The organism is Acinetobacter sp. UC24323 (assembly GCF_024151445.1).
GTDB classification, from domain to species: domain Bacteria; phylum Pseudomonadota; class Gammaproteobacteria; order Pseudomonadales; family Moraxellaceae; genus Acinetobacter; species Acinetobacter baumannii.
The window spans coordinates 1-57,671 of record NZ_JAHIBY010000018.1; the positions used below are offsets into that span (position 1 = coordinate 1).

Annotated in this window: 46 protein-coding genes, 4 tRNA genes and 1 pseudogene (1 of these 51 running past the window's edge); 24 read left to right on the forward strand and 27 right to left on the reverse strand. The window is 38.4% G+C overall.

Translation table 11 applies throughout. The features are described 5' to 3' along the window. Positions 1-641: 641 nt before the first annotated feature. Complete coding sequence (locus tag KNQ97_RS17930) at positions 642-899, forward strand: YjhX family toxin (protein ID WP_001054060.1); 258 nt, start codon at positions 642-644, stop codon at positions 897-899. Between the two features lie 33 nt (positions 900-932). Beyond that, a complete protein-coding gene (locus tag KNQ97_RS17935) occupies positions 933-1,439 on the forward strand; it encodes a GNAT family N-acetyltransferase (RefSeq protein ID WP_032045860.1) in 507 nt (168 codons plus the stop codon). Positions 1,440-1,506: 67 nt separating this feature from the next. Here KNQ97_RS17935 and posA read toward each other — a convergent pair whose 3' ends face one another. Then, positions 1,507-5,505, reverse strand: coding sequence for a delta-poly-L-ornithine synthetase PosA (posA, locus tag KNQ97_RS17940; RefSeq protein WP_253612557.1), 3,999 nt, complete (start codon positions 5,503-5,505; stop codon positions 1,507-1,509). 582 nt (positions 5,506-6,087) lie between these two features. Between posA and KNQ97_RS17945 the strand changes: the two genes are divergently transcribed. Beyond that, on the forward strand, positions 6,088-6,642 hold the full coding sequence (locus KNQ97_RS17945) for an SgcJ/EcaC family oxidoreductase (protein ID WP_253612558.1): 555 nt from the start codon (positions 6,088-6,090) through the stop codon (positions 6,640-6,642). Between the two features lie 79 nt (positions 6,643-6,721). Here KNQ97_RS17945 and KNQ97_RS17950 read toward each other — a convergent pair. After that, positions 6,722-6,811: transfer RNA gene (locus tag KNQ97_RS17950), tRNA-Ser, on the reverse strand. An 89-nt stretch (positions 6,812-6,900) separates the two neighbouring features. Then, positions 6,901-7,395 carry a transcription elongation factor GreB gene (gene greB, locus KNQ97_RS17955; protein ID WP_253612559.1) on the reverse strand — a complete coding sequence of 165 codons (495 nt, stop codon included), beginning with the start codon at positions 7,393-7,395 and terminating at the stop codon, positions 6,901-6,903. Between the two features lie 372 nt (positions 7,396-7,767). Between greB and KNQ97_RS17960 the strand changes: the two genes are divergently transcribed. After that, complete coding sequence (locus tag KNQ97_RS17960) at positions 7,768-8,880, forward strand: transglycosylase SLT domain-containing protein (RefSeq protein ID WP_001984613.1); 1,113 nt, start codon at positions 7,768-7,770, stop codon at positions 8,878-8,880. 91 nt (positions 8,881-8,971) lie between these two features. Here the strand turns inward: KNQ97_RS17960 and KNQ97_RS17965 are convergent, their stop codons facing one another. Together KNQ97_RS17965 and ttcA are read right to left on the reverse strand one after the other, a co-directional pair. Beyond that, positions 8,972-9,355, reverse strand: a complete 384-nt coding sequence (locus KNQ97_RS17965; RefSeq protein WP_001110719.1) for an SCP2 sterol-binding domain-containing protein — start codon at positions 9,353-9,355, stop codon at positions 8,972-8,974. A 206-nt stretch (positions 9,356-9,561) separates the two neighbouring features. Then, positions 9,562-10,467, reverse strand: coding sequence for a tRNA 2-thiocytidine(32) synthetase TtcA (gene ttcA / locus KNQ97_RS17970; RefSeq protein ID WP_000271249.1), 906 nt, complete (start codon positions 10,465-10,467; stop codon positions 9,562-9,564). 503 nt (positions 10,468-10,970) lie between these two features. Here ttcA and KNQ97_RS17975 point away from each other — a divergent pair. Beyond that, positions 10,971-11,834, forward strand: a complete 864-nt coding sequence (locus KNQ97_RS17975; protein ID WP_253612560.1) for a lytic transglycosylase domain-containing protein — start codon at positions 10,971-10,973, stop codon at positions 11,832-11,834. Between the two features lie 257 nt (positions 11,835-12,091). Then, positions 12,092-12,997, forward strand: a complete 906-nt coding sequence (htpX, locus tag KNQ97_RS17980) for a protease HtpX (protein WP_000984535.1) — start codon at positions 12,092-12,094, stop codon at positions 12,995-12,997. A gap of 50 nt (positions 12,998-13,047) precedes the next feature. On the opposite strand, the gene KNQ97_RS17985 is transcribed toward htpX, so the two are convergent. Together KNQ97_RS17985 and KNQ97_RS17990 are read right to left on the reverse strand one after the other, a co-directional pair. Continuing rightward, positions 13,048-13,623 carry a DUF4112 domain-containing protein gene (locus KNQ97_RS17985; RefSeq protein ID WP_001135457.1) on the reverse strand — a complete coding sequence of 192 codons (576 nt, stop codon included), beginning with the start codon at positions 13,621-13,623 and terminating at the stop codon, positions 13,048-13,050. Positions 13,624-13,695: 72 nt separating this feature from the next. Further along, complete coding sequence (locus KNQ97_RS17990; protein ID WP_253612561.1) at positions 13,696-16,791, reverse strand: multidrug efflux RND transporter permease subunit; 3,096 nt, start codon at positions 16,789-16,791, stop codon at positions 13,696-13,698. A 263-nt stretch (positions 16,792-17,054) separates the two neighbouring features. Here KNQ97_RS17990 and KNQ97_RS17995 point away from each other — a divergent pair, with 263 nt between their 5' ends. Continuing rightward, positions 17,055-18,197 (forward strand): glycerophosphodiester phosphodiesterase, encoded by a 1,143-nt coding sequence (locus KNQ97_RS17995; protein ID WP_000488520.1) that lies wholly within the window; start codon positions 17,055-17,057, stop codon positions 18,195-18,197. A gap of 43 nt (positions 18,198-18,240) precedes the next feature. Here the strand turns inward: KNQ97_RS17995 and KNQ97_RS18000 are convergent, their stop codons facing one another. After that, complete coding sequence (locus KNQ97_RS18000; RefSeq protein ID WP_031965076.1) at positions 18,241-19,203, reverse strand: MBL fold metallo-hydrolase; 963 nt, start codon at positions 19,201-19,203, stop codon at positions 18,241-18,243. A gap of 106 nt (positions 19,204-19,309) precedes the next feature. Between KNQ97_RS18000 and KNQ97_RS18005 the strand changes: the two genes are divergently transcribed. Then, positions 19,310-19,684, forward strand: coding sequence for a diacylglycerol kinase (locus tag KNQ97_RS18005; RefSeq protein WP_000379022.1), 375 nt, complete (start codon positions 19,310-19,312; stop codon positions 19,682-19,684). Between the two features lie 180 nt (positions 19,685-19,864). Here the strand turns inward: KNQ97_RS18005 and groL are convergent, their stop codons facing one another. The 4 genes from groL to KNQ97_RS18025 form a co-directional block, all read right to left on the reverse strand. Next, positions 19,865-21,499 (reverse strand): chaperonin GroEL, encoded by a 1,635-nt coding sequence (gene groL / locus KNQ97_RS18010; protein ID WP_001274623.1) that lies wholly within the window; start codon positions 21,497-21,499, stop codon positions 19,865-19,867. Positions 21,500-21,557: 58 nt separating this feature from the next. Further along, positions 21,558-21,848 (reverse strand): co-chaperone GroES, encoded by a 291-nt coding sequence (groES, locus tag KNQ97_RS18015; protein WP_000065579.1) that lies wholly within the window; start codon positions 21,846-21,848, stop codon positions 21,558-21,560. Positions 21,849-22,033: 185 nt separating this feature from the next. Next, positions 22,034-22,792 (reverse strand): metallophosphoesterase family protein, encoded by a 759-nt coding sequence (locus KNQ97_RS18020; protein ID WP_207272471.1) that lies wholly within the window; start codon positions 22,790-22,792, stop codon positions 22,034-22,036. After that, positions 22,773-23,711 carry a diacylglycerol kinase family protein gene (locus KNQ97_RS18025; RefSeq protein WP_001247651.1) on the reverse strand — a complete coding sequence of 313 codons (939 nt, stop codon included), beginning with the start codon at positions 23,709-23,711 and terminating at the stop codon, positions 22,773-22,775. The genes KNQ97_RS18020 and KNQ97_RS18025 overlap by 20 nt, the downstream gene beginning before the upstream one ends. Before the next feature lie 391 nt (positions 23,712-24,102). Here KNQ97_RS18025 and KNQ97_RS18030 point away from each other — a divergent pair, with 391 nt between their 5' ends. Beyond that, a complete protein-coding gene (locus KNQ97_RS18030; RefSeq protein WP_000214355.1) occupies positions 24,103-25,935 on the forward strand; it encodes a phosphoenolpyruvate carboxykinase (GTP) in 1,833 nt (610 codons plus the stop codon). Positions 25,936-25,976: 41 nt separating this feature from the next. On the opposite strand, the gene glpD is transcribed toward KNQ97_RS18030, so the two are convergent. After that, positions 25,977-27,494, reverse strand: coding sequence for a glycerol-3-phosphate dehydrogenase (glpD, locus tag KNQ97_RS18035; protein ID WP_032026298.1), 1,518 nt, complete (start codon positions 27,492-27,494; stop codon positions 25,977-25,979). 154 nt (positions 27,495-27,648) lie between these two features. Continuing rightward, a complete protein-coding gene (gene glpK, locus KNQ97_RS18040) occupies positions 27,649-29,157 on the reverse strand; it encodes a glycerol kinase GlpK (RefSeq protein WP_000063780.1) in 1,509 nt (502 codons plus the stop codon). A gap of 374 nt (positions 29,158-29,531) precedes the next feature. On the opposite strand from glpK, the gene KNQ97_RS18045 reads away from it, so the two are divergent. Together KNQ97_RS18045 and KNQ97_RS18050 are read left to right on the forward strand one after the other, a co-directional pair. Then, positions 29,532-30,863, forward strand: coding sequence for an MFS transporter (locus tag KNQ97_RS18045; protein WP_001984607.1), 1,332 nt, complete (start codon positions 29,532-29,534; stop codon positions 30,861-30,863). 116 nt (positions 30,864-30,979) lie between these two features. Further along, positions 30,980-31,402 (forward strand): hypothetical protein, encoded by a 423-nt coding sequence (locus KNQ97_RS18050; RefSeq protein WP_253612562.1) that lies wholly within the window; start codon positions 30,980-30,982, stop codon positions 31,400-31,402. Positions 31,403-31,421: 19 nt separating this feature from the next. Here KNQ97_RS18050 and KNQ97_RS18055 read toward each other — a convergent pair whose 3' ends face one another. Next, positions 31,422-32,090, reverse strand: coding sequence for a methyltransferase (locus KNQ97_RS18055; protein WP_253612563.1), 669 nt, complete (start codon positions 32,088-32,090; stop codon positions 31,422-31,424). A gap of 240 nt (positions 32,091-32,330) precedes the next feature. Further along, positions 32,331-33,179, reverse strand: a complete 849-nt coding sequence (gene folD, locus KNQ97_RS18060) for a bifunctional methylenetetrahydrofolate dehydrogenase/methenyltetrahydrofolate cyclohydrolase FolD (protein ID WP_253612564.1) — start codon at positions 33,177-33,179, stop codon at positions 32,331-32,333. Positions 33,180-33,331: 152 nt separating this feature from the next. Here folD and KNQ97_RS18065 point away from each other — a divergent pair. Together KNQ97_RS18065 and KNQ97_RS18070 are read left to right on the forward strand one after the other, a co-directional pair. Further along, positions 33,332-33,405: transfer RNA gene (locus tag KNQ97_RS18065), tRNA-Cys, on the forward strand. Between the two features lie 11 nt (positions 33,406-33,416). Continuing rightward, positions 33,417-33,502: transfer RNA gene (locus KNQ97_RS18070), tRNA-Leu, on the forward strand. Positions 33,503-33,600: 98 nt separating this feature from the next. Here KNQ97_RS18070 and KNQ97_RS18075 read toward each other — a convergent pair. Continuing rightward, positions 33,601-35,364: an alkaline phosphatase gene (locus KNQ97_RS18075; protein ID WP_253612565.1), complete on the reverse strand. Its 1,764-nt coding sequence runs from the start codon at positions 35,362-35,364 to the stop codon at positions 33,601-33,603. A 196-nt stretch (positions 35,365-35,560) separates the two neighbouring features. On the opposite strand from KNQ97_RS18075, the gene KNQ97_RS18080 reads away from it, so the two are divergent. Together KNQ97_RS18080 and KNQ97_RS18085 are read left to right on the forward strand one after the other, a co-directional pair. Next, positions 35,561-35,646 (forward strand) — tRNA-Leu (locus KNQ97_RS18080). 75 nt (positions 35,647-35,721) lie between these two features. Next, positions 35,722-36,066 carry a hypothetical protein gene (locus tag KNQ97_RS18085; protein WP_367398856.1) on the forward strand — a complete coding sequence of 115 codons (345 nt, stop codon included), beginning with the start codon at positions 35,722-35,724 and terminating at the stop codon, positions 36,064-36,066. Here the strand turns inward: KNQ97_RS18085 and KNQ97_RS18090 are convergent, their stop codons facing one another. The 4 genes from KNQ97_RS18090 to rlmE form a co-directional block, all read right to left on the reverse strand. Then, positions 36,067-36,381 (reverse strand): DUF5713 family protein, encoded by a 315-nt coding sequence (locus tag KNQ97_RS18090; protein ID WP_000461267.1) that lies wholly within the window; start codon positions 36,379-36,381, stop codon positions 36,067-36,069. 134 nt (positions 36,382-36,515) lie between these two features. Continuing rightward, entirely contained in the window at positions 36,516-37,367 is an 852-nt protein-coding gene (gene folP / locus KNQ97_RS18095) for a dihydropteroate synthase (protein WP_086262923.1), read from the reverse strand. A gap of 134 nt (positions 37,368-37,501) precedes the next feature. Continuing rightward, positions 37,502-39,397, reverse strand: a complete 1,896-nt coding sequence (gene ftsH, locus KNQ97_RS18100) for an ATP-dependent zinc metalloprotease FtsH (protein ID WP_001286662.1) — start codon at positions 39,395-39,397, stop codon at positions 37,502-37,504. Between the two features lie 134 nt (positions 39,398-39,531). Next, positions 39,532-40,182, reverse strand: a complete 651-nt coding sequence (gene rlmE / locus KNQ97_RS18105; RefSeq protein ID WP_000235573.1) for a 23S rRNA (uridine(2552)-2'-O)-methyltransferase RlmE — start codon at positions 40,180-40,182, stop codon at positions 39,532-39,534. Positions 40,183-40,381: 199 nt separating this feature from the next. Between rlmE and yhbY the strand changes: the two genes are divergently transcribed. Beyond that, positions 40,382-40,705 carry a ribosome assembly RNA-binding protein YhbY gene (yhbY, locus tag KNQ97_RS18110; RefSeq protein WP_000729551.1) on the forward strand — a complete coding sequence of 108 codons (324 nt, stop codon included), beginning with the start codon at positions 40,382-40,384 and terminating at the stop codon, positions 40,703-40,705. Between the two features lie 14 nt (positions 40,706-40,719). Beyond that, positions 40,720-41,256 carry a DOMON-like domain-containing protein gene (locus KNQ97_RS18115; protein WP_000179363.1) on the forward strand — a complete coding sequence of 179 codons (537 nt, stop codon included), beginning with the start codon at positions 40,720-40,722 and terminating at the stop codon, positions 41,254-41,256. Positions 41,257-41,315: 59 nt separating this feature from the next. On the opposite strand, the gene KNQ97_RS18120 is transcribed toward KNQ97_RS18115, so the two are convergent. Then, positions 41,316-41,903 carry a hypothetical protein gene (locus KNQ97_RS18120; protein ID WP_001282880.1) on the reverse strand — a complete coding sequence of 196 codons (588 nt, stop codon included), beginning with the start codon at positions 41,901-41,903 and terminating at the stop codon, positions 41,316-41,318. A gap of 319 nt (positions 41,904-42,222) precedes the next feature. On the opposite strand from KNQ97_RS18120, the gene carA reads away from it, so the two are divergent. From carA to greA, 3 genes are all read left to right on the forward strand, one after another. Continuing rightward, complete coding sequence (carA, locus tag KNQ97_RS18125) at positions 42,223-43,362, forward strand: glutamine-hydrolyzing carbamoyl-phosphate synthase small subunit (protein ID WP_000106446.1); 1,140 nt, start codon at positions 42,223-42,225, stop codon at positions 43,360-43,362. A 14-nt stretch (positions 43,363-43,376) separates the two neighbouring features. Further along, complete coding sequence (carB, locus tag KNQ97_RS18130) at positions 43,377-46,607, forward strand: carbamoyl-phosphate synthase large subunit (protein ID WP_001126293.1); 3,231 nt, start codon at positions 43,377-43,379, stop codon at positions 46,605-46,607. Between the two features lie 87 nt (positions 46,608-46,694). Continuing rightward, the gene (gene greA, locus KNQ97_RS18135) at positions 46,695-47,171 is read left to right on the forward strand and encodes a transcription elongation factor GreA (RefSeq protein WP_001190203.1); all 477 of its coding nucleotides are present in this window, start codon (positions 46,695-46,697) and stop codon (positions 47,169-47,171) included. A gap of 34 nt (positions 47,172-47,205) precedes the next feature. Here greA and KNQ97_RS18140 read toward each other — a convergent pair. Further along, a pseudogene (locus KNQ97_RS18140) lies at positions 47,206-47,839 on the reverse strand (TetR/AcrR family transcriptional regulator). 140 nt (positions 47,840-47,979) lie between these two features. Here KNQ97_RS18140 and KNQ97_RS18145 point away from each other — a divergent pair. The 3 genes from KNQ97_RS18145 to KNQ97_RS18155 all read left to right on the forward strand — a co-directional run bounded on the left by KNQ97_RS18145 (position 47,980) and on the right by KNQ97_RS18155 (position 49,677). After that, positions 47,980-48,372 (forward strand): RidA family protein, encoded by a 393-nt coding sequence (locus tag KNQ97_RS18145; protein ID WP_001258303.1) that lies wholly within the window; start codon positions 47,980-47,982, stop codon positions 48,370-48,372. Between the two features lie 113 nt (positions 48,373-48,485). Continuing rightward, positions 48,486-49,118, forward strand: a complete 633-nt coding sequence (locus KNQ97_RS18150) for a CatB-related O-acetyltransferase (RefSeq protein ID WP_002046175.1) — start codon at positions 48,486-48,488, stop codon at positions 49,116-49,118. A 121-nt stretch (positions 49,119-49,239) separates the two neighbouring features. Then, positions 49,240-49,677, forward strand: coding sequence for a universal stress protein (locus tag KNQ97_RS18155; protein ID WP_253612567.1), 438 nt, complete (start codon positions 49,240-49,242; stop codon positions 49,675-49,677). 55 nt (positions 49,678-49,732) lie between these two features. Here the strand turns inward: KNQ97_RS18155 and KNQ97_RS18160 are convergent, their stop codons facing one another. Then, positions 49,733-50,062 (reverse strand): MGMT family protein, encoded by a 330-nt coding sequence (locus KNQ97_RS18160; RefSeq protein ID WP_253612571.1) that lies wholly within the window; start codon positions 50,060-50,062, stop codon positions 49,733-49,735. 81 nt (positions 50,063-50,143) lie between these two features. Here KNQ97_RS18160 and KNQ97_RS18165 point away from each other — a divergent pair, with 81 nt between their 5' ends. Beyond that, positions 50,144-50,860, forward strand: a complete 717-nt coding sequence (locus KNQ97_RS18165; protein ID WP_253612568.1) for a metalloprotease — start codon at positions 50,144-50,146, stop codon at positions 50,858-50,860. Here KNQ97_RS18165 and KNQ97_RS18170 read toward each other — a convergent pair. The 3 genes from KNQ97_RS18170 to KNQ97_RS18180 all read right to left on the reverse strand — a co-directional run. Further along, positions 50,857-52,581: a CapA family protein gene (locus KNQ97_RS18170; protein WP_253612569.1), complete on the reverse strand. Its 1,725-nt coding sequence runs from the start codon at positions 52,579-52,581 to the stop codon at positions 50,857-50,859. The two genes, KNQ97_RS18165 and KNQ97_RS18170, sit on opposite strands and share 4 nt — an antisense overlap. Next, entirely contained in the window at positions 52,578-54,233 is a 1,656-nt protein-coding gene (locus KNQ97_RS18175) for a poly alpha-glucosyltransferase (protein WP_253612570.1), read from the reverse strand. Before KNQ97_RS18175 ends, KNQ97_RS18170 begins: the two co-directional genes overlap by 4 nt. 148 nt (positions 54,234-54,381) lie before the next feature. After that, on the reverse strand, positions 54,382-57,671 hold part of the coding region annotated (locus KNQ97_RS18180) for a beta strand repeat-containing protein (RefSeq protein ID WP_367398855.1) (this coding region is incomplete at its 5' end). Its footprint extends 595 nt past the window's final position; 3,290 of 3,885 annotated nt are visible.

Below are 57,671 nucleotides of genomic sequence, written 5' to 3' on the forward strand. Positions count from 1 at the left end.
GTGAAGCTACAAGGTTTATCCCCTGTACAATATAGAAACCAGTTTATAAAAACTGCTTAACTAACTGTCCAACTTTATGGGGGCAGATCATTCCGCCGCAGAGGGGGCACGAGGGTGTACACACTAAAAGTATAAAACCTTTAATGCTCGTTTGAATCAGCCTGTCAAAGCCGGCTGGCAATGTGGCCAGCAGGCAAAGAATAGTGCTCAACCCTTTTGCAGTCAAGCACACAAAATGACATTTGCTTTAATTTAGATCATTAAAAAGTAAGGATAAATAATGGGTGAATTATTGTTAAATAGGGGTTTATAAAGTGGTAAAAAACAGGGTGCTGATAATAAGTTACTCTGATTTTGAAAAGACAATCATTTCGTCTAAGGCATATCATAAACTTGGTAAATTTTAATTAAATCAAAATACTCAAATTAAAAACATTTGCTATTAAATGATATATACAATTAATATATACCTTACATAAATGTATCCCCCTTCTCAAAGAGGTTCATATGTTGGAGATAGTAATCATCTGATAATCACTCTCAATTTCTATTATTGAGTTGATTATCAATGTCGCAATTTTTCTGTGGTCATATTTCTGATCACCTCTATTTGCACGTTTGATTATTATCAAGGCTCCAACATGAATCTTTCAAAGTTCGAACAACGAACTCTCCATGTCCTTGCTAAAGGCGGACATATTAAATACCAACGTGACGCATCAGGCACAGTCTATTTCGTTGAATGCTACACACGAGAAGGTTTCGTGCTATCTGATTGTTCTTTAGATGTATTTAAAAAGCTAAAAGCAAAACGTTTAATCAAGTCTAAAAATAGCCAACCTTATCAAATTACATTGTTAGGACTCCAGACGGTCCGCCCTCAACTAGACAATCGTTGATATAAGTTGCTATTTATTAAGAGAAAGAAAAATATGAATATTACAATTCGAGATGAACAACCCGAAGATATTAAAAATATCGAAGCGTTGACGAAAGCCGCGTTCTTAAATGAAGAGCATTCTAGCCACACTGAACAATTTATTGTAAATAGCCTTCGTAAACATAAGCAACTTACGATTTCTTTGGTTGCTATAGAAGATGACTTAATTGTAGGTCATGTGGCTATTTCACCAGTTACAATTACGTCAGGTGACACTGGTTGGTATGGCCTAGGCCCTATTTCTGTATGTCCAAAGAAACAAGGAATTGGCATTGGTTCTCTTTTAATGAATGCAGCTCTTCAAAAGTTAAAAGAATTAGGCGGAAAAGGTTGCGTTCTATTAGGTGATCCAAATTATTACAGTCGATTTGGTTTTAAATCTTACCCTGATTTTAATTTACCTGATGTACCTAATGAATACTTTCAAGCTCTAAGCTTCATTAACCATATTCCCTCAGGAGAAGTTACTTACCATGATGCTTTTACGGCAACTGAATAAATAAGTTCGCTTACCCCACATAGTAAAAAGCCTCTATTTATAGAGGCTTTTTCAATTCAACAACTTATTATTTATGAACCCAAGGCACGGCTGGTGAACCAATCCACGCAGATTTAGCCGGAATATTTTCACCTTTCATGACCAGTGTTAATGGACCTAACACAGCATGGTTACTGACATTGGCGTTATACAAAATAATACTGCGCGCATTGACCACTACATCATGCCCCACGTTCACTTGCCCAATTTTCATAATACGGTCTTCAAACAAGTGAGTTTGCGGGCCTGAAAAGCTATTAAACTCGGTACGGTCACCAATACTGACACAGTCAAACTCGGTAATATCAGCCGTATCCATATAAACGTCTTTACCAATATGAACCCCTAAAATACGCAAGAAGAATGGCAACATTGGCGTTCCTCTTAAGTAGTTTAAGAAGTTAGGAATCGCAACTGATTCATATAGGCTGGTAATCCCTTCACTTAACCATACAAACATGGTCCACATAGGTGCCGAACGCGGTTGATAGCGACCAATCAAAATCCACTTTAATAGCGCAACAATAAGGAAACAGCCAACACCATAAAGCAGTCCTGCGAGCGTTAATGCAACCAGACCCGTCTCAATATTGTAGTTATTAATCACATCAATAACGTCTAGCACGATCATATAACCCACCCCAATCGCAAGTGCGGCCGGCAATACAATACGAAGCCCTTCAATAAACCCGCGCATTAAACGGCGCTTAATACTTGGTTTAAAGGTTAAATGGTCAGGATATTTTTCAGCAGCTTCACGTGCAGGTAACAGCAACGCCGGAGAACCAAACCAAGTTTGTCCATCATACATTTCACGGTTATCTGGTGTTTTTGATTGCACGCCAATTAAAACATTGTCTGGTAACACTGTCCCATCAGCAATATAAGCACTATTTCCCACAAAACTACGGTTACCGATTTTGGTTGCTTTTAAAGACATCCAACCGCCTTTAATCTCTTCATCACCCAGCATTACAGCATCGGCAATAAAGCTCTCTTCACCCAAAGTCAGCATTTCTGGAATGACGCCGGTTGCGGTAGAAATTTCGGTATTTTTACCCACTTTTGCTCCCAGCATACGGAACCATGTAGGCGCATAAATGGTGGCAAACAAGCCATGTAAGGTTTGTAAGCTCGTTTCTAAAATTTGGGCCGCAAACCATTTACGATAATACGTGCTGCCATGAACCGCATAGGTTCCGGTTTCAAGACGCGGCAATGCAATTTTACGTAAACCTGAAGAAATCACCGCAGTAATCATCATCATCATTGCACTAGCCGGAATCGCTAAAATGAAATAGTAAAGCGCGATTTGCAAATGGTTGTTCGGGTTAATATTAAATACATTTACATCTAACCAGTCGACCAAAAGGAAGCTTGGAAAAATTGGAATAAAGAAAAGACAGGCAATAATTAATGCGCTAACGCCATAGTATCCATATTCAGCAATTTTACGTATAAACGATAGTTTAGGACGCTCTGGCAATTTAGCTTGCTCATCTATATGCCCTATTTTCTGAGCAGGTGTTCCATCCCAAATTTCGCCCTCAGGTACAACCGTGTCATATTCAATTGAAGTTAAGGCATTTACATGGGCCTGTTTTTCTAACACTGTATTTTCTTCTAATACAGCATACGAACCTACATAACTGTCTTGTTTAAGGTGAATTGAACCTAATACCAAGTGGCCATGTTCAACTTTGGCATTTTCTAAATTCACCTGAGAACCGATACTCACGCCATCTTCAATAGTCAGTAAAGATGGCATACGAATATGTACAGAACTAATGGTAACATCGTGGCCGATTTTTGCGCCAAGTGCTTTCAAATATAAGTTAAGTAAAGTCGAACCCGACAAGAGATAGACAGGTGAAATATTACTAATACGGTCTGCTAGCCACCAACGGAAATAGGTTAATCCCCATAATGGATAACGCCCTGCGCCAATTCCTAACATTAATAGTCGTTTTACCGTAATCGACAGTACAAAACTGCTCATAATGACACTGACATACACCAATAAAGACAACGCAATCGCATACGGGATACTGTCGCGAGTTCCACCGGTAAAGTAGTGATAGGTAAAGAATGGCGCTAACCACTGCAAAATATTAATCGAGATTAAAACCGGAATAGTTACGAGCTGTGCAATACCACATAACCATTTATAGGTCTGATTACGAGGGTTATCTTGTCCAATTTGGCTATCAAATAAAGTAGGTTCAGGCTGCTCTAACATGAGTGCAGCAATCGCGCCTACTCTTCTCGCTTGATATAAGTTTTGAATGGTCAGATGGCTATATTCCGCATGCTCACGCAGATTTGAAATTAAAACAGCGGCGAGTAGTGAATGCCCGCCTAAATCATCAAAGAAATCGGAATCGAGTTTAATCGGCATGTTCGGGAACAAGCGATTCAAAATTTCAAACAAGATTTCTTCGGCTGGGTTCTGTGGCTGGTCAGATTCACTGCGATCTACCACACTCGTGAGCGGTCTTGCTTTTAAAGCTTTACGGTCAATTTTCCCAGATAATAGACGTGGAACTTCTTCAATAATCTCAAAACGATTTGGCAACATATAAGGTGGTAATCGCTGACTCAAGTTATGCCGTAGTTCTTTAATTTCTATAGCTTGCTTTGCATCAATTTCTGGTGCAATAAACGCAATAAGTTGATCAATGCCGTCTTCAGGACGAAGAATAACGGCTGCCGTACCAATTCCGTCAATATCGCAAAGCGCAGCTTCGATCTCGCCAAGCTCTACACGGAAACCACGGATTTTAACTTGGTCATCGGCACGACCTAAACAGTGTACTTGACCAAACTCATCAATTTTAGCCAAATCCCCAGTACGGTAGAGTAATTCTTCCTCTACACTCATTGCCCAAGGGTTCTCAATAAACTTATCTGCGGTTAAATCAGGACGTCCTAAATAGCCTTGTGCCACACTTGGACCAAAAATACATAACTCCCCTGTTTCACCTTGCTCGAGCAACTCTCTTTCAGAGTTAATAACCAACATACCGTAGTTTGGTAAGGGCTTGCCAATGGTGACAGGTTTGCCGCGTTCTAATAACTCAAGACTTGCAGAAACCGTGGTTTCGGTTGGTCCATAGGTGTTAAACATTTGATGATGAGGTAATGCCCAGCGGTCAACCAGTGAGTCCGGACACATTTCCCCACCTAAATTAATAATTCTTAAATTAGGTACGTCTTCAGGAAATAAGGCAAGTAACGTTGGAACAGCGTGCAGTACTGTAATTTGTTCCTGCTTTAAGGTTTGGCATAACCGCTCAGGATCACTGACAAGTGACTTCGGTGCAATCCACAACGTTGCACCTACCAAATAAGAAAGCCAAATCTCTTCAAACGACATATCAAAAGCGACTGAAAAGCCTTGATAGACCTTGTCTTGCTCTTGAATACCCAAAATACTATTTTCACTACGTAAAAAGTGACAAATATTTTTTTGAGTAATCACAATTCCTTTGGGTTTACCTGTCGAACCCGAGGTATAAATAATATAGGCAGGTTGATCTGGAGTGGTTTTCGCTAAACTTACACTTTCGCTTAGTGGTTTTTGCAGCTCGGTGTTGGTCCATTTTGTTTGTGGCACTTCAGCTAAATGTTCATACCATTCATCTGTAGTAATCATTCCCACCGCTTCGGCATCTTCAAGACATACCGCAATACGGTCTGCGGGCGTATCCATATCAAAAGGAAGCCAAGCTGCACCGCTTAAACAAATGGCCAGTTGAGCTTTTAAAAGCTCAATACCACGCGGCAACCATAGCCCTACAATATGACCTGGCTTTACCCCTTTTAAAACCAGATGTTGAGCCATAATTAAGGCTTGCTGATACAGCTCACCATAACTCAGCGTTTTATCTGCTTCAATTAAAGCCGTTTTATCAGGAAGAGTTTGTGCAGTATGAGCAAAAATATCGGCTAAGACTTCATTCTGCAAAAATTCCGGATGATACTTTCCACGAATTACATTTTTCGTGTTCGTTACAAACTGGTTCATTTTTATACTCTCTTAATTTTCTGATTTGGCTTAAATGAAGTCATAATTTATTTTTCTGACCCATTAACGAAATCTAGATAGGCCATAAATTAATTAAGAGAACTTAAAGCAAGATTAAATTTTTTAGTTTTGATGTTTATTCAACACAGTAAGAACCTTAGCTGTTAATTTTAATTTATAAATAAAATCAAATAGTTAATATTATTATTCTAATTTTACGATTATCTTTAAGATAAAAACGTACAAAACTAATGAAGTAAAAAGCTAGAATTCACAAGATTTATATAGTTCTTGTTTTAATTAAACTAATAAAAGCCATCCTGTATACAAATTCTCCATATTTTAAACTTAATTGTTTAGTTCTGAATTATTAAAAGAGTTCTTAAAAAATAAAAGAGTTTATTTAAATTTATGCATGATGTTTGATTATTAACATTATATTAAATTTATATGCATCAATTCTTTTTAACTTATATCTTTATCTGGATTTTATAAAAAGTTAACTCCATTAAGCGGATTGAGTGAGCAGTTGTTTATCTACTTTCCTCATAACTCAACCGACCCTATTTGGTGTGGTGAGTTGTGTGGGTTAAAACGAAGATACTCTTGGAAGGCGAGCTAAGATCACCTGTTTCATTTAAGCGTGACGAAGTATCTTTATTTATAATATTTGAAAATGGACTTAAAGAATTAAACAGTGGTGCTGGTATGAGTCAACACATAATAAACCCGAAAGAAATACCTTTAGCATTTCAAACCGCTTGGAATAAGCATGATATGCAGGCCTTTGCTGCTCTTTTTGATAAAGATGCGACTTTCGTTAACCGTTTCGGTCACTACGTTAAAGGAGTTGATGAAATTATTGCAATGCATCAACCTATTCATGAAACCATTTATCGTGATTCAACACTAGAGAATGAGCTGATAGACCTCATACCTATGAGTGAGGATATATGTATTTCACATTTTTGGAGCCGCCTCACTGCAGGCGTAGCTCATCCTCAAGGGCCTCATCAGATTGATACTCTCATTCTTACTGTGCTTACCCAGAAGAATCATTCTTGGTACATTCAGGCGCTGGAAAATGTCACTTTAACGAACCCTCGAACGGGAGAGACTATACTTAGAAATATGTAGAAGGGAACACGATCATTTTTTAGTAATTTATATGCATAAAAAAAAGCCCTTGTCATTAACAAGGGCTTTTTAAGAATTTTGGCGGAAGCGGTGAGATTCGAACTCACGGAGGACTCACACCCTCGTCGGTTTTCAAGACCGGTGCATTAAACCGCTCTGCCACGCTTCCAACGAGCGCTATAATATAAACAAAAATGCAAGTTGGCAAATCTTTTATTTAATTTTTAATTCAAACGCTCAAAATAAAAACAAATCTATCTAAATTTCATTATTTTTAGGTTTTTCATAGCGAATTGCATTGATATACCACAGCTTTTTGCCCAAAGGCGTGTGTACTTCTACTTCATCATCGACTTCTTTACTCAAGAGTGCACGTGCCATAGGTGACTCAATTGAAATATGCTGAGGATGGTGATCATAAATTTCATCTACCCCGACAATTCGTAAAGTTTTTTGCTCCCCTTCTTCATTTTCAATGTCCACCCAAGCACCAAAGTAAACTTTGCCTTCTTGCTCAGGTGAGTAATCAACAATTTTTAACTCTTCTAAACGCTTTCCTAAGTAGCGTACTCGTCGATCAATTTTTCTAAGGAGCTGCTTGTTATATTGATAATCTGCATTCTCACTACGGTCACCGAGGCTTGCAGCCCAATTTACTTTTTTCGTAATTTCTGGTCTTTCTTCATGCCAAAGTTGTTTTAATTCAGCAACTAATTTGTCATGGCCTGACCGAGTGATTAAGTTAGATTTCATGATTAAAAACCACTGATTAACAACATAAGGGTTACAAGATGTAGCATTTTATACCCTATTTTCTCACATCAGAAGTGTATAAATTTTCTTCCTTAATAAATTCATGTTGTTATGATGATATATCGGATATTTAATTGTACAAAATTTGACAATACTTTTTTTCAATATTATGATGCGCGCATCTTAAATGTTGAGTATTTTTTAACCCACTCAAAAATTATGTAGATTTTCTACACAGTTTGCTTTTTTCATTTCATGTCATTTTGAATGACGTCATGACTGCCCACCCCTTATTGAATTTATCAACTTTTAGAAGTTATGGCAGCTTTTTGTCTGACTTTTAGGGCATAAATTACCTGTAGCGGAGACAACATGCACAGTAATTCAAGTTCTGGGTCGAGGCTTGGCCTTAGCTCTTTATTTTCTTCTCTCCCATTGAAAGTTCTTGCGCTCAGCACTATGTTTTTTCCCTTTCATAGTATCAATGCAGGAAAAACCCTACAGTACAATACTGTAGTTAACACAAACACATTAACAGTGGTTGCTGTAGAAAGCCCAACGACTGTTTTTAAAGAAGATCAGTTTTTACACGGCTTTGGTTATGACTTAGCGCGTAACTATGCACAAAGCTTAAATGTAAAGTTGGACTTCAAAATCGTGACAGATAATGCCACGGCGCTTAAGTGGGTTCAGCAAGGTAAAGCAAATCTTGCCATGACAACCGCAAGCTTAAGTTCAATCGAGAACAAAGGTTTAATGTCTTTTTCTGCAAGTTGTGGTGATATCGTAAATTTGCAAAAAAATGGATTAAATCCGAATTTAAGCTGGGTGTTTAAACAAGCAGATGACCCGCTTACACAAACAGCAAGCGGTTTTGTTTGTCAAAGCAAACAAAATGGCCTAACTCAGCAACTTGCTTCTTTTTATAACCGTAATGTTGTAAAACCAGAAGCTTGGTCTACGATTCAACGTGACTTAAGTGCACGTATACCGATTTACAAAGCAAGCTTTAAACAAAGTGCTGCTCAGTACGATTTAGACTGGCATTTGCTTGCAGCGATTGGTTATCAAGAATCGTACCTAAAGCCAGAGTCTGTTTCACCAACAGGTGTACGTGGGTTAATGATGTTAACCAATAGTACAGCTCGGGCAATGGGTGTAAGTAACCGTAACGATCCAGCACAGAGTATTCAGGGCGGTGCGAAATATTATGATCTCATGTTAAGTGAGTATGATGATATTCCTTTCCCAGATCGCAACTGGTATGCACTTGTGGCTTACAATATGGGACCGGGTGCGGTGAACCAGATTCAAAAGCGCTTGCAAGCCCAAGGGAAAGACCCGAACCAATGGGTTAATCTCTATAATTATTTGCAGAGTAACAAAACTCGCAATGGTCGATACAAACAAGCAGTTCAGTATGTGACTCGTATACGTGCTTATCTTGAGCACATTAAAACGGCACAAACGCGAATTAATATCTAGTTTTTATCATCTAAAAGTTGATAAATTCATTGTTTGTATAAATAAAAAGCTTACCTCTCGGGTAAGCTTTTTATATGAATTCTTTTTTAGTTTAAGCGGTTTGCTCTAATACTTTTTTGAACAAATCTTTTTGTTCTTGGCTTGGTTTAGCTGTTTGTAAAGCCATTAACTGAGACATATCGCCTTGAACTTTTATTTTACCAGTCATGAATGCCTGCATAGCAGCTGCCATATCAAACTCAAGGAATACTTTACGTAAAGTTTCAGCATCCATGTTTAATGTAGTTTTGGCATTTGAAGACAAACCTTTTTGGATTTTACCCCCATCTAACGCTAATTCGGTATTTCCAGAAGCATCTGTAACTACTAAATTAATTGCCAAATTCGCAAGAGCTGGTGGCAAATTAAGATCACCTGCTTCAGCAGTTAATTTTTCGACAGTCGCAAACCAATCATCAGTTAAAAATGCAGGCATGATTCTTCCTCAAATTTATTTGTTCAATTTCTCTAGTGTTGCCTATCCAGACAACATCGTGTGAAGCACTTCTGCTTGAGCGTTGTTATAGCATGTAATTTTAAGATTGAGCTATGACTTTTTGTACGGAACATTCATTTTTTAGTATTTTGATACATTAAAGGCACTTGTTTATAAAGTGCCTTCAATTGACTTATTAATTCGTTTTATTCAGCAGCAAAGCTTAAGTTCACTACATCTAAACGTTTTTTCAGTTCTTCCGGATCTTTAAAGTCTAATTCGCGCTGCGAGTCAAGAACTTCGAAATCGAACAAATCACGGTCAGCAAGTTGTGAAGGTGAAACGTTCTGTAACGCACCAAAAATGCTGTGTAAACGTTTTGGATACTGTTTGTCCCATTCACGAAGCATTTCATTGATCATGGCACGTTGTAAGTTCTCTTGTGAACCACAAAGGTTACACGGAATAATCGGGAACTTACGTAACTCTGCATATTTGATAATGTCCTTTTCTTCAACATAAGCCAAAGGACGAATCAAAATATTTTTCTTATCCGATGATAAAAGCTTAGGTGGCATTGCCTTTAAGCTACCGCCATGGAATAAGTTCAAGAAGAAAGTAGCAATAATGTCATCACGGTGATGCCCTAGCGCAACTTTGGTTGCACCAATTTCTTGAGCAAAGCCATAAAGCGAACCACGGCGTAAACGTGAGCACACAGCACAGTACGTTTTACCTTCAGGAGTTAAACGTTTGGTAATGCTGTAAGTGTCTTTTTCCAAAATGTAATACGGAATGTTATTTTCTTCCATATAACGTGGTAAGACATCTTCAGGGAAACCCGGCTGCTTTTGGTCAAGGTTAACCGCAACAATATCAAAATTGATTGGTGCAATACGTTTGAACTGCAACAAAATGTCGAGCAAGGTATAACTGTCTTTACCACCAGACACACACACCATGACCTTGTCACCATCTTCAATCATATTGAAGTCACGGATGGCATGTCCAACTTGACGGCGAAGCTTCTTAAGCAAACGATAATAGGCCGAGCTTGTTGGAAGTTCAGGCTTAAAATTAAATCCTTCGTTGGACTCAACTGGCGCGTACATAGACGAGATATACCCATAAATAAAAATACCGCGCAATTTTATATGATTCGGATGAGAATCGCATCAAAAGAATAGTTTCAATTCTTGAAGTCGTCATAATGCTCAGGCATGATGCAAAAGCAGTGCGCTATTTTGACCGATGAGTTCATTTTTTGCGCAAAATGCTTACTTTTTGGACTTTTCCACAGTTTTCCACAAAACCTGTGGATAAAATTGTGGATTTCTTAATACTTGACAAACTGTTTTGACCTTCTGTTAAGGGTTTTATTTAAATTGATCATTTTTTAACCAATGATTTTTACCCTTATTTTTCAAATAGTTATTCAAGTCAATAGAATCATTTTAAAAATTTTTTTTAATTTTTTTTGATGATCATTCGAGCAAAACTGCTTGATTTTTTCAAAGAGTCAAAATAAAAAAAATTACACAAAACTTCTTTAAGTAATATTTTTTGATAAACTCTTTGACAAGTTTTGAGACCCTAAAATTGTGAATAACATAAAATGAAAAATTCGGTTCAATATCTTTTTTCTTGTTTACTGGGGATGACCACTTTTTCGGTAGGTATAACGCCGACTTCAGCAGGTCAGATGTACATTTACCAAGACAAAAACGGCAGTACTTTACTGACTAACCGTAAAAGTTATGACCATTCACTCAAAAAAGTAAAAGTCACCTACTACCCGGATAGTAATATTCATAGTTATAGCAACTGGGGGACTTCAGAGGCTTCGGTTCTACCAAGCTATAGCAAAAACAAAAATGCTTTTGACCATATTATTAAGCAGGCAGCACAACAGCACGGCGTTTCGGAAGGATTAATCAAAGCCGTCATGCATACCGAGTCTGGCTTTAACGTAAATGCCCGCTCTCCAGTTGGCGCCCAAGGTTTAATGCAGCTTATGCCGGCTACTGCTCGTCGCTTTAACGTATCTAACGCTTATGATCCTCAACAAAACATCTTCGCTGGTGCTAAATATTTAAGTTGGTTGCTCAAACGTTTTAACGGCAATACGCAAATGGCGCTTGCCGCTTATAATGCAGGAGAAGGAAACGTCGATAAATATGGCGGTATTCCGCCATTCCGTGAAACCCAAGATTATGTTCGCCGAGTCACTAGCCGCTACCAAAACTTATATTCTTCTGGTGTAGGCCTTTCTTCTTTTAGCAATTCGAGTATTTCTGCCCAAGCGATAAACCAGCCAGCCATACCGAACAGTACTTCGACGCAAGTCTCTGCTCAGCCTATTAAGTATTCTTCTTCGCGCCAAATCGTGACATTGCCAGATGGTACATATACAGATGCACCTACAGGAACTTATGTCACCAATAATGCAACTGCTATTGCACATATCCGGATTGAGTAAGCTTTAAAAGCCTCATACCTTACGGTTATTTATTTAGCGAGCCCTATTGTCAAAAAATTGTAATGATCTATTACCCCCACTGTCGTGTTCAGAGGGGCTTTCTAATAACTTGTTTAATTTAAATACATTCTTAGATCGCAAAGAATGTATTGATTCCTTATTTTTTTCTTGAATTTTTCCCCTAAGCGCCGCATATTAGCTGAGTGATTTATAATTTATAAATCAGATAATATTTTATTTATAAGAGGATTTTCTCAATGATGCGGATTGGTTTGTTTTTGCTTACCAACCTCGCGGTACTGGTTGTAGCTGGCATTATTTTGTCACTCTTCGGTGTCGGTAGTTACCATGGCGCGGGTGGCTTAAATCTAGGCAACCTTTTAGTCATCTGTTTTGTGTTCGGTATGGTGGGCTCTTTAGTCTCTCTATTCATGTCCAAATGGATGGCTAAGAAAACTACTGGTACAGAACTGATTGACCCAAATGCTCCTCGTAACCAAGCTGAAAGCTGGTTATTGCAAACAGTCGCTGAACTTTCTCAACGTGCTGGTATTAATATGCCAGAAGTTGGTATCTTCCCTTCATATCAGTCTAATGCCTTTGCAACAGGCTGGAATAAAAATGATGCCTTAGTTGCCGTTTCAAGCGGTCTACTTGAGCGTATGAACAAAGATGAGCTACGTGCTGTGCTCGCGCACGAGATCGGCCACGTTGCAAATGGTGACATGGTCACATTGGCGCTCATCCAAGGTGTTGTAAACGCCTTCGTTATGTTCTTTGCTCGTGTAGTAGGTGACTTTATTGACCGTAATGTCTTTGGTCGTCAAGACAATGAAGCCCCAGGTATGGGTTATTTCATCATTACAATGGTTCTAGATATCGTGTTCGGTATTCTTGCCTCTGCCATTGTGATGTGGTTCTCTCGTTACCGTGAATACCGTGCAGATGAAGCCGGTGCGCGTTTAGCTGGTAAACAAGCGATGATTTCTGCTTTATTACGTTTGCAAGCTGAAACAGAGTTACCTGACCAAATGCCAAAAGAAATGAAAGCGTTCGCAATTGCGGAAGGTAAAGAACAAGGCTTTAGTTTAGCTGCATTGTTCCAAACTCACCCTACAATTGAACAACGTGTGGCAGCTCTACACCAATTAGATTGCCCATAAAACGTTTAATGCAAAAATAAAGCCTCCAAATGGAGGCTTTATTTTTTTGATTACATGGTTTGATAAAGTCCCCAAAGGTAACTTGCACCCCACCACACAGCTAAGCCAATTAATAGCAGTACAAACGCACCTAATAAATCGGGTATGTGCAACCATAACCAACTCACAACAGGGTTACGCCAGAATGCCGACTGTTGCTGCTTCTTTTCGAGCTTTTCATGTAAATACGGATGAACGACATGAATATCACTTTGGATCGCATATTCTTCACGAATATGCGTATGCACCACATCTAATGCTTTTCGACTTGGTCGTATAAAAATATCGAAAATAGTCCCTGCAACTGGAACAAAACCGACTACGGCATCGACTACAGCAAGTTTGATCACTGGAGTGAGCTTATGCTGAGGCACACCTATTTGTTTAGCCTTATAGATGGCATAACACGTCAGTGCGAACCCAGCGACATCACCGGCAATTGGAATAGTACTTAAGGCAGCATCAGCGCCAATACCCTGCTTTGTAAAAGGAATACGGACCGCACTATCCATCATGGTTGCGAACTTGGCAAGATCCCGTTCTAGTGCGATAACCTGCTGCTGTGTTAATTTTTTTTCTTGAGGCATCAAAATCAAATATAAGAAGAAAAGTTAATCTTAATATACTTGATTTGATGCCCATTTTTAAATTGTTTACTTTTAGGTTGAAGCTTTCGATTTAAATAGTGAACGTAATAATACGTACATGACCGGAATAAAAAACAGAACCAACACAGTACCAAACATCACGCCACCTAAAATACTAATACCAATCTCTTGACGACTAACCGCACCAGCACCTTGAGCAAACACAAGCGGAATTACGCCTGCCCCAAAGGCTAAAGAGGTCATTAGAATCGGTCTTAATCGTAAGCTCGCACCTTCTAAGGCCGCCTGAATGGCATTCTTACCTTTTTCTTGCGCTAAGGCCGCGAACTCAACAATTAAAATGGCGTTTTTACATGACAAACCAATAGTCGTTAATAGCGCAATTTGGAAATACACGTCATTTGGCAAACCAAAAATATAAGAGAAAATCACACTTCCTCCTACACCAAGCGGAATAGATGTCATTACGGCGGCAGGAATACTTAAGCTTTCATATAAAGCAGCTAAACATAAGAAAATAAATCCAGCCGAAATTAAATATAACCACACGGCCTGATTAGTCGACTTCTGTTCTTCAAAAGATAAACCTGTCCACGCTAAACCAATATCTTTTTGTTGGTTAACAAGTTGTTCTACATCTTTCATCGCTTGGCCAGAACTGCTGCCACTCGCGACATCTGCTTGTAGTTGTAAAGCACTATATCCCATATAGCGTTTTACAATTTCCGGCGCCCCGCCCCAGCTAAAGTTGGCAAATGAACTAAACGGAACCATTTCATTTTGGTCATTACGTACAGACCAGTTATATAAATCTTCCGGTTTAGATCTAAACTCGGCATCACCTTGAATCATGACACGTTTAATACGGCCCCGATCAATAAAGTCATTTACATAAGTTCCGCCCCATGCGCTCGACAAAGTGTTATTAATTGCCGATAGCTGTAGTCCATTTGCTAGTGCCTGTTTCTGGTCAATCTTAATATTAAGATTTGCCTTGCTATTGGTTGACTGCTTATCAAAGTTTTCGAAAGTTGAATAATTTTTACTTTGAGCCTGCAATTGGCGGAAGGCACTATCTAGAAAATCTTGCCCTTGCCCATTCAAATCCTGAATCCATAAATCCAGACCATCTGTTTGACCTAAGCCATTAACTGAGGCAGGTAAAGTCACATTAATCTGTGCATTATTAAAATGGTTAAAGTATTTCATGGCACGCTTTTGTATAGCCTCAGCCGAGTTTTCTTTTCCTGTTCGGACATCCCACGGTTTTAGAGCAATAAACCCTTGTGCCAAGTTTTGTCCTGTGCCCGAATAATTTCGTCCATAGCGGATTAAAACCAAATCTACGTTTTTATCTTCTTGAGTTAAGAAATATTGGCGGACTTGCTCACCAATTTTCTGGCTTTGAGAAATTGGTGCGCTGTCTACGAGCTTAATTTGAACACTTAAAATTCCTTGGTCTTCTTTAGGAATAAAACCGCTTTTTAAACCGTTATAGAACAGCGTAAAAACGGCAATTAAAGCCACAAAAATCACAATAACTGATTTACTGTAATGAATACTCGTCTGAACAAGCTTGATATATTGCTTTTTAAGTTGCTCAATCTTTTGGTTAAACCATACTGCCCAGCGCTGAGGTTGAGGATTTGGTTTTAAAATTAATGCACATAAAGCCGGTGTTAAAATGAGCGCAACAATAAGCGACAACGCCATAGCGGCAACTAAAGTAATAGAAAACTGACGGTAAATCACCCCAATTGAACCGCCTAAAAAGGACATTGGAATAAAAACAGCAGTTAAAACCAACGTAATTCCGACTAAGGCACCACTAATTTCTCCCATCGACTCAATAGCAGCTTCTTTAGGAGATAAGTGCTGTTCATGCATGAGCCGCTCAACGTTTTCTACGACCACGATTGCATCATCGACCAACAAACCAATCGCGAGTACCAGCGCAAATAACGTTAAGGTGTTAATACTAAAACCAAGCACATATAAGACAGCGAAGGTTCCTAAAATTACAACTGGAACGGTAATACTCGGAATGAGCGTAGCACGCCAGCTTTGTAAGAACAGGAACATGACCAAAATAACCAGAATAATCGCCTCTACCAGAGTCTTTACTACTTCCTTAATTGACTCTTGAACAAAGGGCGTATTATCTCGTGGATAAACGATTTTATAACCCGCTGGTAGTTTCGTTGTAAGCTGATCTAGAGTTTGGTGGATGAGCTTAGAGGTCTGAATTGCATTTGCACCTGAAGATAAAGAAATACCCAAACCTGCGGCAGGATAGCCATTAATAGTGTTAAAAGACTGATAGTTTTCTGCACCTAGCTCAACTCTGGCAATATCTTTTAAATACACATAACTCGCCGTTTTATTCGACTTCACGACAATATTTTTAAAATCCTCAACTGTTTTTAAGCGAGAACCTGCTGTGACTTTTGTATTTAAATATTGACCGTCGATTACGGGTAAATCACCAATTGCCCCTGCGGCGACTTGTGTATTTTGTGCGGTGATTGCATTCGCTACATCACTTGGCATTAAATTATATTGTTTTAATTTATCCGGATTTAACCAGATACGCATGGCATATTGTGAACCAAATACATCAGTTTCGCCCACCCCTTCAATACGGTTCAGGTTATCTACCACATGCGTAGTTAAATAGTCCGATAGCTCAATGTTTCCTGTTTTACCAGTCGAGTCATATAAGCCAATTACCATAAAAGTGTCACCCAGTGACTTACTTACCGTAACACCTTGGCGTTGAACTTCATCAGGTAAGCGACGTATTACGCCACTAATACTATTTTGTACTTGGACCTGAGCAGTATCCGGATTTGTTCCGTTATCAAAACTTATAGTGATTCGACTACGTCCAGATGAGTCACTTGATGAACTAAAATAGAGTAAGTGATCAATCCCTTGTATTTGCTGTTCTAAAATTTGAGTAACACTTTGCTCAACCGTTTGTGCATCTGCACCACTATAGTTGGCTGACACAGTAATTTTAGGTGGAGCAATGTCTGGATACCGTTCTACAGGCAAATTCATAACCGAAAAAATACCGAAAGCCATAACAATGATCGCCAATACATTGGCAAAAATGGGGCGTTGAATAAAAAATTTAGATAGCATGGCTGCTCGGTATGATGTCGTTAATTAACAGAAGTAAATGCCGCTTCGAGACCTTGTGATGATCAACGAGCGGTATAAAAAAGACAAGTAGAATTAAACAATAAATGTAATTAAGACAAAAACAAAGCGTGATTGAATATTTCCAACAAACCAATAAAAAACCAGTTAACGAGTGTCACTTAAAATTCATGAATTCTTCATGATCATGTCAAACAAAGCACCGAAACTTGAGTCGTTTCAACTAAAACAATATGAGTAGAATTATGTTTAGAAAAGCACTTTTATGCTTAAGTTTAATTAGCTTGGTTGGTTGTAATGATGACGATAAAACTGAAACGACGCCAACCACGCCAGAATATCAACTTCCTAAAATTTTAGTAGTAGGACACCGTGGCGCTAGCGCTTTACGTCCTGAACATACTTTAGCTTCATATCAAAAAGCGATTGATGACGGCGCAGATTTCATTGAACCGGATCTAGTCTCTACAAAAGATGGCGTACTGGTTGCCCGCCATGAAAATGAGATTGGTGGAACAACCAATGTAAGCACTTTAAGTCAGTTTGCAGACCGTAAAAAAACAAAAAATATTGATGGCGTCGACTTAACCGGTTGGTTCACGGAAGACTTCACTTTAAGTGAATTACAGCAGCTTAAAGCGCGTGAACGTATTCCTGAGTTTCGACCAGCCAACACAGCTTATAATGATCTTTACCCTGTCCCAACTCTAGAACAAATCATTGAGCTTGCCGAAGCTAACTATAAAAAGACGGGGAAAATTATAGGTTTATATATTGAGACGAAACATCCGACTTATTTTAAAAATCAAAATCTGGCAATGGAAGATACTCTTCTAAAAACCTTAGCCAAATATAAATATACACGTGATATTGCACCTGTCTATTTACAGTCTTTTGAAGTGAGTAATTTAAAATATTTAAAAAATGAGCTTGATCTTCATAAGACGCTTAAACATGCACAAATTATTCAGCTATACGATTCAAAAACATCTCGACCAGCAGACTTCGTAGAGTCTGGTGACACTAAAACTTATGCAGATTTGGCCACAGCACAAGGGTTAAAAGATGTTGCCAAATATGCAAATGGTGTAGGACCAAGTAAAGGTTACATACTGACCTTTAATAATGATGGCTCTTATAAAACTAGTACGTTTATTTCTGATGCACATACGGCTGGCTTAAAAGTACATCCTTATACTTTCCGACCAGAAAATAACTTCTTACCAGCGCCGTTAAAGTGCAGCTCAGATAAACCTGCAGAACGTTGTCCATCTGGTGCATTAAAAGAGTTTGAAGCCTATTTCAAGGCAGGTGTTGATGGCGTCTTTACAGATGACCCAGCACTCGGTCGTGAAGCTGTCACTAATTTTGAAAAAGCTGCAAAATAACTCAATCTTCATAAAAAAACAGGGCAATGAATGCCCTGTTTTTTTATTTATCAAGACTGTTATTAAAATATAAAGGAATCCACTGATACTGCTCAGCATTCACTTTATACACATGACCAATTCCCGGGAATGGTAAATGCGGGGCAGCTACCCATTGTTGCTTATTTGAAATTTCAGCAAATATTTTTAAACGAGTATTAATTGCCTGCTCTGAATTTACATCAAAATCTACCCCAGTTTTTGGAGCATCAAACTGTAAAGAATGTGAGTGGACAATATCACCAACAAAGACAATTTGTTGCCCTTTACTCTTCAAACGGAAGCTATGGTGTCCCGGTGTGTGCCCTTGTGTATTAATCACTTCAAAACCTTGAATAACATCACCATCTTTAAAGGTTTTGAATGCTTTCTTTGCTTGATAAGGTGCAAGTGCAGCTTTTACGTTTTTAACAGTACCTAAATAATTTTCTTTTTTATCCGCTGGTACAGTTTTTTCATTTGCTGGATTTAACCAATAATCTGCTTCGCGCTCATGAGCATAGATCGTTGCATTAGGAAATACGGCTTTTCCATTTTGAGCAATACCGCACACATGGTCTGGATGTAAGTGGGTCAATAAAACAGTTTTCACATTGGCAAGTTGATAGCCCGCTAATTCAAGATTTTTAGCAATTGAACCTAACTGTGGACCAAAACAACTCGCAGCTCCACTGTCAACAAGCGTCAAACTTTTACCATCATCAACCAAAAAGGCATTTACTGAAGTCTGAATCCCCTTCTCATTTACAGCAGCATATTTCGTTAAAATTTTAGTTTTTTCAGCCTGACTTAAATTTTTAAACAATTTAGGATCTAGATAAATAGTGCCATCGAGCAAGGAAGTTATCCGATAATTACCAAATTGATGATGGTAATATCCGGGTACTTGTTGAGCTGAAGCTGGTTCTGCATAGCTTATATGCAAGCTACCCATGATAAGTCCTAAGGCTACAAATAGTTTTTTCATCTCTTCTTCTCTATGGAGTTATAAAGTCAAAATCTTTAAAAAAGATTTAATATTTTTTTAAGGGCTGCACTATATAATGCATGAAAAGTGTCAAAAATATAAGTGAATGGATAGTTATTCTCCCTATAAAGGTAAAAGTGGCCTAAAGCGCATCTTGAACGCTACCAGTTATTCAATTTCAGGATTTAAAGCTGCTTACCAAAATGAAGCTGCATTTCGGCAAATTGTTTTAATTAATCTTGTACTCATCCCTGTCAGCTTTTTCCTTGATGTAACTCGCGGCGAACATGCCCTAATGATCATTGTCTGTTTGTTTGCCATCATTGTTGAGCTCTTCAACTCTGCCATTGAAGCAGTGGTTGATCGAGTTTCACTCGAGAAACACCAACTTTCCAAAAATGCAAAAGATATGGGTAGTGCCGCTCAGTTTGTTGCACTTTCTATTATTGTCGCCACTTGGCTTATTATTTTATTTGGATAAAAAAAACCATGCTTATAAGTAGATAAGCATGGTTGTAACAAAAGAGGAACTTCTAGCTGCTGTTCCTGTTTTAATTTTAGGGTTCTGAACTTAACTTATTCTTAAAATTATTGGAAAAATAAAAATAAAAAAATCCCTGCGAATGCAGGGATTTTTTTGGGTTAAAGCGTTGATGCGTTATTACATCATTCCGCCCATACCACCCATACCGCCCATATCTGGAGCAGCTGGTTTGTCTTCAGGAATGTCAGTAATCATACATTCTGTAGTTAACATTAAGCCAGCAACAGAAGCAGCGTGCTCAAGTGCAGAACGAGTTACTTTAGCTGGGTCAAGGATACCCATTTCCAACATATCACCATATTCGCCAGTTGCAGCGTTGTAACCGAAGTTACCCTCACCATTCTTAACAGCGTTGATAACTACAGATGGCTCATCACCAGCATTCGCAACGATTTGACGAAGTGGAGCTTCAATCGCACGGCGTAAAATGTTGATACCAGCTGTTTGATCTTCGTTAGCGCCTTTTAAGCCTTCAAGAGCATTTACAGCGCGAACAAGAGCAACACCACCACCAGCAACAACACCTTCTTCAACTGCTGCACGAGTTGCATGAAGTGCGTCGTCTACGCGGTCTTTCTTCTCTTTCATTTCAACTTCAGTTGCTGCACCGATTTTAATTACAGCAACACCGCCTGCTAACTTAGCAACACGTTCTTGTAATTTTTCACGGTCATATTCTGAAGTAGATTCTTCGATTTGAGCACGGATTTGTTGAACACGCTCAGCGATAGCAGCAGCATCACCAGCACCGTCAACAATAACTGTGTTTTCTTTAGAAACAGTAATTTTGTGCGCTGTACCTAAATCTTGAAGAGTTGCTTGTTCTAAAGACATACCAACTTCTTCAGAAATAACTGTTGCGCCAGTCAAGATCGCAATGTCTTGAAGCATTGCTTTACGACGGTCACCGAAACCAGGAGCTTTAACAGCACATACTTTGATGATACCGCGCATGTTGTTTACAACAAGAGTTGCAAGCGCTTCACCTTCAACATCTTCAGCGATGATAAGAAGTGGTTTACCAGTTTTAGCAACTGCTTCTAAAACAGAAATCAATTCACGAATGTTGCTGATTTTTTTATCAACAAGAAGGATGAACGGATTTTCAAGTTCAGCAGTTAAAGTATCTTGTTTGTTTGCAAAGTACGGAGAGATATAACCACGGTCAAACTGCATACCTTCTACAACGTCTAATGCGTCTTCGAAGCCAGAGCCTTCTTCTACAGTGATTACGCCTTCTTTACCTACTTTTTCCATTGCTTGAGCAATAAGTTTACCAACAGTAGTATCAGAGTTAGCAGAGATTGAACCTACTTGTTCAATTGCTTTGAAATCATCAGCTGGTTTAGCAATAGAACGGATATTTTCAACTACAGTTTTTACTGCAATGTCGATACCGCGTTTTAAATCCATTGGGTTCATACCAGCAGTTACTGATTTGATACCTTCATTTAAAATTGCTTGAGCAAGTACAGTTGCAGTTGTTGTACCGTCACCTGCGATGTCGTTAGTTTTGCTTGAAACTTCACGAACAAGTTGAGCACCCATGTTTTCAAACTTGTCTTTTAATGAAATTTCTTTTGCAACAGTTACACCGTCTTTAGTGATGTGCGGCGCACCGAAAGAGCGGTCGATCACAACGTTACGGCCTTTAGGACCTAAAGTCACTTTAACCGCATCTGCAAGTACGTTTACCCCTGCAATCATTTTTGAGCGAGCTGAATCACCAAATTTTACGTCTTTAGCTGACATATTAAACTCCGAATCTTTTTAAATACTGAATCTGATAATGAATTGAGTTATGGATCGATTAGCCTTCTAATACAGCTAAGATGTCTGACTCTTTCATGATTAAGAGTTCTTCACCATTTACTTTAACTGTTGTACCCGCATAAGTACCAAATAACACCTTGTCACCAACTTTAACATCCAAAGCACGTACGCCGTTATCAGTGATTTGACCATTGCCTACTGCAATTACTTCACCTTGAGATGGTTTTTCAGCAGCAGAACCTGGCAATAAAATACCGCCAGCAGTTTTGGTTTCTTCTTCTACGCGACGAATCACAACGCGATCATGTAATGGACGAATGTTGCTCATAATTAACTCCATCAGACTTAGTCTTTTTGATTAATCGTTATTGCTTTAATCCAGAGCAATAACAAAATATTTAGATGTCACTTTTGTGGGGATGAAAAAAATGGCTTCAAGGGGAAATAAGAAAAATTTTTCTCTTTTTTGAATATTTTTTAAACAATCAATTATTTAAGCTCATCTAAACCAAATCAATATGAAGTGAATTCAGCCAACTGTTCATTAAACCAATAATGCTGAATTTTTCCTTCATTTGAAATTGTATTAAAGCTATTTGGATTATGATGATATAAGCGAGTAGAAGTTGCTGTACCTGCATGTATATCAAAAATAGGATGATCTATTTTTAAAGAATAAATCTGAGTTAAATCATATATAGCTGTTTTATGGAGATGCCCATGTAACATTCCAAATAGACCAGTTGTACTCCACTTTTCTAAAGCGATTTTGCCTAGAACCGGACAATCTTTTATTCCATGCTTATTATCAGGCGGCGTATAAAAGGGTTGATGAAAAACAACCAGCTTTATTTTATTTTTAGGTCCCCTGTCTAAACGCTCATAAGTAGCTTGAATTTGTTCAATCGAAATATGCCCACGCGTATGATAACGACGGCGTATACTGTTTACGCCTACAATATAAAAATGTTCAGTTTCTAAAGTCGGCTCTAATTCACCAAAAAAATATCGATAACGGGTAAATGGAGAAAAAAAACGGTTCCAGACATGATACAAAGGTATATCGTGGTTACCAGGCACCACAAGATAAGGAATATTGAGGCTATCTAAATACTGTCGACATTTAAAAAATTGTTCATACTTGGCGCGTTGAGTAATATCGCCGCTCACAACAATCACTTCAGGCTGTTGCTGAATACAAAAATCACTTATTGCCTCTAAACACTCTTTTTTTTCTGTCCCAAAGTGTAAATCAGACAGATGTAGTAACATTCGGCACCATAATATTTAAAGCATTTTTTTCTACAGTGAAATTTAAAGGAGGTTTCATCTCTATGATTTCTCCATCTAAGGCCACTGTGAGTTTGGTTTTCTTTGCACATTCAACAATGACATGATCAGCACAAAAACTATATACATCTTGTGCATCTTCAACTTTACCTTGAACCCATTGCCAAAGCATATTTAGTAAACTCAGCTTATCACTTTTTGTAATTACAACTCCAGCGACTCTTCCCTGTGCTGCACATTCTGCAATTCTGAGCTTCATATCACATAGTTGCAATTGGTTATTTCCAAAGAAAATAAGCGGCGCTTTAACTGGGTATTTCTTGCCATCTACAGTTATAGAAAGCTTCATTGATTTATTTTCTCTCAATAAAACATCTAAAGCTGAGGTATAGGCATGTAAAGGCAGTCTTCCTAAATATTTATTGTAGAGTTCGCGTTTTTTGATAAAAAGAGGATATAAACCTAAACTGGCATTATTTAGATAAATATGATCATTAATAACTGCTACATGTACTGACCTAGGTTTACCTGTTGCAATAACCTCTGCTGCCTCTAAAAGGTCTAACGGAATCTCTAAAACTTTAGCAACATAATTAAAAGTCCCTAAAGGCAGAATTCCCATGGGAATAGAAGTATTTTTAAGTTTAGTTGCAACCGCATTTAAAGTACCATCTCCTCCTGCCGCAACAACCACTCCTGTATTTTCATTTTGTGAATGTCGATGAATAACATTATTTATCAAATCATCAAATAATGTATTTTCATTTAATTCAAATACTTGTATTTCAAAACCATATTCTGTAAATACAGTCATGAGCTGCTCATAGACGTCTTCATGTTTTGAAGCATGAAATCCTGATTTTTCGTTATAGATGATTGAAAGAGGTTTCAAAGGCCGCATTTTATTATCGTAAAGTCAGTTCTTTATTCTATTTTGTATATAAAATCGCCTATTAAAAGTCTCTTTATGTAAATTTTGAATGAGCTTCATTTGTATAATCAATAATAATTCTCAAAAAAATTTTTCAAGACTAATTCATTGATTTTAAACAAAATAATTTAGATAAATAACATACATATAACATAAAAATATAAAAGCAAAAACCTTATAAAAACATATAAACATATGATTTTCATTAAAAAATAAAGAAAACTCCAAATATCTGCTAGTTAGTCTTTAGTCTTATTTTTTTTATGATTTTATGCTTTAATACAGCCACTTTTTTATTTGATCTTTCATTGTATCCCAATGAATGACTTGTACGTTGTACATATTTTGAATAGGCCTCACCATGACCACAGTGAACGCACCAGAATTCGTTCGTCATCCTAAGCTTATAGCATGGGTTGAAGAAATTGCAAACTTAACCAAACCAGCAAAAATCGAATGGTGTGACGGAAGCGAAGAAGAGTATCAACGTCTAATCGACTTGATGATCGCTAACGGCACCATGCAGAAATTAAACCAAGAAAAACATCCTGGTTCTTATCTTGCAAATTCTGACCCATCTGACGTTGCGCGTGTTGAAGATCGTACTTACATCTGCTCTCAAAATAAAGAAGATGCTGGTGCGACAAACAACTGGGAAGATCCAGCTGTTATGCGTGAAAAATTAAATGGTTTATTTGAAGGTTCAATGAAAGGCCGTACCATGTACGTTGTTCCTTTCTCTATGGGTCCTTTAGGTAGCCATATTGCTCACATTGGTATCGAATTAACTGACTCTCCTTATGTAGCTGTTAGCATGCGTAAAATGGCACGTATGGGTAAAGCAGTTTATGACGTATTAGGTACAGATGGCGAGTTTGTTCCTTGCGTACATACAGTAGGTGCTCCACTTGCTGAAGGTCAAAAAGATGTTGCTTGGCCTTGTAACCCAGAGAAATATATCGTTCATTACCCAGAAACTCGCGAAATCTGGTCTTTCGGTTCTGGTTACGGCGGTAACGCGTTACTTGGTAAAAAATGTTTAGCTCTTCGTATCGCTTCTGTCATGGGACGCGAACAAGGTTGGTTAGCTGAACACATGCTTATTCTTGGTGTAACTAACCCTCAAGGTGAAAAACACTACATCGCTGCTGCATTCCCGTCTGCTTGTGGTAAAACAAACTTTGCAATGTTAATTCCACCAGCAGGTTATGAAGGTTGGAAAATCGAAACTGTAGGTGACGATATTGCTTGGATTAAACCAGGTGAAGATGGTCGCTTATATGCGATTAACCCTGAAGCTGGTTTCTTCGGTGTAGCACCTGGTACAAATACCAAAACTAACCCGAACTGTATGGCAACTCTTCACAAAGACGTTATCTATACAAACGTAGCAGTAACTGACGATGGTCAAGTATGGTGGGAAGGTCTTTCTAAAGAAGTTCCAGCAAACTTAACTAACTGGAAAGGTCAACCTCACGTAAACGGCGAAAAAGCAGCACATCCAAATGCTCGTTTCACTGTTGCAGCAGGTCAATGTCCATCTATCGATGCTGATTGGGAAAACCCAGCAGGTGTTCCAATTTCTGCATTCATCTTCGGTGGTCGTCGTGCAGATACAGTACCTTTAGTTTCTGAAGCTTTCGACTGGGTTGACGGTGTATATAAAGCGGCAACTATGGGTTCTGAAACTACTGCTGCTGCTGTTGGTCAACAAGGTATTGTTCGCCGTGACCCATTCGCGATGCTTCCATTTGCTGGCTATAACATGGCTGACTACTTTGACCACTGGTTAAACCTTGGTGCGAAAGTAAGTGAAAAAGCTGAAGCTTCTGGCAACAAATTACCAAAAATCTTCAACGTAAACTGGTTCCGTCGTGATGCTGAAGGCAACTTCGTATGGCCTGGTTTTGGTCAAAACATGCGTGTTCTTGAGTGGATCATTGATCGTTGTGAAGGTCGTGCGAACGCTGTTGAAACACCTATCGGTTTTGTTCCAACATATGAAGACTTGAATTGGGAAGGTACTGAGTTCACTAAAGAACAATTTGACCTCATCACAAATCAAGATAAAGACCAATGGGTTACTGAAATTGAAAGCCACACTGAGTTATTCAATAAACTTGGCGAACGCTTACCTAAAGCATTAAAAGAACGTCAAGCAGCTTTACTTGAAGCTGTAAAAACTGGCTTCTAATTACTCTATATAAAAAAGGTCGCCATGTGCGACCTTTTTTATTATGCGGCATCGTCTTTTAATCGACGTTCAGATAAATAAGCTTCTAAAACTTTTACCTGTTTTTCATCAAATGCCAAACCTAATTTAGATCTGCGCCAAAGTATATCTTCTGCTGTGTGAGCCCATTCATATTCACACAAATATCTGACTTCACACTCAAACAAATCATGGCCAAAATGTTGACCCAATTGTTCTATAGCATTTCGCTCTTTAAGCATATTCCACACTCTTGTGCCATATGCATGAGCCCAACGGTTGGCAAGCGAGTCAGAAATTCCACTTACACGTGTTTTAATCTGATTGATTAAATCCTCTAGGGTTGTCCAGTTTTCGGCGCCAGGTAATGCTTCATGTGCAGTCCATTCCTCTGCCATGTCATTAAAAAACGGAGCCAGATGCTCTAAAGCAGCTTCGGCTAATTTTCGGTAAGTTGTAATCTTGCCCCCAAACACTGAGAGCAATGGTGTGGTTTTATCTTCTGCCTGTAGAGCCAAAGTATAATCGCGTGTAATTGCAGATGGATTATCCGACTCATCATCACATAAAGCACGCACACCCGAGTACTGACTTACAATATCAGCTCGCGTCAACTGCTTTTTAAAATGTGAATTTGTCACTGTCAAAAGGTAATCGATTTCCACATCAGTAATCTCTACTTTTTGTGGGTCACCTGTGTATTCCTGATCTGTTGTACCAATGAGGGTATATTTTTCTAAATAAGGAATTGCAAAAACGATCCGTCGATCTTCGTTTTGCATAATAAAGGCCTTATGACAGTCATATAATTTTGGCACAACAATATGACTTCCTTGTATAAGCCTAATTTGATAAGGCGAACTTAAACCCAAGTTTTTACTAATAATTTCTTCAACCCAAGGCCCCGCCGCATTTACAATAGCTCGTGCACGTATCTGATAAAACTCAGCTCCGCTTTGTAACTCCAGATGCCACAATTCCTGTTGTCTATAAGCCTTAACACAACGTGTACGTGTAACGACTTTCGCCCCTTTCTCTTTAGCTTGTAGTGCATTTAACACCACAAGACGCGCATCATCTACAGTACAGTCAGAATATTCAAAACCACGTGTTATCGCTGGTTTTAAAGGGCTGTCTTCTTTGAAATAAATGAGATTTGATCCTAATAATTTTTCTCGTTTTCCCAAATGATCATAAAAAAATAGACCTGCTCGAATTAGCCATGCAGGGCGTAAATGGGGTCGATGAGGCATGATAAAACGCATTGGTTTAATAATATGTGGTGCTTTAGCTAGCAATACTTCACGCTCTGCTAATGCTTCTCTGACCAGCCTGAATTCTTTATGTTCTAAATAACGTAGGCCGCCATGAATTAATTTGCTGCTAGCAGATGAGGTATGGCTGGCTAAATCATCTTTTTCACATAAGAATACCGATAATCCGCGCCCTGCTGCATCATTGGCAATACCAACACCATTAATACCGCCACCAATTACAGCAATATCATATATTTTTGAATAATCATTAGGTTGTACTTTCATTTCTCATGTTCTTTTTATTGTTGATCTTATAAAAATTAAAACATCAAATTGATGAAACAACAATCAAAAAAGTAGAATAATCAATTTTGCATCCTCTAGCATTTAACTATCCATTGACTACCCTACTATTGAATTCAACTAGTTAAGAAAAAGTTCAATCCTCTGCCCAATTTTGACTACGCTTAACTGCTTTTAGCCAACCTTTATAAATGAGTTCAGCTTGTTCAGAAGGCATTTTCGGTTCAAATACTTTTTCTATGGCAGATTTATTTCTTAACTCATGAAGATCTTGCCAAAAACCAGTTGCCAGCCCTGCCAGGAAAGCTGCACCCAATGCTGTAGTTTCTTTCATTATTGGACGCTCTACCGGTGTCGTTAAAATATCGGCCTGAAATTGCATCAAGAAATTATTTTCCGTTACTCCTCCATCAACACGGAGTGTACGAAGCTCTTCTTCTGCATCTTGTTGCATGGCGTCTAAAACATCTCGAGTTTGAAAGGCTATAGACTCTAGAGTTGCACGAATAATATGTTCAATACTAGCCCCACGCGTCAGACCAAAAATTGCGCCGCGAGCTGTCGGGTCCCAATACGGTGCTCCTAACCCGGTAAAAGCAGGTACTACATATACACCATTATTATCCTTTACACGTGTTGCATAAAGCTCGGAATCCTTAGCATTCTTAATAACCTTTAATTCATCACGTAACCACTGTACGCAAGAACCACCGTTAAATACGGCACCCTCTAAGGCATAGTTCACCTCACCACTCGCACCACAGGCAATAGTTGTGAGTAATCCATGCTCTGAACGGACAATCTTTTTACCCGTATTCATGAGTAGAAAACAGCCAGTACCGTAGGTATTTTTAGCCTGTCCCGACTCAACACACATTTGACCAAAAAGCGCAGCCTGCTGATCACCCGCGATTCCGGCAATTGGGATCCCTACTTCTTGTCCACTAATGGTATGTGTATATCCATAAACCTCAGATGAACTACGAACCTCCGGCAACATTGCTCTAGGAATATCTAAAGCTTGTAAAAGTTTTTCATCCCACTCAAGCTTTTCGATATCAAACAGCATGGTTCGAGATGCATTGGTAAAATCAGTGACATGAACAGCACCATTAGTTAGTTTCCAAATGAGCCAGGTGTCCACCGTACCGAATAATAACTCTCCCCGCTCAGCACGCTCACGGCTGCCTTCAACATGATCCAAAATCCATTTAATTTTTGTGGCCGAGAAATATGGATCAATGACTAAACCGGTGGTCTTACGGATATATTCTTGCCAACCTGCTTTATACAATTGATTGCATATTTCGGTTGTTTGTCGGCTTTGCCAAACAATCGCATTGTAAATAGGTCTTCCTGTTTTTTTGTCCCAGACAATGGTGGTTTCCCGCTGGTTTGTAATTCCAATTGCCGCAACTTGCTCACTCTTGATGCCAGCTTGAGCCAATGCTTCGACCCATACAGCACTTTGAGTTGCCCAAATTTCCATAGGATCATGCTCAACCCAACCTGGCTGAGGGTAAATCTGGGTAAATTCTCTTTGAGCAATACTGACAACGTTCGCATCATGATCTAAAACAATTGCTCTTGAGCTTGTTGTTCCCTGATCAAAAGCGACAATATATTTTTTCGGGCAATTTGACATCTGAATGTCCCTTTCATTTTCCACACACATCTAGCCCACAATGCAAAAACATCATGCCTAACTGTATTTATTTAAAATTTTCTTTGGAATATATCATTATTTTTAAGTGGCATAGGGTTTCTTCGTCCAAACATTACCCATTCTTTATCAATTTTTTACTGCATGGAAAAAAGTAATAAGAAAAATATTGAAATTAGAAGATAAAAATATGCTGATCGCCTAATTTGAAATCACATAAATATTCAACTTATTCCTTTGCTTAAATAATAAACATTGTTTTACAGACATAAAAAAAATAAAGTGAAATACTCCTGTAGATAATATGTAAAAACGGAATAAATCTTCTCTTTTTTAGCATTCAACCCAAGCGAAACATGGAGCGAATCATGGTTGATCAACCTTCTACCGCAACAACTCCACATTCTAATTTAGATACAAAAACCCGTCTAAAATCAATTTTGGGCGGTTCTGCCGGTAACCTTGTCGAATGGTACGACTGGTATGTATATGCCGCATTTACGCTCTATTTTGCTCATGCATTTTTCCCAAAAGGAAGTCAAACCGCCCAACTTCTTCAAGCTGCCGCTATTTTTGCAGTGGGTTTCCTTATGCGTCCCATTGGCGCATGGATTATGGGGATCTATTCTGATCGTAAAGGACGTAAAGCGGGCCTTACGCTTTCCGTTACTTTAATGTGTATCGGTTCGCTACTGATTGCTGTTACACCTTCCTACGAAAGTATAGGCGTATTTGCTCCATTGCTTTTGGTTATTGCACGTTTAATTCAAGGCTTAAGTGTAGGCGGTGAATATGGTGCAAGTGCAACGTATTTAAGTGAAATGGCAGAAAAAGATCGACGTGGTTTTTTCTCAAGCTTCCAATATGTCACTTTAATTGCAGGACAGCTTACAGCTTTATGCGTACTACTCATCTTGCAAATGATACTCACCGAAGAACAACTGCATGACTGGGGATGGCGTGTTCCGTTTTTCATCGGAGCCCTTTTAGCTATTGTGGTGTTCCGTATTCGTCGTGGCTTATTGGAAACTCAATCCTTTAAAAACGCTCAAGCAGAAACAGATCAGCCGAAATCAGGAATGTTTGCTTTATTTAAACATTATCCTAAAGAGGCCTTCACCGTATTATTCCTAACTGCTGGTGGTACTTTAGCTTTTTATACTTACACCACCTATTTACAGAAATATTTAGTGAATACTTCTGGTTTTACCAAGCCTGAGGCTACTCAAATTACCACTTTAGCCTTATTCATCTTTATGTGCTTACAGCCATTGGCAGGTGCCTTATCAGATCGGATTGGCCGTAAACCGCTTATGATCGCCTTCGGGGTCACAGGTGTTTTATTCACTTATATTTTGTTTGATACACTTGCAAACACGCATAACTACTGGACTGCTTTCTGGCTATGTTTAGGTGGACTGGTTATGGTAACCGGCTACACATCAATTAATGCTGTAGTGAAGGCTGAACTTTTCCCTGCACATATTCGAGCTTTAGGTGTCGCATTACCTTATGCAATTGCGAATACTTTATTTGGTGGTACAGCCGAGTTTTTCGCATTAAGTTTTAAAGAAGCCGGGCACGAATCATGGTTCTTTATTTACGTCAGTATCATGATTTTCATTTCATTGCTGATTTATATCTTCATGAAAGACACCAAGCATCATTCAAAAATTAAAGAACATTAAAATTCTTCAATTAGAGCTAATATCATAAGTGAATGTTAGCTCTAACTTAGTGAATAAGCTCCAACAACGTTTCTATTTTATGAGATACTTCATATAAGAAAATAAGGACGATACTGATGAATAAAAGTATTCTATGTTTGGCATTAAGTAGTATGTTCATTTTAACTGCCTGTCAGACTACGCCTCGACAATATAATGGTTCAACTGGCTACCAGATTGAAAACCAAACAAAAACTTCAGCGACTTTAGCTTACACTTTAGCTGGTCGTAGTAACCAGCAACTTGATGAGCGTAAATTGCAACGTGCTTGTCAAAATGTGTTAGGTGCTCAGAAAGTTTATAAATTATCAATTTTAAGCATCAATGAAATTCCTAATCCAGTTAAAGATGAGCATTACGGAATTCAACTAGGTGAAACCCGCGCTTCTTTTGGCTTATCAAATACACCTAGCTTAAATAATGGTGAAGATTATGCGACACGCCAAGCACTTGAAGCACGTCCAAGTACATTAAAAGTCGTTCGTTATACTTGTTCATAATATAAAAAAGACGCTGTTTTTACAGCGTCTTATAAAAACTTACATTTCTAAATTCTTTCGCCTCATCCAGATCTGGCCAAGTTGTTGCACTTCTTTCTTCAATTTTTTCATATTTTGGATGACTAAAATTTTTAACACGGCTATCTGCTACCCATACTTCAGGTGCAAATTTTAAAAATTCGTCTAAGAAAAAGCGATTACATTGGTCATATAACACATCGGCAGCAAGTAAAACATCGACTTGTTCAGCCTTATATAAATCATCCAAATATTCGAGTTCTACATCATTAAGTAAAGCATTTTCACGGCAAGCATTTAAACTGACCTGATCAATATCACAGCAGATTACGCGTTTTGCTCCTGCCATTTTTGCAGCAATTGCCACTACACCAGAACCTGCTCCGAAATCTAACACCACTTTATCTTTAACATGGTGCGGCCCTGCAAGTATCCACTGAGCCATCGCCAAGCCTGATGCCCAACAGAAAATCCAATACGGCGTGTCATTCCAGATACGGCGAATAACTTCGTCATCCAATCGATCAGTTGGAAAAACAGGTGGAATCAACCATAAAGAAATTGGAGTTTCTGGCAACTGTTGTGCCATTAATTCACAATGAGGAATGACTTCATGTAAGGCTTGAAGTAAATGTTCAGGGGCTTTGGACAGTTGAAAGGTGCAGCTCATAAATAAGCTCAACAATTTATAATTACTATTTGATCATCTGCATCGCGAGCAAGACTAAAACAGTAGCTTAAAGCATGATAGTGGCTAGTTACTAAAAATACGTTAGTTCAATTCCACTGCTTTAATTAGTGCAACCGTTTTGGTCTTGCGTAGCATTCGCTACTCATCCCGAAAGAAAAGTAACATACGAGCTCCTAACATTTGCGTTAAACGGTAGGACGCCGCCGTGAATAAATTAAATTAACCTAAAGCTTTTTCAGCAGCTTCTACAGTTTGACGAATCAAAGTTGTAATGGTCATTGGACCAACACCACCCGGTACTGGTGTATAAGCAGAAGCAATTTCTTCAATACCTTGTAATTGAATATCGCCTACACCACCGCCATCACGCGGATGGAAACCAGCGTCTACAACAACTGCACCTTGTTTAATCCAGTCTTTTTGAATAAGTTCAGCTTTACCTACAGCACCAACAATAATGTCAGCTTGTTTCACAAGCTCAGGTAAGTTTTGTGTACGTGAATGACAAATCGTTACTGTCGCATTTGCTTGTAACAACATCATTGCCATTGGTTTACCTAAAATTGCTGAACGGCCAACTACAACCGCGTGTTTGCCAGCAATTTCGATATTGTTTTCTTTAAGAATCGTCATAATGCCAGCAGGAGTCGCTGAACCATATGCAGCTTCACCCATTGCCATACAGCCAAAACCAAGGCAAGTTACGCCATCTACATCTTTTGCTAAAGAGATCGCATCAAAACATGCGCGCTCATCAATTTGTGCAGGAACTGGATGCTGTAAAAGAATACCGTGAACATCTGGATTGGCATTAAGCTTTTCAATTTCAGCTAATAATTGTTCTGTTGTGGTTTCTTGTGGTAATTCGATTTTTAATGAATCCATACCTACTCGGCGGCAGGCATTCCCTTTCATACGTACATAAGTTGCAGAAGCACCATCATCCCCAACCAAAATAGTCGCTAAAATTGGGGTACGACCTGTTTTCGCTTTTAAAGCTTCAACACGTACCAACAAATTTTCTTCAATTTGCTTTGCTAATGCACGACCGTCTAAAACCAATGCCACAGCACATCTCCAAGGTAGACATGAATTTAATGTGCCAATAATACATGATAATTTCGACAATTTTATTCTAGATGTTGTTTTTATGTGCATCTTCGCTCAAAACAGTATTGTTTTTTTTGTAAAGGTTGCTAATATGTGCATCACCAAATGCAGGCGGGGTGGCAGAGTGGTCATGCAGCGGACTGCAACTCCGTGGACGCCGGTTCGATTCCGACCTCCGCCTCCAAATTTGGTAAAGCCCGGGTGGTGAAATAGGTAGACACAGGGGATTTAAAATCCCCCGCCCTCAAAGCGTGCCGGTTCGAGTCCGGCCCCGGGCACCATCTTCAAGTACTGAATATGGTGTCATAAAGAATCCAGCGTAAGCTGGTTTTTTTATGCCTAAAAAAAGGGCTACTATGTAACCCTCTATTTTTTAATTTTAAGCCGTCTTTTGACCTTGTTTTAACGGCATCAAATTCAGATCCAATACAATATCGTTTTGTCTACTTGAATCTATCTGATATTCGGTATTTTTAATTGAATCTACAAATCTCCACTCAGAATGAACTTGCGCCTGATCTAGAGTAACCAACAAGTATCCTCGTTGATTTAAATTACAATAAACCAATTCATCAATTAATGTAGTAAATGCAAATTCAAACTGTTGAAGCTGAGCCAGTGGAATACTTAAATATTTTTCCAAACCTGGAGACGATACAGAACTCGTCGCTAATTCAACTCCAACGTATTTCCCTTTCTGGCTATATAAATAAGATGCCCATGCATTATGTGTATCCCCGACTAACACAATGATCTTTTTATTAAACTCGGCCAATTTATCGTACACAAACTCTCGCTCAGCATAGTAACCATCCCAAGCATCGAGATTATATGGCGCAACCGTCATAATTCTTGCTTTTTCTTGGGCTGTTAATGTCGGATCATTTTGTTGTAAACGAAGTTTTAAAGCGACCAACTCGGTAATTTGTGCATTCATCTTAGCAAGCGCATCAGGCGAAGTTCCTCCTGAAGTAATTTGCCCTAAAGACGCCAACAACTCAGCTGGAATCCACATTTTACTCATTAAAACTTGCTGCCCTACTACATTCCATGTTGCTGTAGATTGCTTTAATTTATCAACCAACCAATCTCTTTGTGTATACCCCATCAAAGTACGCACCGGATTAGTTAAATCTGCCTGAAACTTTGCAATATCCAAGCCTGTAGCCGTCATGTAGTCTGTATATGCAAGCTGCTTATCACGCGCAATAATACGCGTATCTAGCATGGTTAACTGAACAAGAGAGCCAAAATTAAACTGGCGATAAATATTTAAATGATCTGTACTAGAAACTGGACGAATTGGCATCCATTCAAAATAAGCCTGTAGAGCAGCTAATTTACGGTCCGAAAAAGCCCCTTCATTACTTTGATGATTTTCCGCCCCCTCACGCCAAGCATCATTTGCCAACTCATGGTCATCCCAAATCACAATAAAAGGATGGCGCTGATGAGCTGCTTGCAAATCTTTATCTTGACGATAAAGCGCATAACGTTTGCGGTAATCATCTAATTTAATAATTTCTTTATTATTATCGGCAGGTAAATTACGGCCTAGTTTTATTGCATCTTCCGTCGCATAGCCATCTGAACCATATTCATAAATATAGTCACCCAAATGAATAATGACATCGACGTTTTGTTTTGCCATTTCACGATAAACATAAAAGTAACCCGCAGGATAGTTAGAACAAGAACATACTGCAAAGCTCACTTTATTGGTGGATGTTGGTAATGTTTTCGTCTGCCCAACTGGTGAAACTTTATTACCAAATTTAAAACGGTAGTAGTACACCGTATCTGCTTGTAACCCAGCTGCATCAACTTTCACTGTAAAGTCATCAGTCTTGCTTGTTTCAACCATTCCCGTCTTTAAATTTTGTTTAAACTGATTATCGGTTGAAATTTCCCATACAACTTTTAAGCGCACCCCAGAGTCTGTCGGTGTTACTCGTGTCCACAAAATAACTTTATCTTGTAGTGGATCCCCGCTTGCGACACCATGAAGAAAATCTGCTTGTATTTCTGGGCTTTCATCATCTGAGCCATCATTACAACCTGTAAAAGCAACAGGTATAGATAAAGCCCCAAAACCGAGTAGACTTTTTTGAATTAATTCTCGGCGTGAAATTTTCTCTGACATAAAATTACCTAAGTTTTAAGCAATGAGTGTCTTAAACTTAAGTAGAGAAGATGAACAACTGATCTCAGTTTGATGAACAAATCATGACATAAATTGGTTAATTTATAGAAATACTGATAAGAACTGATTGAAAATAAAGCAAACTCTCTGTTTTTCTCTTGCCAATCGCGCACTTGTCCTCTATTATTGCGCACATGCCCGGGTGGTGAAATAGGTAGACACAGGGGATTTAAAATCCCCCGCCCTCAAAGCGTGCCGGTTCGAGTCCGGCCCCGGGCACCATTTTCAACTATTGAATTTGGTGCCATAAAGAATCCAGCGTAAGCTGGTTTTTTTATGCCTGATGAAAATAATGCCATGATCAGAATATTAATATTTATATCCGCTCTACTCTTTTTTATACCCTTTGCAAATGCCAAAGATATATTTAACGGTACAATCTTGTTCAAAAATAATGATTGGCACTTTGTACGCTGCTCTATTACTCAAGATGACTATCTAATTGAAGCCCCTCAAGAGATATTTACTCAATTTAAAGAGCTACAGCAGCAACAAAAAAACTATTGGGTCAGCGTGTTGGCAGAAGTAAATGAACAGCAGAATGGAAATTTAATTTTAAAAATTGAGAAAATAGACGAAGTTCACTTAGACGAGACATGTCATTTATTAGATACTCTCAAAAATTTTGAAAATCGAGAGTAATCACCACTCTCGATTCATCACCAACTCTTCCATTTCCAGATCCAAATATCCTGCATCTTGTACCACCATCATCATTGCCTCAGCAATATAATCAGCAGCACTATCATCAAGCGATGAGTCTAGATCTTCGAACTGTGGCTTCATTTCATTAATTTCATTTACAGTTTGATGAGCGTATCGATAGATATCTTGCTCAGCTAACGCAGGTTTTTGAACTTTTTTAGCAAATTGCTCAATAAGCTGCTTGAGTTCAGCGACCAAAATATCTGGATAATATTCATCATCAAACATTGGGAGAAGTAAGTCTTCAAACATACAAAAGTTTACACAACAGCAAAAACTTGCCGCTTATAACATATTTTCGTAAAAATCACGAGATATTTACCCGATTCACTCATCCACTCTATTTTAATGAGCACTGAGTGAGTCCAATTTTATAACGTCATTATTCAGACTTGCTGCATCGCTTTCCAAACTAAAATTGCTTCATGCATTTCCTTTACATCATGCGCTCTTACAATGGATGCTCCCTGCTGAATACTAAGCAAATGCCCAGTTACACTTCCCACAGCACGTTGATCTGCAGGAGCGCCTTGTAAAGCTTCACCTATGAAACGTTTACGAGAAAGGCCAGATAAAATTGGATAACCAAGTTCATTAAGTTTCCAAAATTCTTTTAATAGTTTTAAATTTTGCTGGGCATTTTTCGCAAAGCCAAATCCAGGATCAACAATAATATTGTGCTTTTTTACCCCAGCAGCCAAAGCCTCATCAATACGCTGTTGCAACTCTTGCATCACATCGAGTGTTACATCAGTGTACTGATCCAACTGATTCATTGTCGTTGGTTCACCGCGCATATGCATAATTACTACAGGTATATCTAATTCTACGGCAGTTTTTAAAGCATTGGGACGTGTTAAGGCACGGACATCATTCCAGATATGTGCCCCTGCTGCTTTTGCTGCGCGAATAACTTCTGGCTGACTTGTGTCGATCGACAAAATAACGTTATGGTGAGATAAAGCTTCAACGACAGGTACCACACGACGCACTTCTTCCTCTACTGCAACTTCTGAAGCACCAGGTCGGGTAGACTCCCCCCCAATATCAATAATAGTCGCGCCTTGCTCAATCATACTAAGTGCATGACTAACCGCTTGGTCTAATTGGTTATGTTTGCCACCATCACTGAACGAATCAGGAGTAACATTTAAGATACCCATAACATGGGGCTGAGATAAATCTAATTGAAGCTGTCCACACTGTAAAATCTGCTTTGGTAAAGATATTAACTGCATAAAAAGCTCCGGATCAAAATCAGCGGCTATTTTAGCAAGTAAGCTTTACATGCTGTCGATTTCTTTTCAGCTTTATCCAAAGTTAAGACAAATAAAAAAAGCCACATAACTGTGGCTTTTTTATTTGTCTTAACTTAATTCATCGCTGGTAATGGCGGCGGAGTAGATGGACCATCTTTTGGTGGTTCAAACGCAGATACCGGATTTTCAGCAATATAAACTTTAGGTGGTTGAGGTTCTCGACCTTCCATGATGTCACGGATTTGGTCACGATCAATAGTTTCCCATTCCATCAACGCTTTAACCATTGCGTGTGCGATATCTTTATTATTTTCCAAGATATCACGAGCAACTTTATACTGTTCATCTAAAATACGGCGTACTTCCTGATCAACTTGTTGTTGAGTTGCCTCAGAAATTGTACGGCTACCTACGTTACCGAAGAAACCATTTTGGTTTTCATCTTCGTAAACCATTACGCCCATTTTGTCAGACATACCGTACTTCGTTACCATCGCACGAGCCATTTTTGTAGCGCGTTCGAAGTCATTTGAAGCACCAGTCGATTGCTGTTGAATGAAGACTTCTTCAGCAATACGTCCACCAAACAAAATTGCAATTTCATTTAGCATTTTGTCTTTATAGTGGCTTATCTGATCTTGTTCAGGTAACTGCCAAGTTACACCTAAAGCCCAACCACGCGGCATAATTGTTACCTTATGCACAGGGTCAGTGCCCGGTAAAATCTCAGCAACAATTGCATGTCCAGCTTCATGGTAAGCAGTTGCACGACGCTCTTCTTCACGTAGAACCATTGATTTACGTTCAGGACCCATATAGATCTTGTCTTTTGCATCTTCAAAGTCATGCATATCGACAGTGTTCTTATTGCGGCGAGCAGCAAACAGAGCAGCTTCATTTACAAGGTTTGCCAACTGAGCACCAGAGAAACCAGGCGTACCACGAGATAAAACTTTAACGTCTACACCAGTAACTGAAGGCAATTTTTTCAAATGTACATTCAGAATTTGTTCACGACCACGGATGTCAGGTAAACCAACCATAACTTGACGGTCGAAGCGGCCTGGACGTAACAATGCTTTATCTAATACGTCAACACGGTTAGTCGCAGCAATAACGATTACGCCTTCATTACCTTCGAAACCGTCCATCTCTACGAGCATTTGGTTTAAGGTTTGCTCACGTTCATCATGACCACCACCTGTACCTGAACCACGGTGACGACCTACTGCGTCAATCTCATCAATAAAGATAATACATGGCGCATGACGTTTTGCTTGTTCAAACATATCACGGACACGGGACGCACCCACACCCACAAACATCTCAACAAAGTCAGAACCAGAAATGCTAAAGAATGGAACTTTTGCTTCACCAGCAATTGCTTTGGCTAATAACGTTTTACCAGTACCTGGAGGACCAACCATAAGCACGCCACGTGGAATAGTAGCGCCCAAGCGTTTGAATTTTGCAGGATCTTTTAAGAAATCTACAATTTCCACAACTTCTTGTTTCGCTTCATCACAACCGGCAACGTCAGCAAAAGTCACTTTGATTTGGTCTTCAGAAAGCATTTTTGCCTTCGACTTACCAAAACTCATCGGACCATTTTTGCCGCCTGCACCACCACCCATGTTACGCATAAAGAACATGAATAACAAAATGATTAACAGTACAGGGAAACTAGCAATGAGAAGTTGCATCAAAATGCCTTGACGTTGTGGTGCTGTGCCCTCTACAACAACATTTTGCTTGTTTAAGCTTGGCATAAGTTCAGTGTCTTCAACTTGCGGACGAACAGTTTCAAACTGAGATCCGTTAGTTTTTTCACCACTAATATTTAAACCGTCAATCGTGACTTGCTTAATTTGGCCAGCATTCACCGCTGCAACAAAATCTGAATATTTCATTGCAGTTGGCTTATTGCGGTCACTGATATTACTGAAAATTAAAATCAGAACACCAAGTATTATTAGCCACAATACGGCATTCTTGAAGTAATCGCTCAAAGCTTTATTCCCATATCAATCTAATTTGATCATGCCCAAACTTGGCCGATCGTCTTAAAAACAGCAATTGTCTTGCTTGCGGATAACCTAAAAGATACAAAATGCACAATTTTTAGGAGCTTGGCAAGTAAACTTTATTGCAATGCTTTCTTACGCCCTTGTCCAACCAAAAAAACTTCTTTAGATCGTGCCCGAGAAGCTGCTGGTTTTGCTGTTTTTAACACATCAAAACTATCAACGACTTGTTTACGAAACTCATCAAATCCTGCGCCTTGGAACACTTTAACAACAAACTGTCCATTTGGACCCAAGACTTTCTGAGCAAAGTCTAAAGCAAGTTCACACAAGTAAATCTGTCGAGGTTGATCAACAGCCCTATTACCTGATGTATTGGGGGCCATATCAGAAATTACAATGTCTACTTGTCTTCCGTTTAAAATATTTAACAATTTTTCAAATACAGCTTCTTCTCTGAAGTCGCCTTGTAAGAAAGTGACATCTGGCAAAGCATCCATAGGTAAAATATCGGAAGCAATAACCAATCCTTTACTACCAACGAGTTTCCCAGCGATTTGTGACCAACTCCCAGGAGCTGCTCCCAAGTCCACCACTGTCATGCCTGGCTTGATCAACTTATATTTTTCTTGAATTTCAAGAAGTTTATACGCTGCTCGTGCACGATATCCTTCCTTTTGTGCTTTTTTTACAAAAGGATCGTCTAGATGTTCCCTCATCCACGCACGACTACTTTTAGACAATTTTTGGTTGGTGATGCGTGTTGCCATAACTCACTAAATATCAAAAAAACTTCTGATTGCTCATTGTACGTGAAAATTACTCTCATTACAGTACGGATGTAACGTAATCTCAATAACTTTTACAGTTTTTTTCCAATAATGTTGATCGATTATTTATACAGTTTTTCGTACATTTGATTTTAAGTTTTTTGCTATACTAAGTCGTTTTTAAAATCAGGTATTTTTAATGGCCGCTTTATCTATTCATGAACGTAAACGTTTACGTCAAATTGGTCATGTGCTTAATCCGGTTGTCATGATTGGTGGACAAGGCTTAACAGACGCTGTTATTGAAGAAACGCTTCGTGCTTTAAACGATCATGAACTCATCAAGGTAAAAATTGCTGGTGAAGACCGTGAAGCTCGTGCCGCAGTAATTGATGCGATTGTAGAAGCAACTGGTGCTGAAGCTGTACAGAAAATTGGTAAAATTGTTTTACTCTATAAAAAAGCAGCTAAGCAAAATCAACATTTATCTAACCTTGTTCGTCACGCACACTTAGCAAACTAACTTATTGACTACTTATGGCAAGTTACGAACTTTCAGCTTTTGATCGTTTTCATGCTGTTTCTGTTGTTGGCGCAATTGAACAGCAAGCCCCATATACATTAAATGTGGGTTTTTGGATTCGTGATCCAAACCAACTAATTATCTGGCCCCAAGAAGTCGCAGCTCATCCTCGCCAGGACTTTTTGTGGGAAGAGACTTGTTTTGAAATTTTCATTGGCGTGCATGATGAAGATTTCTACCGGGAAATTAATCTTTCCCCTTCTCAAGCATGGCAGACTTACCAGTTTGAAGAATATCGCTATCCGGAAAGCATGCCTCCCCTCGTTGCTTACGATATCGAATTGAATCATCTCAAACGTACCCACTATGGGTTAAATGTAAGTCTTGACTTAAGCCAGTTTATGCAACAGCACCGCTTAAAATGGGCAAACCTTTATCTAGGTTTGACTGCTGTTTTAAAAACAAAAGATGGTATGCAGTACTATGCAATGCAGCATAGTGGAAAACATGCTGATTTTCACAATAAACGTGATTGGCTGCATGAGTTTTAAAAAACAAAAAAGCGAGAAATTAATTCTCGCTTTTTTTATTAACTTTTAATGCTAAATCTTTAGTGATCTCTTGCTTTGTTCCAAGCTTCAACCGCATTATTTTTAGTGCGTTTTAAGCTTTCAGTTAAAGAGTCTTTGTGTTTTAAAGAAATTTGGCTAATGTCACCTTTAAGTTCCTTAGTCACTTTGGTTAGATCTTCAATTAATGCATTGATTTCAGCTTTTAAAGTATTTTTTAATTCATTCAATCCTTCTTGTGAAGTATTGAACTGAGCTTTAATCACATCAAGACGCTGTAAAATATCTTGTTTAATCTGAGCAAATTGATTGTGAATGTTCTGATTCAATTCTTGTGTTTCAGCTTCAATCTTTTCTTCGGTCTCATTAATTACAGCTTTTACTTGCTCTTGTGTTTCTGCAATAGCTTCTTTAACTTGCGAAGTCGCTTCGTGAGCCACTTCTTTGACCTGTTCTGTTTTTTCAGCTACAACTTCTTTTACCTGTGTAGCTTTAGTGCTAACCGCTTTTTTAGCCCGAGTCGTCGTTTTGGCTACGGCCTCTTTAGCTTCAGCTACTTCTGTTTTTACAGTCTCTGCTACTGATGAAGTATTCTCAGCTATGTCTTTTGAAACTTGGTTATCGCTCATGCTATTTCCTCTTCCTCGTATTGTTTATTTTTTAACTAACATTACAATAAGAGGAATTAGATAATTTCAGCAGCCAGATTGTCAGACAATTTGCTAAAAGTATCAATTTCAGACAAGTGGATGAATTTTTTTGCTAAAAGCAAGCAATGAATTAAATTTTTTAATAGAAAATAAATAGACTTTTTAAGGTTCCATGCGTATAATGCGCTGTTAAGTTACAAGCGAGCAGACCAGTGAGGAGGGGCATGTTTTTTTAGAACATCGCCTATCTTTTTTAGGTCTACTCGCTTTTTTACAGCCGAAATTCAGGAGCTTTGGTTTGAGCACCCCCGCCATTTTAGCCCTCGCAGATGGAACGATCTTTAAAGGAACGTCAATCGGCGCAACGGGAAGTACGACTGGAGAAGTCGTTTTTAACACAGCCATGACAGGCTATCAAGAAATTTTGACTGACCCAAGTTATGCACAACAAATTGTGACATTAACTTACCCTCATATTGGTAACACTGGTTGCAACGAAGAAGACGTTGAATCTGGTCGTATCCATAAAGTATGGGCGAATGGTTTAATTATTCGTGACCTTCCACTATTACATAGCAACTTCCGTTCTGAGCAATCATTAAGTGAATATTTGCAAGCGCACAATGTTGTCGCAATTGCTGATATTGACACACGTAAACTTACTCGTATTTTACGTGATAAAGGTGCACAAAATGGTTGCATCCTTGCCGGCGAAAATATTACTGAAGAAGAAGCAATTGCTAAAGCTCGCGCTTTTGGTGGTTTAAATGGTTTAGACCTCGCAAAAGAGTGCTGTGATCCGACAGGCTTTGAATGGTCTGAAGGTTCATGGGTATTAGGTAAAGGCTTTACTCAACCTGAGTTAAAATACCATGTGGTTGCATACGATTATGGTGTCAAAACCAACATCTTGCGTATGCTTGCAGACCGCGGTTGTAAACTCACTGTTGTACCTGCTGAAACTCCGGCTGAAAAAGTATTAGCACTTAATCCGGATGGCGTATTCCTTTCAAACGGCCCTGGCGACCCAGCTGCTTGTGATTACGCTATCGAAGCTGTAAAAACTATTGTTGAAACCACAACATTACCTGTATTTGGTATCTGTTTAGGACACCAAATCTTGGCACTCGCTTCTGGTGCAAAAACTGTAAAAATGAATCATGGTCACCACGGTGCGAACCACCCTGTACAAAATCTTGAAGATGGTACAGTGATGATTACATCTCAAAACCATGGTTTTGCTGTAGATGCAGAAACATTACCGGCTAACTTAAAAGCAACGCATAAATCATTGTTCGATGGCACTCTACAAGGGATTCATCGTACAGACAAACCAGCTTTCAGCTTCCAAGGTCACCCTGAAGCAAGCCCAGGTCCACATGATTGTGCACCTTTGTTCGATCATTTCATCGAACTTATTGAAGCATCTAAACAGTAATTAAGGAGCGAATAATGCCTAAACGTACGGATATTAAAAGCATCTTAATTATTGGTGCTGGTCCAATTGTCATTGGTCAAGCTTGTGAGTTTGACTATTCTGGTGCTCAAGCATGTAAAGCACTTCGTGAAGAAGGCTATCGTGTTATTTTGGTTAACTCTAACCCAGCAACCATTATGACTGACCCTTCAATGGCTGATGCAACTTATATTGAGCCAATTACTTGGCAAACTGTTGCTCAAATCATTGAAAAAGAGCGCCCAGATGCAGTGCTCCCTACTATGGGTGGACAAACTGCACTTAACTGCGCACTTGCACTTGATGAAAATGGTGTATTAGAAAAATATGGCGTAGAACTTATTGGTGCAACGAAAGAAGCAATTGAAAAAGCTGAAGACCGTAAATTGTTTGATGAAGCAATGCGCAAAATCGGCTTGGAATGTCCAAAAGCTGCCATTGCTGAAACAATGGAAGAAGCATTGGAAATTCAATCTCGCTTTGGTTTCCCAGTAATTATCCGTCCGTCATTCACTATGGGTGGTTCAGGCGGTGGTATTGCATATAACCGCGAAGAATTCCTTGAGATTTGTGAACGTGGTTTCGACCTCTCTCCTACTCACCAATTATTGATCGACGAATCTTTAATTGGCTGGAAAGAATACGAAATGGAAGTTGTTCGTGACAAAAACGACAACTGTATTATCGTATGTGCGATCGAAAACTTCGACCCAATGGGCGTTCACACAGGTGACTCAATCACTGTAGCACCGGCTCAAACCTTAACTGACAAAGAATATCAATTGATGCGTAATGCTTCAGTTGCAGTTCTTCGTGAAATTGGTGTTGAGACAGGTGGTTCTAACGTTCAGTTCGGTATTAACCCGAAAGATGGCCGTATGGTTGTGATCGAGATGAACCCACGTGTATCTCGTTCTTCTGCGCTTGCGTCTAAAGCAACTGGTTTCCCAATTGCAAAAATCGCAGCCAAACTTGCTGTTGGTTACACCCTTGATGAATTGAAAAATGACATCACTGGTGGCGTAACTCCTGCAAGCTTTGAACCATCAATTGATTACGTTGTAACAAAGATTCCTCGTTTTAACTTCGAGAAATTCCCACAAGCAGAACCTGTATTAACCACTCAGATGAAATCTGTTGGTGAAGTCATGGCTATTGGTCGTAACTTCCAGGAATCTGTACAAAAAGCATTACGTGGTCTTGAAGTTGGCGTAAGCGGTTTCGATGAGAAAATCGAAGCTGGTGCAACAAATGTAAAAGAAACTATTCTAAAAGAGCTTAAAGTTCCTGGACCTGAACGTATTTGGTACGTAGCAGATGCATTCCGTCACGGTTTCTCTTTAGATGATGTATTTGAAGCAACTAAAATTGACCGTTGGTTCTTGATCCAAATTCAAGATATTGTCAACACAGAAGCTCAAGTAAAAACTTTAGGTTTTGGTGATCTCACTGCTGAAAATATCCGTTCGTTCAAACGTAAAGGTTTATCTGACCTTCGTATTGCGAACCTCATGGGTATTTCTCAAAAGCAATTCCGTAAGCAACGTTGGAACTTGGGTGTTTACCCTGTATACAAACGTGTTGATACATGTGCTGCCGAGTTTGAATCTGGTACAGCATATATGTACTCGACTTACGATGAAGAGTGTGAAGCTAACCCATCAAATCGTGACAAGATCATGGTTATTGGTGGTGGTCCAAACCGTATTGGTCAAGGTATCGAATTTGACTACTGCTGTGTACACGCTGCTTTAGCAATGCGTGAAGACGGTTATGAAACAATCATGGTGAACTGTAACCCTGAAACTGTTTCTACCGACTATGACACATCTGATCGTCTATACTTCGAACCTGTAACACTTGAAGACGTTCTTGAAATCGTACGTACAGAGAAGCCTAAAGGCGTAATCGTACAGTATGGTGGTCAAACTCCACTTAAATTGGCACGTGCTTTAGAAGAAGCTGGTACTCCAATTATCGGTACATCTCCAGATGCAATTGACCGTGCAGAAGACCGTGAACGTTTCCAACAAATGATTCAACGTTTACAGCTTCGTCAACCAAACAACAGCATTGTAAAATCTGCTGAAGAAGGTATTTCTGAAGCTGCGAAAGTTGGCTATCCATTAGTTGTTCGCCCATCTTATGTATTAGGTGGCCGTGCAATGGAAATCGTCTATAACGAAGATGAGCTTAAACGTTATCTTCGTGAAGCAGTACAGGCTTCTAATGAAGCACCTGTTCTTCTTGACCACTTCCTTGATGATGCAACTGAAGTTGATGTTGACTGCGTATCTGACGGTAAAGATGTCGTGATTGGCGGTATTATGCAACACATCGAACAAGCAGGTATTCACTCAGGTGACTCTGCATGTTCTATTCCTCCTTACTCTCTTTCTAAAGAGATTCAGGATGAGATGCGTCGTCAAACAATTGCTATGGCAAAAGAACTTGGTGTAGTGGGTTTAATGAACGTTCAGTTCGCAGTGAAAGGCAACGATATTTACGTTCTTGAAGTAAACCCACGTGCATCACGTACTGTTCCATTCGTATCGAAATGTATTGGTGAATCTTTAGCAAAAGTAGCTGCTCGTTGTATGGCGGGTCAATCACTTGAGTCTCAAGGTTTTACTAAAGAAATTATTCCAAATCGTTTCGCAGTAAAAGAAGCAGTATTCCCATTTGCAAAATTCCCTGGCGTAGACCCAATGCTTGGTCCTGAGATGAAATCTACAGGTGAAGTAATGGGTGTTGGTCAAACCTTTGGTGAAGCATTCTATAAGGCTGTTTTAGGCTCAAATGACCGCTTACCAGGCTTGCCAACTGAAGGTGAAGTAAAGCATGCGTTCTTATCTGTTCGTGAGTCAGACAAGAAATACATCGCTGATATTGCTAAGAAATTAGTTGAATATGGCTTCAAACTTGTAGCAACAGGTGGAACATATCAGGTACTTAAAGAAGCAGGTTTAGAATGTGAATCTGTAAATAAAGTAACTGAAGGCCGTCCACATATTGTTGACCGCTTGAAAAATGGTGAAATACACCTTATTGTCAATACTACTGAAGGCAAACAAGCTCAATATGACTCTGCAATGATTCGTCGTGCTGCCCTACAAGGCAAAGTGTATTACACAACGACTATCAATGGTGCAGAAGCGGTTTGCCAAGCCTTTGCTGTGAAATTGCCAATGGATGTATACCGCTTGCAAGATTTAACTGTAGGTTAATTTTTTCCGATAAGTCCCGCCACCTTATCGGTGGCGGGATTTTTTCATTTTTTTTAACTGTGTTTTCTCAACTTAAGAGGGACCGAAATGCAACGTTATCCAATGACCCCTGAAGGTAAAATCGCCTTAGAGAAAGAATTACAACATCTGAAAACTGTTGAACGTCCACGTATTACTCAAGCGATTGCTGAAGCACGTGAACATGGGGACTTAAAAGAAAATGCAGAATATCATGCTGCTCGTGAACAGCAAGGTTTCTGTGAAGGCCGTATCCAAGATATCGAAGGAAAATTGGGTGCTGCACAAGTCATCGATGTTAAAGACTTAGAACAAAACGGTCGTGTTGTATTCGGTGTTACGGTAACGATTGAAAACCTTGATACTGAAGAACGCAAGACTTATAAGATTGTTGGTGATGATGAAGCTGATTTTAAAATCAATAAAATTTCAGTAAATTCGCCAATTGCACGTGGCCTTTTGGGTAAAAATGAAGGTGATGAAGTAAAAATTACCACTCCTCAAGGCGAAGTGGAATACGAAGTTGTAAGTGTAGAATATATTTAATTTTTATATAGATATACTTAAGTTATAAAACCCCTCAATTGAGGGGTTTTTTATATTTCAGACTAATATTAAAAAATTCACTATGCATCTTTTAAAAAACCTGATGCAAAGATTTGAAAAGCATTTAATGCTTCAGGAAGTACTTGTTCAGGATATTCACTAGAGGCCACCCATAATGCTGCGTTCATGGCAGCGCCATTTAAAAGCACTGCTGCCGCTTCAGGATCTACAATTTTAATTCGTTCTGCTGCCAATAGCTGTTCAACGCACTCACGTGTAGACTGCAGACATCTATTTTGACTTGGCCAATGCGCTGGATCGCCCAGCACTGCAGGTCCATCACGTAACACAATACGCTGAAACTCAGGATTCAAAGCATTTTGTATATAGGTCTGCCCTTCAAGTAGCAACCCTTCCCAAAGATCATCAGGCTGCTCTCGATGCTGCTGGGCATATTCTGCCATTTGTGAATCAATTTGATCGACCACTGCAGCAAATAAACCACGCTTATCGCCAAAATGATGGTATAGCGCCCCACGGGTCAACCCTGCTTCTGCCGTGAGCTTATCCATTGAAGTATCTGCATAGCCATATTCAGCAAATGCACGACGTGCTACTTCAATCAGTTTCTTGCGGGTTTCCGCCATCTTTTGTTCACGAACAGACATGTATTTCACCAAGGAATCATCACAAAAAATTTTAATTGACATACGCCTCGTATGTCAATTATGTTTACATACGAGGCGTATGTGAAATCTAAGCAACATTTATTGATTTGATATTTAAATACTGAAGGAGAACAAACCTGATGAGAACTGCAATATTTCCTCAAGACCGTCATGCATTATATGAACAGCATGGTTATTCAGCCGCAATTCAATCGAAAGATTTACTCTTTGTTTCAGGTCAGGTTGGTAGTCTTGAGGATGGCTCGCCTGTACCTGATTTTGAAAAACAGGTAATCCAAGCTTTTAAGAACTTAGCAGGGACACTGAAAGCAGCTGGTTGTACTTTCGATGATATTATTGATGTCACCACCTTTCATACTGATCCTGAACGGCAGTTTGAAAGTATTATGAAAGTTAAAAATCAGATCTTTACACAAAAGCCTTATCCAAACTGGACCGCTGTTGGTGTAACTTGGCTAGCGGGTTTTGATTTTGAGATTAAAGTCATTGCACGTATTCCTCATAATAATTAGTTCAAATTAGCATCCCCTTTAATATTTGATTCACTGGCTGGGCTGAGATTATGGGTTCAGCTTGAATCGCAATTCGGTATAATGGCATATTCCCTTTTTTTTATATTTCCCTTATGGCTGAAAAGTTAATTGGCTCCCCTGTTCGTCATTGGTGTGAATTTGAGTTTATTTCCAAAACTGTGAAAAATCCAAATATCCATATTAAAGGGAATTACTCTTACTACTCGGCATATTGGGATCAAGGTTTTGAACGCTGTGTAGTGCGATATCTACATGACAAGCCTTCTACTCCAGACAAGCCAATTGATCAGCTCTATATTGGTAATTTTGTTTGTTTTGGCGCTGAATGCGTGATTATGATGGGTGGTAACCAACTTCATCGGTCAGACTGGATATCGACATTCCCCTTTGATACCCGAAGTTTTTTAGCCGCTGGTGACACTATAATTGCAGATGGCTGCTGGATTGGAAGCCGTGCAATGATTATGCAAGGTGTAAAAATCGGTGAAGGTGCTGTTGTTGCAACTGGAGCTGTAGTCACTAAAGATGTCCCCCCCTATGCAATTGTTGGTGGCGTACCTGCAAAAATTATTAAATACCGTTTTCCTCAAGAGCAAATAGAAAAACTACTTGCTTTAAAAATTTATGATTTAGATGAAAAACAAGTTTTAAAAATGCGGGAATATTTACAAACGGATGATATAGATGCATTAACAGCACATCTTAAAAAATTACAGAGCGAATAAAATATATTTGCAAGAATTTCTTGCTTAAAAACACAAATGATTACGTGCTCGAATTTAAATCGTAAGAAAAGAAGTATAAAGTATTGAATAAATAACCATCATTACAATAAGGAATAAACTCATGTTATATCAACATATTCTTGTACCAATTGACGGTTCTGAAACTTCTATGGTTGCTATGAAAGAAGCAATCAAAATTGGGAAAGTATTAAACAGTAAAATTACGGTTGTACAAGTTATGGCACTTGACCCGATTATTGCTGACCTTTACGTTAAGACGGGGCAAACCAATGAATTGATTGAGCGTACTAGAATATATTTGCTAGATATTTTAGAGCAAGCCAAGCAACAATTTTTGCAAGAAGGTCTTAGTGTAGAAACCAAATTACTTGAAGGTTTTGTTGTTCACGAAGAAATTATTCAAGCTGCACAAGAGCTTAATGCTGATCTGATTGTGATGGGTTCTCATGGCCGCACAGGTGTACGAAAACTTGTATTAGGAAGTGTTGCGCAAAAGGTCTTAGGTGAAAGTCATATCCCGGTTTTAATAGTTCGTTAAAACTAAAAAGCCTGTCTAGCTTAATGTAGCAAGGCAGGCAATTTTTAAAATACTTTTAAGGCTGCCAAGCAAATTGCTTTAAGTTTACTTTGCCATTTAATAAATAGACTCCTTCAGCTTCAAGCTTTAACTGCTGAATATTTTCGCCCTTCTCATTAAACTTACTTAGGCTAATTTTACCTTGCGAATTAATAACACGGTGCCAAGGGACCTGATGATCTGCCTCAAGATGTTTAAGCACATACCCAACTAATCTGGCATGTTTAGGTAAACCCGCCATACGAGCAACTTGGCCATAAGTTGCAACTTTTCCATATGGAATCAAAGCGATGACTTCTAAAATTTGTCGATGTAGTTCATACTGAGTTGTCAAAATGGAATCCATAAACGTTGACATTATTCATATCATATAAAAATTTTTGAATAAAATTAAACCTACTCTAAGATGAGCTCAAGGGAAAATCGCATGAAAAAAATATTGCTGTTGATCAGTGGAACTTTACTGTGTGTTTCTTGTACTACTCGTCCCCCTCTACAAAAGCCAGACTTATTAGAGGACCCTGATAATAATAGACCTGTAGTCCCTGTAACTTTCGTTTTTACAACAAACAATCCTTCTGCTGCACAATTTGATAACTTTACGCAGATGCGTAAAGAAATCAGCATCCTTAATAAATATTATTTAGATGACCAAGGAAAGAAAATATTTAATTTCAAATTAAACCGTTATATCCCTTACAAAGAGTTCTCAAAGTTACATTGTGATTTGAAACAGCAAATTAACCAGCCTTATCCCATTTCTACTGAAACTATTCCTGCCATTGTAAATACATGTTTTCCTAAGCGCACTGCAAGTAAAGAAGTCATTGTTTTTATTTATGATGCCTACTCAACAAAATGGAAATTTGAAGATGTAACAAGCAGAGCATTTCGTAATAATGGCAAACCTTTTATTTTATTAGATTGGAACCGTCTAAATTATAATATTCAGGCTGGTAGTGTGCATGAGATGGGGCATGTATTTGGTCTAAAACATGTTTGTGCACCGAAGGCTACAAAACGTACTCCAACCAATATTATGACAAGTGCCGAATGTAAATTAGGCAGTGGTGGCTTAAGAAATTTAGGGTTTACTCCAGTACAACTACAAACCATTTTATCGACTTACAACCAATATCCTTAAAATTTAACTTCAAGATATCTCCCTAAGCTATCTTGGGATGCCATGTAATTCTCAGGGGTCAGTAAAGATGTCATGTAAGCATTGGCCTTTGAGAAATCTTCCGCATCTACAGGATAAGGCTGCCAAAATGTTTGTAAATTATTGGTGTACATGGGGTAAAGGCGAATGATATCTTTTGCCAAATCAAGTCTAGCTATACAGCCAAATGGCAAAGCATTTTGCTGTTCATATTCACCGTCACTATTAAAGACTGCATTGCCTATATTAAAAACAACAGGCTTTTGATTGATGATCTGGATTGGTTGAATAGTATGAGCACCATGACCAACGATCAGATCAGCTCCTGCTTGAGTAAGAATAGTCGCGAGTTTAGTTTGGTCTTTTGTAATAGGCTTAAAGTCGACACCCCAATGACAAATAACAATAATTTTGCGTTCTGGATGAGCCTGCTTATAACGCATTATTTGTTCAAGTAAAACGCCATTTAAGCAAGCTACTCCACTTCTTGATCCTAACGCATAAAAGTCATAATCCAGATAGGCTGTGTCTCTATGCCAATAACCATTAAAAATCGCATAGTGCTTAGTCTCAAAAGTGATTTCAAAGTAATTGTGAGCATCTTTTTGGTTCAGTCCAGCGCCAATATAAGAAATACTCGCCTGATCCAACTGATGTAATGTATAGGCTAATCCTTGCTCACCGTAATCTTTCAAATGGTTATTTGCTAAAACCAAATAATTTAGATGAATATTCTTAAATTCTTCTAATGTTTTTTTAGCATCTGCTTTTAAAACAAATGGCTTTTTATCTTTTAACGGCGATTGATTTTCTAAAGAAAATACTGCTTCAAAGTTAGCGATGTTGATGTCATTTTTACTTAAAAAGGGCTGTATTTTTTCAAATGAATAATGATATCCATATTGCTGTAAGGCATCTGTTTGCCCTTTAGACTTACGCTTTTCGGTATACATTTCACCAAAATAGGTATCTCCAAGAATATTGATAATGCCTGTTTGAGAAGAATATTTTTTTGCCTTGGCATGCCCTTCTTGAAAATAATGGTAGTAAGGAACCAAATGCTCCAGACGGTGAATATCATCCAGAAAAGAGAAAAAACCAATGCTCCGGTTATGTTCGGAATAAGTGATATAAATCTGCCTAAAGGTATGTGAGATATATAAAACCGAAGTGAGTACCGGATGAGCAAGCAAAGGCGTAATCGGTTGATATACTTTATTTTTAAAAGAAAGTGTTCTAATAAAGAAAAGTTTTTTCAGCTCGTCTGGATAGCTATAAATGTGTTTTACCAACAAAAATAGATTTTTTAATTGATTAGGTGCTCTTAAAGCTAACTGGTAATCTTCTGCTCTTTTAGACAAGATTAATTGTGTTTGCTCAATAGAGCCAAACAGCATATTGCTTAAGGCATCTTTAACATCATTTGCCTGAGTAAAAATTAAGAATTGTAAGAGCTCGGCAAATGTATATGATTCATTTTTTTCTAGACCTAAATTTTGTTCACCAATTTTCTTAATTTTTTGTTCAGGAACCCGATAGACTTCATCAGCTTGAACTTTTTTTTGATGGAATTGTTCTAATGCATAATCAATCAGTAATAATGTAGAAATGTCTCCATCAATTTCAAATGCCCAAATTACCTCTTCAAATTGAGCATGGTCAAGAGCAGCTAGCAGCTTAATTTCAAATAGAGGGTAAGTCATATCTCCCCTCCTTCGAAATCTTTTACGTAGGCAATATAACCAGAAAGGTTGTGTTCCTGATCATCAATTCTTACTCTAAAGCGGTCATGCCGTACATAAAAAGCATGCAATATTTTATCTGGTCGAGCCATATACATGGCTATTTCCGGATAGAAAAAACCTGTGGTTTGAAATTCGGCTCGAAACGTAATGAGTTTTTTTAACTCAGACATATACGCTTGTTCAAAAAGTGCATTATGGCCTTGCTCTTTTAAACGATTTACCATTTTATAGGCTGCCATTAGCATTTCTAATAAAGTGGCATATGTTGTTTTTCTATTTCGAATAAAAATAAAATGTTTTAAATAATTATTTAAGCCAAAAATAAAATATTTTTCTTCAGGACATATTTTTGTAAGCTCATTAGTACAATAACTTAACCAGTGATCATGATATTTTTCATATCTTTTATGAATAAAATTTTCAAACATTAACTTAACTGTGTCTAATAATCTTTTATCCTGATTAATTTGATATAACCTTAATAGAGCTAATGCTGCTTCTCCATCATAATAAATGATTCTGAACTTTTCTTTTAAATCATAATTTGGATAATTTAATACATGAGTAGTTAATCCATCCGGATCTACTAATTCTAAAATACCATGAGCAAGTTTCTCTGCATATTTTAAATAATCATCTTTTCCTGTGATTTCTTGATATTTCGTTAACATTAAAATAGCTGCGGCATTTGCACCTAATTTAATTTCTAGCTCCCCTTCTTTACCATCAATCATAAAAGCAGTTATTGGGTCTTTTTCTTTATAGAAAGTAGTAAGTGCGTATTGAATTGCTGCAACAATTTTAGGCCAATATTCAGGTTTATCTTGTACTTCAAAAGTCTCTAAAAGCGCGTAAAGCGAAGTACAGTGACGTACCGTATTATAGTTCCGTATATCACGATCATAAGCAGGAAAATATCCATAAATGAATTTGCCATTTTCTTGAATCTGGCTATGTAAAAACGCTGCATTTTTTTCAATGAGGTCTCTAAAGTGCTGTTTTTTATTACTAGCAATGGCTCTAATGCCATTTGCATCGTAGCGACTCGCTAAATTAATAAATTGACCATTTTCATAAAAAGTTGCATAGGTATCGAAAGTCCACACTTCTTGTAGTGACTGAAGTTTAATTTCCGGCTTTGTTGCACGATATTTTTGTTTAATTGCATAGTTCAGATTTGTTTCATCAAAAAAGTTCGGCTTGTCATAACTTAAGCCCCGAATAATGGCTTTTCCATATATTTCTTGCTCCAGAAAAGCTACCGAACAGGATTCATCAAATCCCATACCTCTGCGGTAATGATTATTGTGAAATTGGTGATGAACCTGCTGCTCTATTTGGTTCCAACTTTGCTTTTCTAAATTGTACGCAACATCAATTTTTATGTAGTCGGGAAGTTGATCTGGCGAAAACTGATCATCAATAAAATCAAATAATTGTAGAGTTGCTTGTGTAAGCACTGTTTTTTCACTATGCCATACGCTACATCTATGATCTTTAGGGCCAAATGATATAAATAAAATAGTTTCTTCTTGAAGGTCTGAAACATGGTGAACGATATGTTCTAACCAAAGCTTGAGCTGTCTTTTGAAGTCTAAAAATACCGCCACTCGAATTAAGTCCCTATCCGTTATTTGTTGTTCTATAAAATTCTCAATGCATCATAGCATGAACTCTTTCAAAGCTAGGTTAACGTATTGTTTAAAAATAAAAAAAGAGAACCCTAGAGTTCTCTTTTTCTGATGAGTCAATTCTCTATTAATAGATAATTGAATTATTATTTAACAAATCTACTAAACTAGTAATAGGATTTGTTGCGTGGTCTTCATTAGTTAAAGTTAACAGTGCGGTAGGAGTTGAAATACCCCCACTACTACCATCTCGGTCAACCAATAAAGTAACCTGATTCCCACTAATACTCACACTAAGATAATTATTAATATTATCTGTGGTAGCGCCTGATAATAAAGATGAAACATCGATTTTATCGCCTTCAGACATATTAAAATCTAACCACTGATCAGTTCCATTCCCACCTGTTGGGCTTGAACCGTTAAGTACATTGTAAATTAACAAATCAGCGCCATCACCTAATGTGAAGACTTCATTTGCGGATTGACTAACAGCGATATCGTTCCCTGTTGTACCAGCATCTGGCGTACCAATCAGAACATTATCAGCATCTACTTTAATTGTTAAAGTTTGTGTGTTTACAGTACCATCCAATGTCTCAATTTTATATGTAAAGACATCATCTTTACCAAGGTCAGCAATTTTACCATTAGCTTGATAACTATAGGTTCCATCTAAATTAACAGTTAAAGTTCCATACGCTCCTACTATTGGTGTTGAATTTGCATCCAAATAATTGCTAGGCGTAGTCGATCCAGCCGCAACACCAATTTTAAAGACACTTGAATATAATATATCATTAGAAATTAGGTCACCTGATACAGAAGATGCTGTATATGTTGTATCTTTAATATCTAATTGAATATTATTAATACCAAATGTCTTACCAGTAGTATTCGTCCAGTTATACGCTATTGAACCATCACCATAACCAATATTTAGATCATAGTTAGCCGACGAATTTCCTGTATTAGTCACTTTATAATAATACTTCGTACCACTGGTGGTTGATGTCCAAGTGGCCAATTGAGTATCGAATGCTAGTGTTCCTCCATCTCTCTCTAATTCAATAACCACATTATAAGCACTGGTTTGGTTTCCTCCTCCTAAGAAGCCAAAGTCTTGAGTCACATTTGATGGTAATATTGATGTGAAAGAAATATATGCTGTTTGCCCTGCACCCAGGGTAAAACGCCCAGAATCATCTGGTATTGCCGTACTGCCTGTCTCAGGAGGTGAAGTAGGTAATACACCGTTACTTCCAGTTACCTGAATACTATTTGAAGAATCACCAGAACCATTTAATACCTGATCGAATAAAGTAGTAACTGTACCTGCGGAAGCCTTATTATCAGCGGTCAGTTGCGTTACTAACTTATTAGCTTCTTCTAGTCCTGTTTTACCCGTCCAATCTAATGTAACTAAATTAGAGTCCAAACGAATATAAATAGTTGCCTGTTTTGAATGACCATCATTATCTTGTACGGTATAAGTAAATGCTTCAACCTTACCTAAGGCAGTTGCATTAGCCGTCATTTGATAACTATATGCACCAGTTGAATCTATAGTTAAAGTACCATACATCCCTTCAATGACTTTAGGAGTACCAGACACTACAGTTTCATCTACACCTGCTGTAGTTTCTTTAATGGAAACAATTGACAAATCTAAACCTATCGGTGCAGCAGTATCATTAGATAAAACATTACCAGTAATAAGATCTGTATTGTTAATGGTTGCTACTACATCGTTAGACGATAATACTAAATTACCTAATAAGTTCAGAGATAATAAGTTACTTAAAGCACTCGAGGTTGAGGAATTTGGAGCAAGAATAAATTTATAGACACCAGCATCATCCAAAGATATGGATTGCGAACCAGACGCGGTAAAAGTTAAAACATTATTGTTTAACGTATATGCATTAGCAATAGTATTATAAACTTCATAGCTACCTGTTGATGTTTGTTTAGCAATAATCAAATCAAGACTACCACCAATATTTCCACCTAAAATAGCATCAATTAAATTCCCAACTGCACTTATATCTAAACCAGTAGACCCACTTGCCGTTAATGTTAAAGTGATTTGTTCATTTGTACCGACAGTCACACCAGGAGCGGATGTAGCACTCAGATCTAAATCAATTAAATCTCCAAGAACACCAGCATTAGCTAAAGTAAAAATACCACCACTAATATTTGGACGATCTGCTGTAGTAGATAACTCATAGTTAGTTTGGTTAGGATCATCAAGCGCGACAATATTATGCAGACTTGCAATTGTTGGTGTAGAAATATTGCCAGCCGCATCTTTTGAAGTAACAACCACTGTGTCCCCTAAAGCGATTGCAGGGTTCAACGTGACTGTATAACTACCATCAGGATTAGCTGTAGTTGTACCAAGTAATGTATCCGGAATACCATCGCCATCACTGTCTGTACCACCATAGACATTAATAACACTATTAGCTTCCGCAGCTCCAGCAACACCAGTAACGGTGGTTTCATCCAATGAAGAAACAATTGGTGCTTTTGGTGCAATAACATCTGCCACACTTATAGTTAAAACGGCTGTATCTGATTGAGTACCGTCTGATAAAGTGTAAGTAAAATCATCTACCTGACCATTAGAATCTACACTACCATTCAGCACATAACGATAAACACCATCTTTATTAATATACAAGGTACCATACAAACCTTTAATCACGGCATCTGTACCATCAGTAGGGACATCAACTCCATCTACTTTGGTCACAAGTGCTGCATCACTATTACCACGATCATCTGCTCCAGATCCATTGTCATCAAAAACATTACCTGATACTTGTGGTGTAGTGTAATAAGTTTCTGAACCATTGATGGTTACATTGGTAAACTCAAGTACACTAAGTAAATTATCAACCAATGCGTCTGCAATATAATCTAAAACAGTATCAACACCACCTAAAAGACTACCAACTAATGGTATTTTCACAATTGCTGCGACAATATCAGTCACAGCTAATGTTTCACCAGCAGCATTAGCAATATTTAACAGTGGTTCTAAAACATTTCTTACTAGAGTTCCTAAAGTTAATACTTGACCATTTAAGGCAGTTTCTACCGCATCTAATACAGCATCCTGATTGTCAGCTCCTAATAAAATACCTTGGTCACCTAGTTGTGCTAATGTTAAATCATCTAATAAATCACCAATAGCACTACTATCATTCTGCACTACAACACGATATTGACCTTCTGGTACACCTGTTAGATGCACAGCTATTGTTTTGCCATCATCTACAATACCTAAAACCCCTAAACCAAGCGCATCAGCAATTAAACCTCCATTTGTAGTTGTAGCCGTGGTGTATTGTACCCAATTATCCCCATCAAAATATTCGACTAATACACTAAAACCAGAAGCAACTG

Bases quoted from the DNA above. Each gene is read 5' to 3' on its own strand.
- yhbY (WP_000729551.1), top strand. From the start codon at position 40,382: ATGGCCGCTTTATCTATTCATGAACGTAAACGTTTACGTCAAATTGGT.
- ttcA (WP_000271249.1), bottom strand. From the start codon at position 10,467: ATGTACGCGCCAGTTGAGTCCAACGAAGGATTTAATTTTAAGCCTGAA.
- KNQ97_RS18000 (WP_031965076.1), bottom strand. From the start codon at position 19,203: ATGAAAAAACTATTTGTAGCCTTAGGACTTATCATGGGTAGCTTGCAT.
- glpK (WP_000063780.1), bottom strand. From the start codon at position 29,157: ATGTCAAATTGCCCGAAAAAATATATTGTCGCTTTTGATCAGGGAACA.
- KNQ97_RS18045 (WP_001984607.1), top strand. From the start codon at position 29,532: ATGGAGCGAATCATGGTTGATCAACCTTCTACCGCAACAACTCCACAT.
- KNQ97_RS17975 (WP_253612560.1), top strand. From the start codon at position 10,971: ATGAAAAATTCGGTTCAATATCTTTTTTCTTGTTTACTGGGGATGACC.
- greA (WP_001190203.1), top strand. From the start codon at position 46,695: ATGCAACGTTATCCAATGACCCCTGAAGGTAAAATCGCCTTAGAGAAA.
- KNQ97_RS18005 (WP_000379022.1), top strand. From the start codon at position 19,310: ATGGATAGTTATTCTCCCTATAAAGGTAAAAGTGGCCTAAAGCGCATC.
- KNQ97_RS17960 (WP_001984613.1), top strand. From the start codon at position 7,768: ATGCACAGTAATTCAAGTTCTGGGTCGAGGCTTGGCCTTAGCTCTTTA.
- folP (WP_086262923.1), bottom strand. From the start codon at position 37,367: ATGCAGTTAATATCTTTACCAAAGCAGATTTTACAGTGTGGACAGCTT.
- KNQ97_RS18120 (WP_001282880.1), bottom strand. From the start codon at position 41,903: ATGAGCGATAACCAAGTTTCAAAAGACATAGCTGAGAATACTTCATCA.
- KNQ97_RS18150 (WP_002046175.1), top strand. From the start codon at position 48,486: ATGGCTGAAAAGTTAATTGGCTCCCCTGTTCGTCATTGGTGTGAATTT.
- KNQ97_RS18160 (WP_253612571.1), bottom strand. From the start codon at position 50,062: ATGGATTCCATTTTGACAACTCAGTATGAACTACATCGACAAATTTTA.
- KNQ97_RS17935 (WP_032045860.1), top strand. From the start codon at position 933: ATGAATATTACAATTCGAGATGAACAACCCGAAGATATTAAAAATATC.
- groES (WP_000065579.1), bottom strand. From the start codon at position 21,848: ATGAGCAACATTCGTCCATTACATGATCGCGTTGTGATTCGTCGCGTA.
- KNQ97_RS18075 (WP_253612565.1), bottom strand. From the start codon at position 35,364: ATGTCAGAGAAAATTTCACGCCGAGAATTAATTCAAAAAAGTCTACTC.
- KNQ97_RS18030 (WP_000214355.1), top strand. From the start codon at position 24,103: ATGACCACAGTGAACGCACCAGAATTCGTTCGTCATCCTAAGCTTATA.
- KNQ97_RS18115 (WP_000179363.1), top strand. From the start codon at position 40,720: ATGGCAAGTTACGAACTTTCAGCTTTTGATCGTTTTCATGCTGTTTCT.
- KNQ97_RS17930 (WP_001054060.1), top strand. From the start codon at position 642: ATGAATCTTTCAAAGTTCGAACAACGAACTCTCCATGTCCTTGCTAAA.
- KNQ97_RS18050 (WP_253612562.1), top strand. From the start codon at position 30,980: ATGAATAAAAGTATTCTATGTTTGGCATTAAGTAGTATGTTCATTTTA.
- KNQ97_RS18020 (WP_207272471.1), bottom strand. From the start codon at position 22,792: ATGTTACTACATCTGTCTGATTTACACTTTGGGACAGAAAAAAAAGAG.
- KNQ97_RS18085 (WP_367398856.1), top strand. From the start codon at position 35,722: ATGATCAGAATATTAATATTTATATCCGCTCTACTCTTTTTTATACCC.
- KNQ97_RS18170 (WP_253612569.1), bottom strand. From the start codon at position 52,581: ATGACTTACCCTCTATTTGAAATTAAGCTGCTAGCTGCTCTTGACCAT.
- KNQ97_RS18155 (WP_253612567.1), top strand. From the start codon at position 49,240: ATGTTATATCAACATATTCTTGTACCAATTGACGGTTCTGAAACTTCT.
- KNQ97_RS17990 (WP_253612561.1), bottom strand. From the start codon at position 16,791: ATGCTATCTAAATTTTTTATTCAACGCCCCATTTTTGCCAATGTATTG.
- rlmE (WP_000235573.1), bottom strand. From the start codon at position 40,182: ATGGCAACACGCATCACCAACCAAAAATTGTCTAAAAGTAGTCGTGCG.
- KNQ97_RS17985 (WP_001135457.1), bottom strand. From the start codon at position 13,623: ATGCCTCAAGAAAAAAAATTAACACAGCAGCAGGTTATCGCACTAGAA.
- htpX (WP_000984535.1), top strand. From the start codon at position 12,092: ATGATGCGGATTGGTTTGTTTTTGCTTACCAACCTCGCGGTACTGGTT.
- greB (WP_253612559.1), bottom strand. From the start codon at position 7,395: ATGAAATCTAACTTAATCACTCGGTCAGGCCATGACAAATTAGTTGCT.
- KNQ97_RS18025 (WP_001247651.1), bottom strand. From the start codon at position 23,711: ATGCGGCCTTTGAAACCTCTTTCAATCATCTATAACGAAAAATCAGGA.
- glpD (WP_032026298.1), bottom strand. From the start codon at position 27,494: ATGAAAGTACAACCTAATGATTATTCAAAAATATATGATATTGCTGTA.
- KNQ97_RS18090 (WP_000461267.1), bottom strand. From the start codon at position 36,381: ATGTTTGAAGACTTACTTCTCCCAATGTTTGATGATGAATATTATCCA.
- groL (WP_001274623.1), bottom strand. From the start codon at position 21,499: ATGTCAGCTAAAGACGTAAAATTTGGTGATTCAGCTCGCTCAAAAATG.
- KNQ97_RS17965 (WP_001110719.1), bottom strand. From the start codon at position 9,355: ATGCCTGCATTTTTAACTGATGATTGGTTTGCGACTGTCGAAAAATTA.
- KNQ97_RS18165 (WP_253612568.1), top strand. From the start codon at position 50,144: ATGAAAAAAATATTGCTGTTGATCAGTGGAACTTTACTGTGTGTTTCT.
- KNQ97_RS18055 (WP_253612563.1), bottom strand. From the start codon at position 32,090: ATGAGCTGCACCTTTCAACTGTCCAAAGCCCCTGAACATTTACTTCAA.
- carB (WP_001126293.1), top strand. From the start codon at position 43,377: ATGCCTAAACGTACGGATATTAAAAGCATCTTAATTATTGGTGCTGGT.
- KNQ97_RS17995 (WP_000488520.1), top strand. From the start codon at position 17,055: ATGTTTAGAAAAGCACTTTTATGCTTAAGTTTAATTAGCTTGGTTGGT.
- posA (WP_253612557.1), bottom strand. From the start codon at position 5,505: ATGAACCAGTTTGTAACGAACACGAAAAATGTAATTCGTGGAAAGTAT.
- KNQ97_RS18145 (WP_001258303.1), top strand. From the start codon at position 47,980: ATGAGAACTGCAATATTTCCTCAAGACCGTCATGCATTATATGAACAG.